Here is a 49,802-nt window from a genome sequence, read left to right as displayed (position 1 = left end):
GTTCGGGGTGGAAGCGTGGCGACATGTGCAGCTGACGAATACTAATCGATCGAGGACTTAACCAAATTGTTTGTTTCGATTAATGATGTCTTTTATCCAGTTTTGAGTGAACAACTCTGAGGGTTTCAATCATGTATTGAAAGCCGAAAAGGTCTAGTGATGATGGCGAAGAGGTCACACCCGTTCCCATACCGAACACGGAAGTTAAGCTCTTCAGCGCCGATGGTAGTTGGGGGTCTCCCCCTGCAAGAGTAGGACGTCGCTGGGCACTAAAGGAAGTCGTCACCGAGTAATCGGTGGCGGCTTTTTTGTTTTTTGTTTTGTCTTTTACAGAAAAAGCCGAAGGCACTTTCTCCCTAAGGAAGTGAGCGAGAAGCCGGAGGGGCAAAGAGTTCGAGGAAGCAAGGAAGAGAGGCTCGGAGCGTATGGCATACGCGAGAACCGAACGACTGCGGCTGACAAAGAAATCTGCCGCCCATCTGGTTTCGGAGCCGCCGATGGTAGTTGGAGGGTCGCCCCTGCAAGAGTAGGACGTCGCTGGGCAACTAAAGGAAGTCGTCACCGAGTAATCGGTGGCGGCTTTTTTGTTTTTTGTTTGTCTTTTACAGAAAAAGCCGAAGGCACTCTCTCCCTAAGGAAGTGAGCGAGAAGCCGGAGGGGCAAAGAGTTCGAGGAAGCAAGGAAGAGAGGCTCGGAGCGTATGGCATACGCGAGAACCGAACGACTGCGGCTGACAAAGAAATCTGCCGCCCATCTGGTTTCGGAGCCGCCGATGGTAGTTGGAGGGTCACCCCTGCAAGAGTAGGACGTCGCTGGGCACCAAAGGAAGTCGTCACCGAGTAATCGGTGGCGGCTTTTTTGTATGTCCTTATAAAGAAATAAGACCAAGACTACTATTCTTCATAAGCAAGTGACCTTGGGACAAGACATTTTGTCATAATAAGCGAGAATCGGTCGATTATATCCAATAACCGGTCGGTTCAGCATAATAATCGGTCGGTTTCACGAAAAAATCGGCCGGTTATACCCAATAATCGGTCGGTCAACCACCAACAGGAGAGATTCACTCACCTAATGATAAACAAACTCTCTATTCATGAAGAATTCTTGCGCCGTCTATCTGATTTAGCAATCCGTTCCTGGGCAATTGGTGAGGTGGCCCATCTGGTTTCGCAGTGCCGATGGTAGTTGGAGGATTGCCCCTGCAAGAGTAGGACGTCGCTGCGCAACTAAAGGAAGTCGTCACCGAGTAATTGTTGGCGACTGTTTTATTATATTTAAAGAAGTCTTTGTTTAAGGTAAAGGTAATTTAATAATATACATAAAAAATGAACTGAAAAATGTTAGTAATCCCAATATTTTTTTCACTTCAAATTAAAAATTCCCTTACCAGTCTCTATATTTATTGGTAACGATGAATGTTCGTGAGCTATAAACCAAGATTCGTTCACTTTTTTTAAACAATATGTGATTCGATTTGTCATTTGACGAATTTTCTCATCAGATTCTTCTAGGTGCGCAGCAAAAGTTACCGCACAATATACAAATGCGAGATGTGAATTTTCATCAACGACTAGATCACTAAAATCAACTTTGAGTAGAATGCGGTCCTCGCTCAATCCGTTAAACCACTCTACCACGCTTTCCTTCCATGAAGAAATCCCCTTGCTCTCCCAGTTCTCCCAGGAGTCATAAATATGCACGTTAGGCGCATACATAGATAAGAATTTTTCAACATCTTTTTCGTGAACTGCTTTTTTGTAATTTTCAAGTACGTCTTGAACCTTTAAAAAAACCTCCGTCATTTATTGCAACACCTTTCTAATTTAGAAATGTAAGAATGCTGATATAAATGTATTCTATACTCGAACATTTTTTCCTCTTTAAACTAACCTAATTGTTACTTCATTATAAATTCCATAAACATAATTCTTTATATGAAAATCTAAATTCTACTTTCCCTCTAGTATGTTTTAAAAAAAGAATTTAATAAAGCAAAAACCTTTAAAATAAACTGAAAATTATTTACTTCTTTCTATAAGTGCTGTTATACTATAAATAGAACAGAAAGGTGAATCTAAATGAACTATAAAAAAGCACTTATATTAAGCTTATTACTATTTCATATTTTACTTTCTGGATGTAGTGGTAGTGATAAGCAAGGAGGGAAAGAGGTGTCTAAAGATAAGGAAGAGACGAGTACAAATGTTTCCTTAGATATGGTAGAGGGAGTGTGGGAAGGATCCATTAACGTTCCTAATCAACCACTCCCAATTAGTATTAAATTCACAAAAGAAGAAGGCTTGATTAGTATCCCGATTCAAGGATTAAATGGTCACCCATTAACGAACATTTCCTTAAACGGTAAGGATATTACCTTTAACATGCCACTTCCGGGACAAAAAATTACCTTTGCTGGGAAGCTGCAGGATGAAAAAATGGCAGGTACGTTTACACAACAAGGTCAGTCGTTTCCATTTGAACTTACTAAGGTAACTGATGTAGCTAAGGCTGAGCATTTAGAAGAATTAGAAGTAAATGGAGGGGAAATGATTGGTCAAATTGAGATTCCTGAGGGGGAAGGACCGTTCCCACTTATGATCATTCTTGCTGGCTCGGGACCCACTGATCGTAATGGTAACTCCTTAGTAATGGTAGGGAAAAATAATAGCTTAAAAATGATCGCAGAAGAATTAGCTGCAGAAGGAATTGCCAGCATCCGCTACGACAAAAGAGGCGTTGGCTTAAATATGGGCCTTGCTACTAAAGAAGAGGACTTAAGATTTAACCACTATATTGAGGATGCTGTTGCTTGGGCAGATTTTGCGAAAGAAGACGATCGTTTTAGCGATATAGGGTTCATCGGACACAGTGAGGGTTCTCTTGTAGGGATGATTGCTGCTCAAGAGGCAGGAGCGAATGTATTCGTCTCATTAGCAGGGGCAGGTAGGCAAATAGATGAAATTCTATTAGAACAGTTAAGAAATCAGTTGCCAAGTGAGCTTATGAGTGAATCTGAAAAAGTAATTAAGAAGCTTAAGCAAGGTGAACAGGTAGAGGAAGTGTCGAATGAATTACACATTATATTCCGTCCATCTGTACAACCGTATATGATTTCCTGGCTTCAATACAATCCTATTGAAGAGATTAAAAAGTTGGATACAAGAATATTACTTATAAACGGAACAGCAGATTTGCAAGTCCCTAGTAGTGATGCTGAGCTTTTACATCAAGCAAAAGATTCTGAGCTTCTAATAATTGAGAAAATGAACCATGTGCTAAAAGAATCCCCATCTGATGAGGCAGGGAATATGGCGACATATACAGATCCAAGTCTACCGTTAGCAGAAGGTTTAATGGATGGAATAATTGAATTTATAAAGTAAAACACCAGAAACCGAACAAATAAAAAAAACGCTGAACGGTGAGTTCAGCGTTTCGACCTACACAATAGGCTTTTGTTGCTTTTGCTTTCTTCGAATATCTGCAATCGTTGGGATACACATACCTATCAGAATAATGACGATACCTATAACTTGTAACCAAGTAAGTGCCTCGCTTAACACAAGTACAGATACCATTACAGCTACAGGTAATTCCATTGCACTTAGAATAGATGAAACTGCGCCGCCAACTTTTGGTACAGCGATTACGAAGAAATAAATAGGGATAATGATACCTAGTAATCCTAAGCCTAGTCCCAAGTAAAGTAGAGATTCCGTAAATAGTTTACCGTTCCACATGATTTCTGGGCTTTGGAAGACAGAGATCATTAAAGCAGCGATAAAGGAAACCCAAAGTAAACGAGTAGTAGTATTCATTCCTTCTACTTGTTTAGTATTAATGTTCATATTAAGTGAGAAGGAAATCGCTGCTGCGAAACCATATACCCAGCCTCTCCAGTCAATTCCACTCAAATCGACATCTAATACCCCTGCAGCTAGCAGTGTACCGGCGAATAAAATAACAAGGGAGATAACTTCTGCTCGAGAAGGTAATCTTTTTCTTATTATACAATCAATCAAAGTACCGATCCACGTAAACTGGAAGAGCATGACTACTGCTAGGGAGGCTGGTAAATATATAAGGGCTTGTCCATAGACAATACCCGTAGTTGCTGTAAAAATCCCTGCTAACAGTATAATTTTAAACCCGCCATAAAGACGTGGTATTTTTCTTTGTGTCACCATGTAGATGACTAATGCTAATAGGAAACCAACAATGTACTGACTAGAAACAGCTTCTGAAGCTGTATAGCCTTGTCCGATTGCTAATTTTACCATAGTTGATAAAGTCCCGTAACAGCTGGCTGCGAAGACAACCATTAAGGGGTAGATCCATAATTTCATAACCTTGCTTCTCCTTCAATCAGGGGCCTACCGTTTTCACCATGTGATAGAAAGGCTCGCCAATAATTGTCCAAGGACAAACATTTTCAAATCCTAGACGATTATATAAGCGGATTGCAGCCTCTTTCTCAGTTTCTACATTCAAGGAGAGTTTCCCGCCACCGTTATTTTTGACTACTTTTTCAGCAAAATTTAATAGCCTCGTTCCAATACCATGTCCACGATAGGCTGGATCGACAACTACAGTATCTATATACCATTCGCCAGGTAGCGTTTCTTTATCTATCGTCACCTGTTCACCCTTTTTGGCTGAGAGATACTGCTCTAAATTAGCATCCAAAGTAACTGCTTGTTCAGCAGTATAAAAAACTAGTACTCCAGCAATTTGACCTTCCATTTCTGCAACGTAGGTATTTAAATAGGAATGACGATTGCTGGTTTGAGTAAATAAGTGAATGAACTCCTGGGTGATCGCTGATTCTTCAGTTTCTCCAGTCATTTGCATCGAAATGTCACCGATTGCTTCCATAATTAGAGGAACTGATGATTCGGCATCTGCTTTAATAGCTTTTCTTATTACAATTTCCATTCAATTCACCCCCCAATTTGCTATTATAACATAGTTTGTGAAAGCTTTCTTTTATAAAAGCTATAATTGGAAATTAAAAAAGGAGGAATCATATTGAATCTTTCAACAATACCTTGGGAATTAATATTACCCATTGTTATTTTACAATTTATTTTAATGATTGTTGCCTTTGTAGATCTGATAAAGGTATACGACACAAATGGTCCTAAGTGGCTTTGGGTAATAATTATTTTCATATCAGGAATAATAGGTTCAATTATCTATTTCATAGTGGGGAGACGGAACGAATGAATACATTACTAACTGTTCAATCATTAACCAAGCAATATGGAAGAGAAAAAGTAGTGAAAGATGTTTCCTTTTCATTAATGAAAAATACTTCAACAGCCTTAATCGGTCCTAATGGTGCAGGTAAAACTACTACACTTTCTATGCTCACGGGACTAGTAAATCCAACGTTTGGCGATATTATTCTGAAGGAGAATAAGGAGGATGCACGTAGAATGATAGGGTTTTTACCACAATATCCTAAGTTTTTCTCATGGCTTTCTGCAATTGAATTTACAGAGATGACTGCAAAGTTAAGTGGGGTAGATACTAGAGTTGCTTTGAAGGAGGCAGAGAAAATCTTAGATTTTGTGGGACTCGGTAATGTAAAAAAGAAAAAAACAGGTACGTTTTCAGGAGGGATGAAACAACGATTAGGATTAGCACAGGCAATTGTACATAATCCATCCCTTCTTTTATTAGATGAACCAGTTTCTGCATTGGATCCAGTAGGCAGAAGAGAGATTTTAAATCTTTTAAAGGAACTTCAAGAAAGAACTACTATTCTATATTCGACTCATATTTTAAATGATGCGGAAGAAATGACGGATCAGCTATTATTTTTGAGAAATGGTGAGCTGGTAGAGCAAGGTTCATTATCGGATGTACGTGAAAAATACGCAAATCCTATGATTAAAATTATCTTTTCCTTAGAAGAAGAGGCGAAAGTTTTTGCAATTAGCTCCCCTTGGAATGTAAAACAAAAAGGGTCCTCTGTCTGTATTCCTATAAGGGAAAACGAACCGCGAATGCAAGAGATTTTAGCATACGCGTCTTTAGGAGATTGGACTGTTCAAAGGATAGAGAAGGCATCGGCTAATCTCGAAGAAATATTTATGCAGGTGGTGAACAAACAATGAATACATTTCTTGTTTTGTTTCAAAAGGAATGGAGAGAAAACATCCGTAATTTTAAGATTCTCTGGATTCCTCTTGTGTTTATTCTATTTGGGATTACAGAGCCTGTCATGAACTACTACATGCCTCAAATCCTAAGCTCTGTTGGAAATTTACCTGAAGGAACAGTCATTGAATTTCCTTCCATGACCTCTGAACAAATATTAATGTCCACCATTAGTCAATATCAGTTAATCGGCATGTTAGTAGTTATTCTAGCTTTTTCAGGTATTATTTCAAGGGAACGGAAGAATGGTACGGCAACTTTATTATACGTTCGACCACTTTCATTTACAGGTTATGTAGGAAGTAAATTGGCGATCTTGAGTATAATTGTTTTAGGTAGTTTTATTTTAGGAATAGTAGCTAGCTTATATTATACATCCATACTTTTTGGATCGATAGATTTCTTAAGTTTTATAGAATTTACTAGTATTTATGTTCTGTGGCTTTTATTCGTGATTAGTATTGTTTTATTTACTAGTGCTGCCTTATCAACTGGAATGGCTTCTACGGTGTCTTTTGTTTTGGTAATAATTGTTCAGGTTATAGACGGACTGCTAGGCACATACTGGACTAACTCCCCATGGAAGTTGCCAATGTATGCTGGTTATGTTTTGAACGGTGATGTTGAAAGTAGCTCATATATATGGAGTATCTTAATTACGATATTAGCAATCAGCTTCTTATTGATGGGGGCAGTTTTTTCTACCAAAAACAACGTCTGGAAAGCTAAAATATAATAACAGGAGACTTATATATGACATTACGCAACTCAGATCGTTTTATCACTTCTTACAATAGATTAGATAAAATCATGAGGGATATAGCTGATACTCAGGAACACTTATCCTTTTTTAGGTTAATCGATTTCGCTAAGAAAAAAAACGCTGTACTAAGACGATATGAAGCAGACCTTCGAGAATATGGTGACTTAAGAAACGCAATCGTGCACCATCGTACAACTATGGAATATGCGATAGCAGAACCCCATGAAGAGGTAGTAGCAAAGATGGAAGAAATCGAAGAGGCTTTAAGCAAGCCTGTCACAGTAGGAAATATGTTCTCCGGAGAAGTAACTACCTTTCAGGAAACAGATTCTTTAAGCTATGCACTCCAGGTTATTAAGGATAAGAAATACAATCAATTTCCTGTGTATAATGGGGATAAATTTAAAGGTCTTATCACACCAGTAGGAATTACTATGTGGATGGCAAGTGAGGTAGAGTCCAAGAGTTTCTCAAGGAAAAAAGCAACCCTGGGTGAAATTTTGAAGCATGAAAGCAATAGAGAGAATCACCGCTTTGTTGAAGCAGAGATGTCCGTGTATGAGGCGCTAGAAGTTTTTAAATCAGCAATTGGACGTGGAAAGAGATTAGAAGCACTACTAATTACTAAGGATGGAAAACTGAGTAACCAACTAATAGGAATTGTAACTCCAATGAGTATGATGAAAATTTAAAAATAATCATTTATCAGATGACTATTTTCCCTTTTATGACGTAAAATGGAAGTGGACGTGATTTTATCATGTAAACTATAATAGGGATGGAGGATTGTAAGTGAATACGTATGAAGAGGGGCAGTTACATTATAAAGATGGCTCGGCAATAAAAACTTCAACTGAGATGACTGTAATGGAATGGATCATCACGATGCTGATTATGGCTATTCCCATTGTTAATCTGGTTATGTTATTCATTTGGGGATTTGGTAATCCAGACCCAAGACGTAATTTTGCTCGAGCATCACTTATTTGGATGGCTATTTCTATAGGGTTAGTTATAATAATATATATTGTTATAATAGTATTCTTCCTCGCTGCATTTCAAGGTGTAAATTATTAGCACTTATTTCCTGGGAAATTATAATAACCGACAAAATTTAACAATCCCCATACATTTATGGGGATTTATTAAATTTCTCAGGGGTATCGTTTTTTGCAAATAGACTAGGAGATTTTAGATGAAAAAATGGATTGTTTTATTAGTAGTTATATTAGCTGTGCTACTTTACATAGGGAACACTCGAGTAAGTATTAACGAAGTAATAATAGAATCAGAGAAGATTCCAGCTAGTTTTAATGAATGGAAGATTTTGCAGATATCCGATTTACATGATGCCACATTTGGTGATAAGCAAGCAAAACTCGTACATAAGATTAAGGAAGTAAACCCGGATATTATTTTTATCACAGGAGATATAATCGACAGCAATCGATATGACTTACAAAATAGCTTGGATCTAGTCAATCAAATTATTAGTATAGCACCGGTTTACTATGTTACTGGAAATCATGAAATTGCTACAAATGATGTTAATCACATTAAAACTTCTTTAATGGAGATTGGTGTCCATGTTTTATCCAATGAGGAAGTAACGGTTGAATATAATGGGGAGAAAATGCGTATTATCGGCATTGAGGATCCTTTAAGTGGTTTGCTTGTTCGAGAGCAGCTAGAAAACTTTGAAAGCAGCGAGGATTATACCCTTGTGCTATCTCATAGACCAGAGGTATTTCATGATTATGTTAATTCTGAAATGGATTTAGTATTTTCTGGTCATGCGCACGGAGGTCAATTTAGAATTCCTGGTTTAGGTGGGTTAGTGGCACCAGGACAAGGGTGGTTTCCAAAATACACTGCAGGAACATATAAAGAAAAGGAAACGACTATGATTGTGAGTCGGGGGTTAGGAAACAGCTTGGTTCCCATTAGAGTCTTTAACACTCCAGAGTTAATCGTGGTTACATTAAAAAGTATATAATCACGCTGTTTGAAGGTGATTGTTTTTTTAAATAAGGTATTGTCTGTTCATTTGAAACAGATAGTGCCTTTTTTTGTGCAATCAACGATTAAAAAAAGCGAGTGTTTGAACGATTATTGTCCTCCTACTCGCTATAAATAATTACTTTTCAACTATTTGAAAGGTCTCTAAAATAGATCGGAAATTCGAACCATGTCCTTCTGCGGCCTCTAGAAAGTACTTTTGTGTAATAACAAAGCTTCCTCCAACGCCATTATCTATGATATAGATATCACCAACAGGACTATCCCAGTTGGTTAGCCCGGCTGAATCGTGACTAATTGCATGTAGCCAGTATCCAACCACTGGATCAATAACCTTTTCCGTTTCTTTAGGGCTAGTATAGTCAACACCCATTTGCATCTCTAGAATAGGAAGGAGCTCCTCAGGGGATTGATCATTTATCTGTTCTATTTTTAATGAAACCTCTGGATATTTTTCTTCTAAAGGTACTTTAGTAGTGAGGGTATCCGACTGATCATCCTCTACTAATTTATAAATATCTTCGTCAAAGGTAATCATGTAATCGACTTGTTTTTCAACAGGTTCATATGCAGACCCTTTCGAATCCGATTGTTGATTTTCCTCAGCTTTCTCTTTACTAGGAGCCTTAACCTGACTAATCATATTTGGAAAAAATATGATTAAAATGGTTACCACTGAAATAATAACTATGGTCAAAGCCAAATACCTCTTTTTCATATTTTTCACTCCTCTTTGCTAAAGGATTTACTTAATACAAATCACCAGCTAATAATGGTGTTAAGGTATTAGACGTAAAATATGGAAAATGGTAACAGGGGAAAGAAATTATTTAAACCAACCTTTTTCTTTAAAGCGAGATATTGCCTCAATTCTATTTCCCACTTGAAGCTTTTCTAATATTACTGAAATATAGTTTCGGACAGTACCAGGAGTAATATATAACTCACTTGCGATTTCTTTCGTATTTTTTCCGTTAGCGATTAGCTCAAGCACCTGGCTTTCTCTATCTGTTAACGGATTTTCTTCTTCTTCAAAGGCCATATCAACTAATTCTGGAGCATAGATCCGTCGACCATCCATAATTATTCGGATTGAGTTAGCCAGCTCCTCACTAGGGCTATCTTTTAAAAGGTATCCATTTACGCCTGCTTTACGCGCTCTTTCAAAATAGCCTGAGCGTGCAAAGGTAGTTAAGATGATTACCTTACATGGGTGATCCTTTAATTCCTCTGCTGCATCTAATCCACTTTTAATAGGCATTTCGATATCCATAATACAAATATCAGGTTGAAGCTGCTTAATAAGAGCAAGAGCTTCCTCTCCGTTATTCGCTTTACCTACTACTTCCATGTCTTCTTCCAAATTTAGAAGAGATCCAAGTGCTCCTAAAACCATTCGTTGATCTTCAGCGATGACAATTCGTATCATGTCTAATCCTCCTGCCGTGTTTGTAATATTACATTTGGTACTCTGATATTAATCGTTGTACCATTTTTTGAATAAATATCTAGTGTACCATTAACAAATTCCAGTCGCTCCCTAATTCCTTGCAATCCATGACCTTTAATCCAGTCTTTACTAAGGTCTAATCCTTTTCCATTATCGTGTACTTTTAATAAAGTTTCCCTTGCTGACTGCTTTAATGAAATAGAGCAGGCAGTGGCTCCACTATGTTTTACCACATTAGTCACGGATTCCTTCAGACACATACTTAGCATGTTTTCAACAATAGGCGGTGTTTTAACAAGATGAAGGGAGCCACTAAACTTACAAGAAATACCTGCTGCATTAAGTATTTGCTGCACTCTATAAATCTCATCCTCCAATTTAGTACCACGCATATTTGTAACGAGCTCACGTACCTCTTTTAAAACAGAACGAGCTGTTTGATGAATATCTTGAATTTCATGCTTAGCTGCTTCAGGGTCCTTATCCATTAGCCTTCCAGCTAAGTCGCTTTTCAAACCAATCAAGGAAAGCTTTTGACCAAGTGTATCATGTAGGTCTCTTGCTATTCTTTCACGTTCTTCAATAACCATATATTGAGCAATACGCTGATTAGCATCTTCTAGTTGGCCTTCTAGCATTTCTCGCTTATGACGATTATAAGTACTAAAAGGCAATAAAATTACCCCAAGTATACATATAACCAAAAATGGCCATTGAGAAATAAATAATTCTATTTTTATATAAAAGCCGATAATAACAGCAGTTAAGGTGGAGAGAATATTTAGGCTATATATTAAGAAGAAGCCCAATCTTTGTGTAATATTCCCGATAAAAAAGGAAAGAAAGATAGAAAAGTAAATATACCCATAATAATAGGTCATCAATAAGCTAATTATTATTTCAATAGCTAAGCAAACATATAAAAACCAACCTGTCGACTTAAAAGAAAGACGGTATGCAAGAAAGAATATTCCTGTGAAGAGCAGACCTATAATGATTTCAGATAGCTCGTTTGAACGAAAAATAAAGAAAAAAGGAAAGATACAAAATACGACCCAAGCATAAATACTTAGCCAGGGAGCTTTAGGGAAAATCTGATACCATTTATTCATTTAACAGACACCTTTCACGTATACACTTTCTTTTATTATAAAGTAAAACCACCCCCTAGTGGATAAGGAATGGTTTTAAGAGAGGTCTATTTTCCTTCAATTGTTGTATTTTTAGCATTAAGATTTACTGCATCTTTAGATTGTTTAAGCAAATGCTTAATCTCTTTAAAGGTTACAAAGCTTTTGTTCTCTTCATCAAATAAACGGAAATGAATAGATTGTAAACTTGTACGAAGATTTATAGTTGTAGCTTTGTGTAAGGGTGGTGTAGATTCATGTGCTTTTTCTAAGTTGTAATTAGGTACTCTTGGACTTAAATGATGAACGTGATGGAAACCAATGTTTCCTGTTACCCATTGTAGCACTCTTGGTAATTTGTAGTAAGAGCTTCCTTCGATCGCAGCTTTTACATAATCCCATTCTTTCTCATCTTCGAAGTAGGAATCTTCAAACTGATGCTGTACGTAGAACAACCAAATCCCTAAAGCTCCTGCTACAAAAAGAATAGTTCCTTGTATAATGGCAAATGCTTGCCAGCCAATTAGCCAAATCATGAAAGAATAAATAGCAATTACTGAAATGTTAATAAGATACGTATTATAACGCTCTTTTCCTTTAGCGCCTTTACGGTTAATACGATTACTTACTAGAAATAACAAGGCAGGTCCTAAACCAAACATAACAATTGGATTACGATATAGTCGGTAAGAAAGACGTTTCATCGGTGAAGCCTCTATATACTCTTCAACTGTCATCATCCAAATGTCACCAACGCCACGTTTGTCTAAATTGCCACTAGTTGCATGATGGATGTTATGCTCGCGCTTCCACTTCTCGTATGCAAATAAGGTAATGATACCTGTAATAGTTCCTGTTATATTATTAGCTTTTTTATTTTTAAAGAAAGATCCGTGTGTGCAATCGTGGAAGATAATAAATATACGAACGACAAATCCTGCAGCAATGATGGATAATCCAACAGTCAACCATACAGAAATGTCGAGGCTTAAATAGGCTAAAAACCAGAGGATAAAAAATGGTGGAATTGTATTGATGAGCTGTACTATGCTTTTCTTCAACTCGGAATTTTCAAATGGTTTTACATTCTTACGTAATTCAAGTGTTTTTTCTCTACTCATTATAATTCCTCCTATATACATATTTCGTTATGTTAACTATAAAGCAATGCTGGTATTAGGAGTAGGCATAAACGTCAAGTCAACACTATGACAAGTATCATATAGGACAATATATAGAAAAGGGCTAACCTGTAGTGTGAGGTTAGCCCTTTTCTTATTATTTTTTACGCTCTTCTTTTAATAATTGAACGGTGTCATCGAATTCTTTTTCAATCTCAGCATTAGGCTTATAGGTTAGTAAGCTCACTACCACCGTAACAATCAGAGCTAAAAGGAAGCCGGGAACTATTTCATATAATGCGTCTTTAAGTGTTTCGTTAGCCTTCCAGATTACAACAGTTACAGCACCAACGACCATACCTGAAAGTGCTCCGGAAGCAGTAATCTTTTTCCAATAAAGTGAAAGTAAAATGACAGGACCAAATGATGCACCGAAGCCTGCCCATGCAAAGGCTACAAGGCCTAAAATAGTCTCGTTTTGCTCCCAAGCAAGCACTGCAGCAACTATCGATACTACCAATACAGCAATACGTCCATAATTTACATATGTTCTGTCGGAAGCATCTGTTTTTATAAATGCTTTATACAAGTCCTCTATTAATGCCGATGATGTAACGATTAATTGAGAGGAAATAGTACTCATAATAGCTGCTAAGACAGCAGCAAGTACTAGTCCTGCTATAAAAGGATGAAAAACAATTTGACCGAGTGCAATGAAAATAGCTTCTGGGTCAGTAAGAGTCAATTCAGGATGTTGCTTATAATATGCTAGTCCTACTAAAGCTGTCGAAATAGCTCCAACTAAACTTAGAATCATCCAGCCGATACCGATACGACGAGCATTTTTGGTTTCCTTTACTGAACTGATGGCCATAAATCGAACAATTATATGAGGTTGTCCGAAGTAACCAAGACCCCATGCCAAGGAAGAAATAATACCGGCTGTAGTAGTCCCAGCGATTAGACTTAAATGATTAGGGTTAACTTCTTTAATAGATTCCACTGTTGAATCTAGCCCTCCAGTAGCAAACAAACCGATAATCGGCACAAAAATCAATGCTAAAAACATTAGGAGTCCCTGCAGAAAATCAGTGTAACTAACTGCTAGAAATCCTCCGAAAAGAGTGTAAGCAACTACAACAGCAGATACTACTAGGAGACCGGTGTGGTAATCTAAACCGAACGAGCTTTCAAAAAATACTCCCCCAGCAACCATCCCTGAGGATACATAGAAAGTAAAGAATAAAAGAATAATGAGACCTGATACAACGCGTAATAAACGGGAAGATTGTTTCAAGCGACTTTCTAAGTAACTCGGAATAGTGATCGAATCATTCGAAACCTGTGTGTATACGCGTAAGCGTGGTGCTACATATAGCCAGTTTAAATATGCACCAATGGTTAAACCAACCGCTATCCAAGCTTCTCCCATACCATGTAGATAGATTGCTCCTGGTAATCCCATTAGGAGCCACCCAGACATATCAGCAGCTCCTGCACTTAAAGCGGTAACAGCTGGGCCGAGTGAACGTCCTCCTAGCATATAATCAGTCAGGTTAACTGTCTTTCTATACGAATAATATCCGATAGCAAGCATGGCAACCATATAGATAGCTATGGCTATTATTTGATAAGTTTCTGTGGACATATAAAATCCTCCTTTTAATCATAATCTTTACATATTTACTATTTAACTTTATATGAAATCTCGGCAAGTTAATATAACCTGTCCTCCTTAAATGATAAAATAGATATAAATTAACATAAAATCTTCAGTGTAGGAGGGTAATTACTCATGAAAATATTTCACACAGCCGACTGGCATTTAGGTAAATTAGTACAAGGAATCTATATGACAGAAGATCAGAGACATGTGTTGGCTTCATTTATAAAAGCAATTGAGGAAGAAAAGCCAGATGTAGTAATCATAGCAGGAGATTTATATGACCGTGCTGTACCACCTGCAGAAGCTGTAAATTTGTTGGACAATGTACTTGCAGAGATTGTATTAAAGCATCAGACTCCTGTTTTAAGTATTGCGGGCAACCATGACAGCCCAGGCCGTTTAAATTTTGGAAGAAACATTATGAAAGAAACTGGTTTACATATAGTGGGACAACTAACAAAAGAGTTTAATTCTGTGACAATCAGTGATGAATATGGAGAAGTAGAATTTCATCTAATCCCGTATATGGACCCTTCTCAGGTTAGGTTCATACTCGAGGATGAAACAATCACCAGTCATCAGCTAGCCATGAAAAAAATAGTGGAAGCTATTGAATTGCAAATGGATTTTTCAAAAAGACATGTATTTGTAGGACATGCCTTTGTTACTCCTCAAGGTCGGGAAGAGGATAATACTAGTGAGTCAGAAAGACCGCTTGCCATTGGTGGAGCTGAGTATGTAGATGCTTCGCTATTTAAGAACTTCAAGTACACAGCGTTAGGCCATCTTCATCAAGCACATTTTGTGCAAAATGAAACCATTCAATACGCGGGATCTCCTTTAAAATATTCCATTTCAGAGGAAAACCATAAAAAAGGCTTTCTAATAGTAGAAATAGATGAAAAAGGGTGTGCAAAAGTAGAAAAAAGATTACTTACCCCTAAAAGAGATATGCGCACAGTGGAAGGCTATTTGAATGACATTTTACAGCATCCTACAAGCGAGGATTACATTTTCGTGAAGTTACTAGATGAAACGCCAATACTTTCACCAATGGAGCAAATTCGAACTGTATATCCAAATGCCATGCATGTAGAAAGAAAAGTATTCCAATCCTTTGGAATAGGAAAAGCAGAAGAACCAAAAAGTCGTCAGAAGATGGATGACTTAATGCTATTTGAATCCTTCTATGAGGAAATCAAGGGACAATCTCCGGCAGAGGAAACAAAAGAACTATTTAAGGAAGTACTTTCCGGATTGATGCTTGAAGAAAGAGAAGGAGGAAGCAGAGCATGAAGCCTATTCAGTTAAAAATGACAGCATTCGGTCCCTATAAATATACGGAAACGATTAACTTCCTGGATTTGATGGATCATCGATTATTTGTAATATCTGGAGCCACTGGAGCAGGAAAAACGACAATATTTGATGGAATAAGCTTTGCCCTTTATGGCTCTGGGAGTGGAGAGGATAGAAAAGATACAAAAATGTTGCGCAGTGATTTTGCATTGGATCAAACGCATACTTCTGTTGAATTGATATTTGAAATATTTAACCGCAAATATCGTATTTTAAGACAGCTTCCTCACGTTAAAAAAGGAAATAAAAGCTCAACGGGTGAAAAATATGAGTTCTTCGAAATAAAGGAGACAGGGGAAGTACCTGTTGTTGAAAGACAAATAGTTTCAGAGATTAACAAGAAAATAGAGGATATCATTGGACTTACTCAAGATCAGTTCAGCCAAATTGTCATGCTGCCACAAGGTGAATTTCGGAAGCTATTAACCTCTTCTACTGAAAACAAGGAAGCAATTCTTCGAAAAATATTTAAAACAGAACCCTACAGGCTGATTAATGAAAGACTTAAAGAGAAAAAATTAGTTGCTGAGGCAGAGCTTAAAAAAGAAGAAAACACGCGTAATAGTTATTCGGAACAGATTATGGCCTCTTTTCCAAAACGGGAGTCTATTCTTTTTGACCTCCTGGAGGAAGGTAATTATAATATATTCCAGTTAAAGGATGCTTTACAGGCAGAGACTAATTATTACCGAGATAAAATAGAAAAAGACGAGCTCCTCTGTGAAGAGGCATATGAAAATCAGGTAGCAAAGCAATCAGCCTATTACAATGCAAAAACCACCAATACCCAGTTGGAGGAGCTTGAGTTAAAAGAGCAAAACCTCCAGCGTCTTCTTAGTCAGGAAGAAACATGCAAAAAGGAAGAAATTAGACTAGAGGCAGCAGAACGGGCAAATACTATAGAAGCAATCGAGAGTCACTATAAAGAAACAGTTACTGAAGGAAATTTAAAGGAAAGCTTATTGCTTAGAGCTAAAGAGGAGCTATCCTTAACATCTAATTCCTTAATTCAGATGGAAGAGGTCTATCTCAAAGAGTTAAGCAAAAAGCAAGACCGTGAGCAAAGTGTAGAAGCTTTAATCCAGCTAAATGCTCTATTACCTTTAATGGAAGACCTAGAAAAAAGGAAGCGGCAGTTAAAAGAGTTAGAGGTTAGGCAACGTAATCTCAAGGAGCAGCATGAACTTAAAATAGCTACATACCAACAAGCTAAGGCAAGCCACCTTTTGATGAAAAACGAAATAGAGAAACTAGAGGAGCAAGTAAATCCATTAGATAACAAGGTTCAACAATACTCTCAGATTAAAGGGCAATATCAACTAATGCAGGATTTTATACAGCAGGAGTCCAAGTTTGAGGAATTGAAGAGCATAGAAGAAAAGGAAGAGACGATATACCTGAAAGCCCAGCAAACTCTTCAATATGAAGAAGGCAGATGGCTTAATAATCAGGCGAGTATCCTTGCCTCTAGGCTCGTAGACGGCGAAGCTTGTCCTGTATGTGGTAGTACCGAGCATAAGCCAACAAGCACTTATACCCATGAAGCTATATTAACGGATGAGCAAGTGCAGATGCTGAAAAAAGATCTTACGAGTAAGGAAACTAGCTACTTAACTATACGTACCAAACGAGAGCATGCTCTTGAGAACATAGAAAAAATCTTGGAACAGCTAGAAGAGCTACAATTATCTATTCTAGATATAGAGCAAGTAAAAATGGATCTAAATCAGCTAGAAAATGAAATAGAAGGTCTCCGTTCTGATAAAGAAAGCTTAATTTCCTTAAAAGAAACGTACAAAACGAGTGTAAGACAAATAGAGGAATTAGAAGAAAACAAGAATAATATAGAAGCAGCTTATATCCATGCAAAGGCCGAATATGAGCAGGCAAATGCCGTCCTAGAGTCCAAACAAAGCTCTATCCCAAGTACAATTTCTAATCTTGAGGAGCTTCATGAACAAATTAATGCTGCTACTAAACAAAAGCTTCTATTAGAAGAAACATGGGAGAAGGCTCAAAAGCAACATAAAGATGCAGAGGAATCCCATACGAAAGCCCAAATGAGATTAGAGCATGCCATTCAATCCGCAGAGGAAGCAATACTTAAGCAAGAGAAGGCTAAACAACAATTTTTACAATCGCTAGTAAAGGCTGGTTTTGAAACTAAAGAAGAGTATGAGGAAGCAAGAATGGATGAACCTGCGCGGAAGGCGTTAAGAGAACGTTGTGAAGCATATAAACAGGCGGTACATACATTTACCGAACAAGTGAAGGATGGTTATAAGAAGCTAGAAGGTAAGAGTAAAGTCGATTTGAACGCCCTTGAAGAAGAGTTAAGCCAACTTAAAACTGCATATGAATCTGCATTAAATACTTTGAATAGTACTAAGGAGTTTGTAAAAGCGGGCATAGAAATTCAAGAAAAAATAGCATTATCCAGCGATCGTATTGCTAAGTTAGAGCAACGAGTAAGTCATATTCTCGATTTATACGATTTACTTAGAGGGCAAAATCCTTTGAAAATTTCTTTTGAACGCTATATACAAATAGAGTACTTAGAACAGATTATTTATGCAGCAAATGAAAGACTCAAGCATTTATCGAATGGACAGTACCAACTAATGAGAAGTGATAGACAGGAAACCCACGGCAAGCAAAGTGGACTAGGTCTAGATGTATATGATGCTTACACTGGGCAAATCCGAGATGTTAAAACATTATCCGGGGGAGAGAAATTTAATGCCTCCCTATGTCTTGCGCTTGGTATGGCAGACGTCATCCAAAGCTATCGTGGAAGTGTAAGAATTGATACGATGTTCATCGACGAAGGTTTTGGTTCACTAGACGAAGAGTCTTTAAATAAAGCGATAGACACATTGGTAGATCTTCAAAAATCTGGACGCATGGTTGGTGTGATTTCTCATGTGAGTGAGCTTAAGTCGGCTATTCCTGCCATACTTGAAGTCGAGAAACTAAAAGAAGGCTACAGCCAAACAAAGTTTGTGATTAAGTAACGGAGGGATGTCATGGACTTGGATCGATATTTTTTAGAGATGGCGTTAGGGGAAGCAGAAAAAGCATTAGAGGAAAATACTTATCCAGTTGGAGCAGTTATTGTGGATGAACATTTTAATCTCGTTGCTAAAGGTAGAAATAGAGTACACCCTAGTCAGGATATTACGGCACATGCAGAAATGGATGCGATAAGAAATGCTGGGACTGCAATGTTTGATGCTAAAATTAAACACAAAAAATTTACGCTTTATAGCTCCCTCGAGCCTTGTCCAATGTGTACAGGAGGAATACTATTTGCTAAAATTCAGCGTGTCGTTTGGTTATTAAACGATGACCATGGCTTTGGAGGATATAAAAGACTGAAAGATGCCTCTGTCTTCTTAGAAAAATTTGATCGTATCGAAGTAATGGAAGAACCTTTTGAGGATTTAAAGAATAGACAGAAGGAATTAATGATTAGCTGGGAGACAAACGCAAATAATGTAACATCATTACGTAATAGGCATTAAGATGAAAAATATGCATAGTAAATGGTAGGTTTTTCCGGGTAAGTGATAAGTTATAAATACTCAATTATATAGAAGGAAAGCTCGCGGAATTTCATCTTCGCGAGCTTTTTTATGATTATTAATGTCTTCTAAAATCAAATTTATCCTTTGTAACATCTAATGTATGACCGTTAATTATTACTGTATTATTATCTTTCCAAGAAATACTTGCGCTTTCTTCTCGATAGTTCCAATAGATATTTTTAGTTTTATTATCTTTATCATTAAATACCAGCTCGCCACGAACAGAATATGATGTGGTTGCGCCTCCGTTCGTAACATATGCTTTTAATGTGTACTTTCCATTAGGTGAAATCTCTTCTGTAAGATATTCTCCTGTTGGTAACCTATTCATATCAAAAAAAGCCCAATATACTCCGTAGCCGACAAGTCCGACGATTAACAAGCTTCCAATGATGAAGACCTTTAATAGTTTATTTAATTTTTTTTTTATTGTCATTTACAGTTGGTTCATTGCATTCCAAATCTTATTACTTCCCCTCATTGGAATTATTAAAAAATAGACTATGCTAATTAATCAAAAAGTCGAATTGATTTCCGCACCAGCTGGACGCTTACCGCGACGGGAGTGATCTGTCCAAAACTAGGAGAGGATAGTTTTAAAATAGGTATTTCAATTTACTGGTTGAAGTAGACTATTCAATGTCTGTTCGAACTGCCCACTAGGAACACCTAGAATATTATTTCCCGAGTAACCTTCTGGGTCAACTACGGCCGGATCTGCCCCGTACTCATACAATAGAGCTGTCAATTCGTAATTCTCATGATAAAAGGTGGCTGTCAAAGCGTTGGAATAGAGATCCTTTGTGTTAGGGTCTGCCCCAGCCTCGAGTAAAATTTCTGCCATCATAATGTCATTTAAATATACTGCTTGATGTAAGGCAGTTGCCCCCTCTGTGTCTTTTTCTTCTAAATTTACCCCGCTAGCTATAAGCTCTCGCACCTTCGTATAGTCTCCATCCACGACTGCATTCATTAAAGGAGTGTAATTGTAAGTGTCTTGGTCTGAAGGTGAAGAGCTTGTATCTAGTGTCGACTCCTCCGAAGTTAAAGTATTTAATGCAGATTCATCCTCTAGCAGGTCATCAGGAAAAATGCTTGCATAGGTAAGAGAGCCTGCCAGGACTATTCCTATAATCCCTAAATAACCAATGAATAAAATACCAAATAATGCGCCTAAACCAAGAGCGATTTTATTAGCATTCGTATAGTAGGTAGGAGTCCCTTCTACTTGCATAAAATGACCGACTGCTTGGACTCTTTTAGGAGTGGGTGGGTGGGAGGATAAGACCTCGCCAAGCCATGTGAAAACATTGGACTCTGTGGAAATTTGCTCTAAATAGGCATCCTCATTTACCTCTTTATAGAGCTCCTTCCCAATACTTAAAATTGTAAGGCCACGCTTAGCAGCTGCCCCATCTCTAATGAAATAAGCTGCTTGACGATCACATGTATATTCACATGCACGACTATACGCCTGGGAAAGGAACGGCACTAAACGAGCGGGTGTAATTAATATATTTTTCCAAATGTGATTTCGTTTAATATGTGTAAGCTCGTGAGCTATGATGAAATCTAGCTCTGCATCGCCTTGCTCCCTAGCAAGCTCAAATACCTCTGAATAGAGCACAACCATATTCTTTCCTAAAAACCGGGTTGCAAAAGCGTTAAAAGCACCTTCGGAGTGAACTACAAATATATCTGGTACTTTTTTTAAATTCATATCTTCAGACATACGAGTTATTCGTTCATAGACATCTGGAAACTGCCTTTGGCTAACTCTGATACCATTTGATCGAATATAGCTAAGATTCATAAGATGTGCATATGTACTGATAAAAAATAAAACAAGAATGATTGCGATCCCAAAAATACTAGCTATAGCTATAACGTAAATTAATAAACTAAATAGGATGCTTAAAATAAAATATGGCATTTCTTTTGTGGATCTTAATTGTTTGTCTGTCATATTAACCCCCTCTTTCTTATTTTAAAATTACCAAAATCTACATTTTAAGTCAATTTCCATGTAGGTGTGGTCACATATTTTCCCCATTCGACATATTATTTTTAGAAAGAGGTGGTGAAAGATGCGCGATGAAAATGGGCTCGTGGATAGCGACTACGATCCCTATGAAACGGAACAAAAGGAATGGAAAAAGCAACAACTAAAAGAACGTGGTAAGCAGCTTTTAACAATTACTTCACCAATACTCATCTTAATCCTGTGGGAGGTCTTCTCACGAACGGGCATTTTAGATATACGCTTTTTCCCTCCTCCTACAGCAATAGTTTCGACATTTTTTGAGCTTGCTACAAGTGGGTTACTATGGACTCATGTATCAGTCTCTCTTTACCGAATTGCAATGGGTTTCCTACTCGGTGTAATTCCAGGTGTAATCATAGGGCTGTTAATGGGATTGTATGCTCCTATTCGACACTTTATATCCCCTATAGTAATGGCATTTATGCCGATTCCAACATTAGCTTTAATGCCAATCATCATTATCCTTTTCGGTATTGGAGATTTTTCAAAGGTAGTTACTATTGCAGGGAGTGTATTTTTTCCTGTCGTTATTAATACAGTGGCTGGTGTTTTGAACATAGATAGGGTACATCTCGATGTAGCCAAAAACTATGGTGCAAGTCCAAAGGATTTCTTTTTGAAAATTGCTTTCCCGGGTGCCTTGCCAGTAATGCTAGAAGGTATTCAAATGGGGCAGGCAATAGCTTTGTTAACAATCGTTGCCGCAGAAATGATGGGGGCAACCTCTGGTATCGGTTATTTAATCTGGACCTCTTATAAGGCATTCATGTTGAAGGAAATGTTCGTTGGTTTAGTGCTCATTTCTTTTTTTGGGTTTCTTTTTTCCCTTCTCCTACGTGGACTGCAAAAGAGAATTGTCCCATGGAGGTGAGTTAAATGAGCGAAAAAGTTAAAATTTCCATTGATAATCTTACGAAGATTTTCTATAAAAAAAGTAATAGTGTTACAGCTATAAAGGATATTTCTCTGCAGGTAGAGGAAGGAGAATTTATCTGTCTAGTTGGACCAAGTGGATGTGGAAAGACAACTCTTTTACGCATCCTTGCGGGACTAGAAACTCCGAGCTCTGGCTCCTTTTTAATTGCATCGGAAGCAGGGGAACGTCCGCTACAGTCTATGGTGTTTCAAGAAAAAGGGGTTATTCCTTGGCTGACCGTTGAAGAGAATGTTGCTTTTGGTTTAAAAATGAGGCACCTTCCAAAGGAATACGTTAAAAAGCAAACCGACTACTACTTAAAAAAGGTAGGTTTAAGTAAGTTTTCTTCGCTTTATCCAAAAGAGCTTTCTGGAGGGATGAAGCAACGGATTAGTATTGCTAGGGCTTTTGCCAATGATCCAGAAATTTTGTTAATGGATGAGCCATTTGCTGCCTTGGATGAACAAAACAAATTCATATTGCAGGAAGAGTTACTATCAATTTGGTCCGAAAACAAAAAGACCGTTTTATTTATCACTCATAGTATTGATGAGGCTTTGTTGCTGAGTGACCGTATCGTGTTATTGAGCTCTCATCCAGGTGAGATTGTAAGTGAGATAAAAGTTCCATTGCCAAGACCCCGTACAATGGAGCAGGTTAGGGCAAATGCAGAAATGGCGGAACAGTTTATAACGATTTGGAATCATTTACAGCAAGAAGTTCAAAAATCGAGAAAATAAAGGAGGAAAGTTGTGAAGAAACGCTGGTTCATACTATTTGCATCTATTGTTCTTTTACTAGGTGCTTGTAGTCCAAAAGAAGAAGGATCTGACAATGTAAATGATGAAGTAAGTAAGGATAACCCTTCTGGAGACTTGGCACCGCTAAATAAGAAAGTAAAAGTAATTATAGCGGAAGACGGGGCTGCCTCTGGGGCAGGTTTTTACATTGCAAAAGAAAAAGGTTATTTTGAGGACTACAATATTGAAGTAGAGTTTGCGCAATTTGCAAATAGTGATGAAATGCTTCCTGCACTTGCTTCGGGAGACGTGGATATTGCCGGTGGGGTTTCAACTGCTTCATTTTTTAATGCCATTGCCCAAGGGATTGACGTAAAAATTATTGCAGACAAGGGACACAATGTGCCAGGTAAGTCGTATTTCTCATTCGTCATTGGAAACCACATGAAGGATGTCATCAAGGAGTATAAGGATTTTGAAGGAAAGCGTATTGCTGTTTCCTCTAAAAACTCGATTGATGAATTTATCTTTTTAGAAATGCTGAAGCATGCAGGATTAACACCTGAGGATGTAGAGTTTGTATTACTTGGAGACTTTGGAAGCATGCTAGGGGCGATTGAAAATGGTTCGATAGATGCCGCACTTCAAATTGAACCACTAATAGCCCAAGGGATTGAAAACGGATTTCATGAGCGCTTTGGAGACGCTACGGATTATGCACCGGAATCTCAAATCGCCATGGTTTTAGGTTCGCCTCAATTTATGAGTGAGGAACAAGATGTTTCGCTCCGTTTCATGGCAGCCTATTTAAAAGGTGTCCGGGATTATAATGATGCATTTATAAAGGGTGAAGGAAAAGCTGAAATCATTGAAATTATGACAAAGTATACTTCACTAAAAGATCCAGTGTTATGGGAAAAAGTATTTGTTACAGGCTTAGATCCTAATGGAAAAATGTTTTTAGATGACGTGTTAAAGCAATATGACGTATATAAAGAAAATGGAGCAATTAGCGGTGACGTTGACTTTGATAAAGCGGTGGATACATCTATAACAGAAAAAGCAGTGGAGATATTAGGTGAATATAAGTAAAGGTTCAATATAAAAGGTATGGAAGCATATATCCATGCCTTTTGATTTATATAATTTGTGAAGACTTTTAAAAACTAATTGCCAAATACAACTAAGGTATTTATTTAGAATAGAAACGGCGGTAAAAAAGACTTGTGCGGCTGCACCTAAATTCATAAAGCTTTGTTAAAGTTATTGGTTGATTTTGACTAACCAATTCTTTTTTATAGTGACTGTAAACAAAGGAACTTTCAAATGGCTATTAAGAACATAAATAGATGATGAAATCAGCTATGTTTATGCGAGTAAATTTATTAGTGCTTTATCGATGCTAAAGCTGTTTCCATTTATTGATTGGAGCGCCAGACGGCGACTCCGGCGGGATGAGTGAGACAGATAAGACATCACAACCACGCGCGTAAGCGATGGGTGATGGCTTATCGCTCACCCCGCGGAAAGCGTCCGGTTGGCGCGGAAATCAATTCTACTCTCTGATCTAAGATTTCTTTGGATCATAAAAGTAACCCTACCCTTTAACATAGCCATTCATAAAAATAATCATTTAGTATACAATGTAGGATATATAGCTGATAGGAGTGCTCAAAATGGTGAATGTACTAGTAGATGCGGACGGCTGTCCTGTCGTGGATTTAACGATTGATATCGCAAAACAGTTCGATTTGAAGGTAACGTTGTTATGCGACACTGCACATTATATGCAGAGGGAAGGTGCTGAAACAGTCATGGTTTCGAAAGGCGCAGATGCTGTAGACTTTGTGCTCGTCAATAAAGTGAATAAGGGCGACATTGTTGTCACCCAGGATTATGGTCTTGCAGCCATGGTTTTAGCTAAGCGAGGCTATGCAATAGACCAAAATGGAAGATGGTATACACCAGAGAATATAGACCAGCTATTAGAGAGTAGACATATATCCAAAAAAATAAGACAAGCAGGTGGCCGAATGAAGGGACCACGAAAACGTCAAAAAGAAGACAATGAGAAATTTGAAATTCATTTTAAAAGACTTTGTGAAAAAGTTTTGAAACAACAGATTTAATTTTGTGTACGATCTATTATTTCTAAAGCAACGTTAGGAGCATCTGCGAATATACCATCAGCCTTGTAAAGCAAGGCTTTTTTTATATCTGCTTCTCCTATCAAGGAAAACAGGTGTACCTTCAGCCCGTTTTCGTGTGCTTCATGGACAAAGGTTCCATCTACAGCATTCACGTTGACTCCAATGCCACTTGCATAGGTTTTTAGGCTTTTCATTTCCTGGTTGGTAAATTTAGCTTCCTCTTTATTACCGAGCAGTTGGATAAGGGGTATGCTTGGTTCAAGCTCATGAAATTCTATTAAACTAGCACGGTTGAAGGATTGGACGATTACTTTCGGTACATCTTCTTCGTGATTTAATAAGTTATATTCTTCTAACAAAGAAAGCAATTCCTCCTCCATTTCCTCATATATTTTGGGGGATTTCATCTCGATATAGTAGTTGACTCTATCACCAAAATTATCAAATATTTCTCTTAATGTAGGAACTCGTGCCTTTTCATATGCAGTATTAGCGAAATCTGGATATGTCTCATTAAACCATTTCCCGGCATTCAACTCTTTTAATTCCTCTAATGTGTAATCTTTTACTAACCCTTCACCTTCAGTAGTACGGTCTACTGTTTCATCATGCATGGCAACTAATACTCCATCTTTCGTCATTTGTAAATCAATTTCAATATAAGTAGCCCCTAGCTGCTCAGCAACCTCATAAGCGACCATTGTATGCTCTGGTGCATAAGTGGATGCTCCTCTATGCGCGATGATAAAAAACTCTTCTGAAGCAATGGGTGTCACTTCTTTCCCTACACATCCACTAATAAGCAAAACAAATATAAGTAGGATTAATTGATATTTACGCATAAATTTATCCTCCAAGAACTGTTAACTTTTTGTATAAAATTAAATATTCTGTAAAGATTGTAAATTTCTTTGATTTAGAATATTCTTTTTAGTAATATGGTTAAGAAAAGATTACATAGCTATGGAAAAATGTTAAAAACATATTTTACTAGCTTCCATAGTAAAATCTATAAACTTGAAGCTTCGGTAACATAATTGATTAGAGAATGGGGGAAATCTTTTGAAGCGAGTAGAATTGATCGATATCTCTAAATCATACGACAAACAATCTAACGTTATTTCTAATATTAACGTAACGATTGAACCAGGGGAATTTTTTGTTCTTGTTGGTCCATCGGGGTGTGGAAAAAGTACAATGCTTCGAATGATCGCGGGATTAGAAGAGATAACAGGAGGAGTGCTCAAGATTGGTGAGCAGGAAGTGAATGATTTACCTCCAAGTAAGCGTGATTTGTCTATGGTATTCCAGAACTATGCTTTATACCCACATCTTTCGGTAGAAGAAAATATTCAATTTGGTCTGCATGTAAAAAAAATCTCTAAAGAAGAACGTAACAATCGAACAATAGAGGTTGCTCAAATGCTAGGGCTTTCTGATTACTTAAAACGTAAGCCAAGAGAGCTTTCCGGTGGACAAAGACAACGAGTTGCTCTTGCCCGAGCCATCGTAAACCAAGCGCCAATTTGTCTAATGGACGAACCATTATCTAACTTAGATGCTAAGCTTCGGGCGCACATGAGATCTGAAATTAGACAAATCCAGCGCAGACTTGGAATTACTATGATTTATGTGACGCATGATCAAATTGAGGCGATGACAATGGGCGACCGCATTATGATCCTACATGAAGGATCTATCCAACAGATAGGCAAACCAATTGATATTTATAATAATCCAGCCAATCCTTTTGTAGCTACCTTTATTGGTTCACCTCCGATGAATATTGCGGAAGGCATAGGAAGTAAAGAACAGGGTGCTATTTTGTTAAATGATTTCATTACTATTTCCGTACCAGCTGAGGACGCACACTACCTGACAGACAAAGTTATTGTAGGTATTCGTCCGGAGCATATAAAAGCAGCGACAAAGGAGTCGACAGCAGAGGAAAAGGTATTTGTAGAAATTGTAAATGTAGAAATTTTAGGAAATGAAACTGTATTTTCATTTACATTGAATGATCAGCAATGGCAAGTTAAATGGAGCGGTCAATGGCAGATAGCTGTCGGTGATAAAATACCAGTCATCATGAACTATGATTCCTTTTGCTTCTTTGATAGCGTAACAAAGGAGATTATTAAAAAACCTTCTGATGTAGAAAACCATGTATTTGGTAAAGAGGTATTTGTATGACAGTAGTGAAATCAAACCATGTAACTGCCGTCAGATCTAAGCAAAAGAAAGGTTTCTGGAAGCGCTCACTGAATGCTCGAACAGCTCTTTTATATTTATTACCATCTATTATCTTATTTTCCGTTTTTGTTTTTTATCCAATGTTTCGCACCATTTATTTAAGCTTTTTCTTAACCAACCAAGCAGGAGAGGCTGCAGTGTTTGTTGGTATGGAAAATTATGCTTATTTGCTTGAATCGTCTGCTTTTCTAAACAGTATAAAGGCCACATTCCTATTTGTACTATATACAGTGCCTACTGGAATTATTATTGCGCTAGGCCTAGCATTACTTGCCAATGAAAAGCTAAGAGGAATCGGATTCTTTCGTACAATCTATGCTTCCACTATGGGGGTTTCCGTGGCAGCTTCCTCCGTTGTGTGGCTATTCTTATTTCACCCAAGTATTGGGATGTTCAACAAAGTCCTTTCCATATTGAATCTTCCACAAGTCGAGTGGCTTCTAGATCCAACATGGGCTTTGCTATCGGTGTCTCTGACAACGATTTGGTTGAACACTGGCTTCTGCTTCCTAATATTGCTAGGGGGACTACAAAATATTGATGAGCACTTATACGAAAGTGCTCGTATTGACGGAGCAAGCTATTGGTATCGTTTGAGAAGAATAACTATACCAATGCTCTCTCCCACCCTATTTTTTATTATTACCATTTCTCTCATCAATGCGTTTCAAACGTTTGGACAGGTGGATATCTTAACAAAGGGCGGGCCCTCCCAATCCACTAACTTAATCGTGTATTCCATTTATCGAGAGGCATTTGTAAACGCTCAATTTGGTACTGCAAGTGCTCAAGCGGTGTTCTTATTTATATGTATTTTACTCGTTACAATTTTACAATTTAAGCTAGGGGAAAAGAAGGTGCATTACCAATGAGAATACTAAAGCGCTCCATTGTGTATTTTTTATTGATCGTTACTGCCCTGATTATGTTTTTCCCGATTATCTATGCCTTGATGGTAAGCTTCATGACGGGAGGCGAAATTTTACAAGGAAAATTCTTGCCGTCAACCTTCAGTTTTGATAATTATGTGAAGGTGTTTGATCGATTGCCTCTATTAAACTATTTGATTAACAGTTTCATTGTTTCGTTTGGGGTTATGCTTGGACAGCTGGTCGTATGTAGTTTAGCGGCCTATGCCTTTGTCTTTATCCCATTCAAAGGAAGGGACTTTGTATTTTTCCTTTTTATCTCCACGATGATGATTCCGTGGGAAGCAACAATGATTCCCAATTTCTTTACCATTCAAAATCTAAACTGGCTTAACACATACCAAGGGATGACATTACCATTTTTTGCTTTAGCCTTCGGGACATTTTTACTTAGACAGCATTTCAAAACAATACCGAAAGAGCTGCATGAGGCATCCCAGATTGCAGGGCTCAGTAGATTTGCGTTTTTTGTTCGTGTAATCTTGCCGGTTTCTAAAACTAGTTTAGTAACATTAGGAGCATATGGGTTTCTAACAACATGGAATATGTACTTATGGCCATTACTAGTTACAACTAATAACTCTGTAAGAACCGTACAAATTGGCTTGAAACAGCTGCAGTCGCAAGAGGTTGCAACAGAATGGGGGGTGGTTATGGCAGGGGTAATCGTTGTTATTATTCCAACACTACTACTATTGTTTTTAGGTCAAAAGCAATTGCAAAAAGGGTTAACGCAAGGGGCTCTAAAATAACAGTTGTTCCAAACTAAAAAAAGAGGTGTATGACATGAGGAAGAAGTTTAAGTTTACGTGGTTATTCATGATTTTGTTAGGTATTCTAGCATTAGCTGCATGTACAAATAGTGATGACAGTTCATCGACAGAACCTGTACAAAAAAGCGACGAGGATGTTGAAAAATCCGAAGATGGTAAAACAGTCATCTCCTTTTGGCACGCTATGTCAGGTTCAGGGCAAACAGCTCTTGATAATATTGTCGCTGACTTTAATGCATCCCAGGAGGATTACGAGGTAAAGGCAGAATTCCAAGGATCATATGAAGAATCGTTAACTAAGCTTCGTAGTGTTGGGGGTACTGCAGACGCTCCGGCCATAACGCAGGTGTTTGAGGTAGGTACTAAATATATGATTGAAAGTGGATTTATCGAGCCAATGCAAAAGTTTATCGATGAAGATAACTATGACTTGTCTCAATTAGAGGAGAATATCTTAAATTATTATTCTCTTGATGGAGAGCTATACTCTATGCCATTTAACTCCTCTACACCAGTAATGCTATACAACAAGGATGCATTTAAAGCAGCCGGCTTAGATCCTGAGAACCCTCCTAAAACGTTCCAGGAGGTAATTGATGCAGCAGCAAAGCTTAAAACAGATGAGATGAAGGGCTTTTCTATGCTAACATACGGTTGGTTCTTTGAGCAGCTAGTAGCCACACAAGGTGGTCTTTATGTAAATGAAGACAACGGTCGTGCTGGCGATGCAACAGAAGCGGTTTTCAACGGAGAAGAAGGTCAACGTGTGTTTGAATTCTTAAATACTATGAATGAGGCTGGTACATTTGGTAACTTCGGAACGAACTGGGATGATATTCGAGCAGCTTTCCAATCAGGGAAGGTAGCTATGTATATGGATTCCTCGGCAGGTGTACGAGGAATTATTGATAATGCGCCATTTGAGGTGGGTGCTGCATACATTCCTTACGCAGACGAAGTAGATCGTAAAGGTGTTGTAATTGGAGGGGCATCTTTATGGATGTCTAAAGGAATCGCTGAAATTGAGCAAAAAGCAGCTTGGGAGTTCATGAAGTATTTAACTACTCCAGAAGTTCAAGCTAAGTGGCATTTAGATACAGGATACTTTGCGATTAACCCTTCTGCATATGAAGCAGACATTGTTAAAGAAGCATGGGAAAAGATGCCACAGTTAAAAGTAACGGTAGAACAGCTACAAAGCACAGAGCCATCTATCGCTACTCAGGGTGCCTTAATATCAGTGTTCCCAGAATCCCGTCAGCAAATTGTGACGGCGTTGGAGAATTTATATCAAGGGATGGATCCTAAAGAAGCTCTAGATGCAGCGGCAGAAGGAACTAACCGCGCAATCGAGATTGCGAATAGAACAAAATGAAAAACAAGCAGAGAGCTTAGGCTTTCTGCTTGTTTTTTAAGTAATTTAAAAAAGAGGTACAGGGCGGTTTAAATATGAATCTCCTATCCTAATGCAGTGTACTGTTTTTAGTTCAGTAAAAATACCATTTTCACTTTACGTATTAAGTTTGTTTTTCGTCTCTATCTTCTATATATCTTTCGTACGCTTCTTTTACCTTGTCATTGCTGTTGGCTGGTACTACTTGTTTATGAATCTCTTTAATTAAAATAAATGCCCTAAAAATGACTCCTACAACAATTACACATACGATAAAAATTCCAATAGGATTATGAATAGCCAAAAAACCTAAAAGCCCGGCTAATAAAATACATAACAATAACTTCACAAAAATACCCCCTATATCTGCCTTGTCAGGAACTACGTTGTTTTGTTGTTAAATCTTTTTATTACGCTCGTTAAAATAGCAATTAGAAAAACAATAACACTGTTAATTAGTAAATAGTACGCTACTTGCAGACCATAAAATATTGCAAAAGGATCATTAATAACAAATACGGTTATTGCACCACCAATGGAGCCAAATAAAACCCCGAGATATAATATAGTAAAAGCTGAGTAATATAGACTTTTCTTTTTTTTGTAAGTTAGAAATCCAATAATGTTAGCAGAAACGATAAAAAAGACTAAAAGTATTATGAAAAAACTATCCATTTGAACCTCCGTTAGTAAAATTATTTGCCACCACGACTAAAAATATTGCTTGTGATGATCATTATTAGTTTAAGTGTAGCATTTTACTAACTCTTCCATATAAAGAAAAATAAAGACTGGAAGTAATAAATAAAAAATGGACAATCATCCCCTTTAACAAAGTCAACTTTTAATTACTACTCGTTTATTTTTTGATAAAACTAACTATTTAACTTCTCCTTTTAAATTTGTTATGATAAAGCGATGGACAAAATTTGAAAAGGTGGAGTAAAAAATGGACACAAATGCATACAGAGTATTACTTTACTACAAATACGTCCCAATTGAAGATCCAGTAACATTTGCACAAGAACATCTTGCTGCATGTAAGGAACTAGGGTTAAAAGGGCGTATTTTAGTATCGAACGAAGGTATAAACGGAACTTGTTCCGGAACAATTGAACAAACAGACGCATACATGAACATGATGAAAGCAGATGAACGTTTTGCTGACATGGTGTTTAAAATAGATGAAGCGGAAGGACATGCATTTAAGAAAATGCACGTTCGCCCTAAGCGCGAAATTGTTCACTTAGGATTAGAGGAAGATATCAATCCTAATGAATTAACAGGTAAATACCTATCTCCAAAAGAATTTTATCTGCAAATGCAAGCCGAAGATACAATAGTTATTGATGCTCGTAACGATTACGAGTTTGACTTAGGTCATTTCCGCGGAGCAATCCGTCCGGATATTCGTAATTTCCGTGATCTTCCTGAGTGGATTCACGATAATAAAGAGCTTTTTGAAGGTAAAAAGGTATTAACGTATTGCACAGGCGGAATTCGCTGTGAAAAATTCTCTGGTTGGTTAGTTAGAGAAGGATTCGAGGATGTGGCTCAACTGCACGGAGGTATTGCTACCTATGGTAAAGACCCAGAAGTTCGTGGTCAGCTATGGGATGGTCAAATGTATGTATTTGATGAGCGTATTGCTGTTCCAATTAACCAAGTAGAGCATGTGGTTGTAGGAAAAGATCATTTCACTGGAGAGCCTTGTGAACGTTACGTAAACTGTGCAAATCCAGACTGTAATGACAAAATTTTATGTTCGGAAGAAAATGAACATAAGTATCTTCGCAGCTGTTCACACGAATGTCGTGTACACCCGCGTAATCGCTATATTGTAGAACATAAATTGACGGATGAAGAAGTGGAAGCAAGATTAGCTGCTATCTAATTTCGTTTGTTAAAAAAGACTGTGCTTTTACGCGCAGTCTTTTTTTATTTTTTTAAGACAGAGTCTGCATCAGCAAATAAGCTTTAATGGGAATGACGCCATTCTATTTATGGAAGGATAGAAATATATTGATGAATAGAGGTTATTCGCTTCTGTATATCGAAAGTTACTAGGAGTTCGTTTTTACAAATAGAATGGAGGAGCGTATATGGCAATCGAAGTAAGAAGAATTTCTGATTTGAATGAGGTCGACGTATCCAAGCTAATTCAAGAAAGCGAAAAAGAAGGGTACCGTTTTGTATCTAGGCTAGCTGCTGAGTATGAGGATGGTACAAACAGGTTTAGTGAGCAAGGAGAGGCACTATATGGTGCTTGGAATGAAGGAGAGCTAGTGGCAATTGGAGGCTTAAATCGAGATGTTTTAGGAGCAGATTCTGCTAGATTGCATCGTTTTTATACGTTGCCCGATTACCGTAGAAAAGGAATCGGCAGTGAACTTTTTAAAGCAATTTTAGAGGATGCTAAAGGTCAGTTCAACGAAATCACCACTAAAACCGAATCCATGAAAGCGGATGCTTTTTATCGGGCAAACGGCTTTATATTTGACCGCAGATCTCCTGACACCACTCATGTAATAGGACTTTAAATAACAATTCTATAAGGTGCTCTTTGTAAGTTATTTACAAGGAGCACCTTTTTATATTTAATTCTTAGGTTCCTCTAGATGCTTTTCTTCTCGCATAGCTTTTCGCTCCAAAAGCATAAAAGCCTCGTTTTCTAAACGCAAAAGTTCTATCTCTAATTCCTTTTGTTTATGCTGCTGTTGTTTCACTGTTACGTAGCCACCCATAGCGATTAAACTCAGCAAGGATAAGCCAATAGTTGAAAAAATAAAGATAGCAATAATATCCTCCAAGAAATGCACCTCCCTTTATATAAATAGTATAACAAATACATTAATAGTTAAAGTTTCCAAGGATAAGAAAAACATAGAAGCAAATAACTAACAGGAGCTAACCTTTTGACAGTCTTCTTATATTAATATAATATAGAGAAGTCTCGAATTTGAGATAAATAAAAATATAAAATATATGGATATTATAGAGGAGTTATAAAAATGAACGTATTAGTAGTAAAAGCAAATAACCGACCAGCAACAGAAGCAATTTCAAGTAAAATGTATGAAACTTTCATGGCTGAACTTGAAGGTAAAGACGTAAACGTAACAGTTTATGATGTATATGAAGAGGATACTCCATACTTCGGACAAGACCTTTTCAATGCTTTCGGTAAAGTACAAACTGGTGGAGAGTTGACGGACGTTGAATCTCGCTTATTAGCAGCTAAACAAAAAGCAATGGATCTATTAACTGCTGCAGATGTTGTAGTATTTGCATTCCCATTATGGAATCTAACAATCCCTGCTAAATTACAAACTTTTATTGATTATGTATATGCTGCAGGCTTTGCATTTAAATATGATGCACAAGGCAACATGGTTCAATTAATGACAGATAAAAAAGCAATCTTCTTAAACGCTCGTGGTGGAATTTATTCTACACCTGAGGCAGCGCCAATGGAAATGGCTGTAAACTATATGCGTGCAGTATTTGGTGGAGTATTCGGTATGCAAATCATTGATGAAGTAATTATTGAAGGTCATAATGCTATGCCTGCTAAAGCACAAGAAATTATCTCTGCAGGTATGGAAGAAGTAAAAGCTTCTGCTCAACGCTTAGTAGAGTTAACAGTAAAAGGATAATAAACATATTTGGAGCCGGCAAGATCCTCAGAGATCTTGTCGGCTTTTTTTTATAGGAGAGATTCTTATCAATGGAGGGCTAGAATGCATCCCGATACAAAGAGGCACGGAATGTAGTAAATCGACTCAAGGTATGTCAGTCCCACAATTGATTACTAAACTGAAAATTTTTAATAGTGCCGGTCCCCATTACGATAAATTATGAAGTATGGTTGGAGACAGTTTTCCGACTTTGTTTATGCGATTAAATTTATTAAATGAACTTTACCGACGGATCAAAGCCGTTTCTAATTATTGATTGGAGCACCAGACGGCGACTCCGGCGGGATGAGTGAGACAGATCAGACATCACAACCACGCGCGTAAGCGATGGGTGATGGCTTATCGCTCACCCCGCGGAAAGCGTCCGGCTGGGGCGAAAAATCAATTCTACTTTCTGATGTATTTGCATCATAAATCAACTCTACCTTTTAACATAGCCAAAAATAAAAACATTTTGATATACTACATATAGAACAGTGTGTTATAATATACATAGAACAAGAGGTAAATAGGAGGTCATGAAATGTTTATAGAGATAAAGCCGAATTCATCTGTGCCGATCTATTTACAGCTAGCGCAACAATTGATGGAAGGAATGGCTAGAGGAGAGCTAAAGCCAGGGGATTCCTTGCCATCTGTTAGAAGCTTTGCCGCTGATTTGGGTATGAATATGCATACGGTTAATAAGGCTTATCATCTTTTGGAAGAGAAAGATTTCATTCAAATTGTTCCGAAATCAGGGGTAATTATACAACCAAAAGGCATGGAAAAAGCAACAGATCAACAAAAGCAATTGTTAGCTGAACAGATTCGCCCATTGCTAGCAGAGGGGATGGTATTGCAACTTTCAGAGGAAGAAATGGTTGTAATGGTACGAGAGCTTGTTCGACATATTAAGGAGGGGTAAATAATGATTTTGTTGTTATTTGGATTTATTCTTTTATTTATTACGATTTTACAGGCATACATTCCAAGATTTCTAAAACCAACGATTGTTTTTGGTGTAAATGTTCCTGAGCAGCATGAAAAGGACAAGGAAATCCTTCAGTTAAAAAATAGATACACAGCTGTAGTTCTTTTTGGTGGGTTAGTTATTTTTGCGGGCTATATTGCTTGGGCGTTGCTTCAAAATCCTCAGGAAGAGGTATTGGCTCTTGTTAGTGTTGGAATTCAAATTGGTGTTCTATTTTTGAGCGTTGCCTATTACTTCATCATGCATACGAAAATGAAGAAATTAAAAGAGAAGCGTCGCTGGTTTTCCGACAAAAATGAAGTCAAAGTAGTTGATTTAGGATTTCAAGAGAAGCTTCAACTGCTGCCGAGAATTTTATTTATTATTCCCATGATTGTATCGATTGGGCTTATATTTTATACGCTTATAAAATATCCACAGATGCCGGACATGATTCCTACTCATTGGGGTCCGACTGGGGAAGCAGATGCTTTTAGTGAGAAAAGCTATCTTACTGTTATTTCCCTTCCACTAATTTTATTGATAATGCAGGTAATGTTTTTATTTACTAGCGAGGGAATTAAAATGTCGGGAACAAGCATTAGCCCTCAACGCAAAAAAACTTCCGTTAAGCAGCAGCTTGCATTTCGGAAATACTCTAGCTGGCTCTCTTTTGTCATGTCGGTAGGAGTCACCTTGCTGATGGGATATCTTCACTTACAGACAATACATCCTGAAATAACCTCATCCCTAGTTATGATTGCTTTACCAATAGGATTTTTGGTGCTTGCTTTTGCTAGTGTAGCTATTTTTACTGTAAAAGTTGGTCAAGGAGGATCACGTTTGAAAGTAGGGGAGGAAGAAGTGGTTGCAGGAAATCCTCATAGTACATCTGTAGATGATGATCGATTTTGGAAGGGCGGTATTTTCTATATCAACAAAGATGATCCAAGTGTTTTTGTAGAAAAACGCTTTGGAGTTGGCTGGTCTGTCAACTTTGCAAGACCGTTAGCCTGGTTATTTATTTTAGGACCTATCGTACTCATTATTGGTATTTCATTTCTCTTATAGAAAATGTCTCTAGAGTAAAACACTCTAGGGATTTTTTTAATTTTTGCCTGCGTTTGAACAAACAATAAATAGGAAAAGGATATAGGACAGATAACAGAAAGGAAGGTTCTCTTATGTGCGGACGTTTTAGTCTATATACGGATATGGAACAGATGAAAGAACGATTTGATGTGCAGTTTGTATCCAATGAAGAGGATTATTATCCTAATTATAATATAGCCCCTTCTCAGTCTGTCGTAGCTATTATTAACGATGGAAACAGCAATAGAATGGGGCAGCTACGGTGGGGGTTGATACCCAGCTGGGCGAAGGACGAGAAGATAGGTTACAAAATGATCAATGCAAGGTCTGAAACAGTTGATGTAAAACCTAGCTATCGCAATGCTTTTACACAACGAAGATGTATCATACCTATGAATTCCTTTTATGAATGGATCTCAAATGAAAAGGAAAAGATTCCAATGCTTATAAAAATGAAAAACAATGAACTATTTGGAGTAGCCGGAATATGGGAGACCTGGAAAAGGGAAAATGAAGAAACGGTTCATTCCTGCACTATTCTCACAACCGAAGCTAATTCTTTAGTAAAGACTATTCATGATCGTATGCCAGTCATACTACCACCAGAAATGTTCGGGAATTGGTTAGATCCAAACCTTCGTGATAAAGATAGGCTTAAAGCAATGTTAAGCCCTTTTGAATCAGCCTTAATGGAGGCTTATCCAGTTTCGAAGGAAGTAAATACTCCAAAAAATAATTACGCTGAGCTCTTAAACTCATTATAAAATAACTACCTGTAACAAAAAAGACAGGCTCCTAAAAGCCCGTCTTGTGAGGTAAAGTATAGTAACTAGGAGGAACATTAACACATTTATTTAGCAGGACTCTCCGCCAACATAACCGCCGCCGCCACTTCCGTATCCGAAAGTACCAACTACGATGATTAAAAGAATAAATAAAACAACTAATAAAGCGAATCCAGAACCCATGCCAGCTCCGCCGCCTGGGTAACCGCCACCGCCAGTGTTACCGCCGTATCCACCGCCGTAGCCACCACCACAATAATTTGAATAACTCATTATTAACACCTCCTCCTCGCTAAGAGTTATCTTATTTATATGTAGAGGGATAAGGTTAGACTGATGAATATGTAACGATTTTTCATATTATTTTTTAGGCGATACGAAAAAATATTGGGGTTCACTGGTATTGACGGGATATGGTGAGGTCGGACAGGTAAGCAAAACTGTAAAATAATAAAAAACGAGCAGTTATGACTGCTCGTTTGTAACTTCCATCGTCTCTTCGGTAACCTTCCAATGCTTAGAAGGAATAATATTATTATTTAACTTTAGAACAAATTTATGGGCATCCTCATAAGTTGTAAAAGTTTTATTGAATTGGCTGTTGGAATTTTTCAAGGTCTCTGTTGTACCATTGATTTTGCGAGTGATTAGAAACATAGGTACACCTCCGCCTATCACTATTTTGTTATAATTTATTATACCGACAAAAACATATAAAAGGTATAAATATACAAATTTATATTATAATTGTTACTGTATTGTAATATAGTAACCAAATATTAAAATAATAAATAATTATGACTATAAAAGTAATTTATTTACAATGTAGTAGTTTTTATTTTACGGAGATGTTATAAGAACTGAAGTACTGTTTTAAAAACCAATGCAATGAGTTGGAAGGAAAGTACTTAAGAGGGTAGGTCTTATAAAACGGTAGGTGGCGAAGCGAGCGGGTTGGTGGATAAGGCTTTACGATTAGTGACGAGAGATGGTCTGTTGCTAGTCCGACAGATATCCTCATAACAAAAAGTAGGCTCTCGAAGGAGGGCCTACTTGGATTCCAATATCGCGAAATTAATTGGAATGACCAAAACCAATCGTATGAAGGCTAACCGGCAGTTCCTGCCCATCTCGAATAAGAGAAATAATTAAATTTTGTCCGGGATCACATGAAAATACATAACTTTCCAAGTCGTCATAGCATTGAACCGTATTCCCATTTACTGCTGTAATCACGTCATCTACTTCTAGTAACCCATCAGCAGGAGTAGAGGCTATTACTTGAACTACTTTAGTTCCTTCTCGCTTATCTACAGTACGATGCAAGACACCAATCCAACTTTTCCAAAAGTTTTTGCGTAAATCCACTTCCTTTTCTAATACACTCTTAAGGTTTAACATGAACTGATAAGTACCAAAAAGCATATTGTCCATTTCCATTAAGCCGATGTCCCCAGCCCAAGAGCCTGTATATTCAATGGAGACAAGGACACCATCTGCTTCAGAGGTAATGGTCCATGTGGTCAATTGCTTGTCGTTCCCTTGCAAAACGAGCTTTTGTTCTTCCTCTAACTCTATAATAGTTCCAACATAGCTAGCGCCCCACCCATAATCTAGGGTTACCTGTCCGCCGATTCTTATATCCATTTCGCAACTTCTGGTTTCCCAGGCATTGCGTTCGTCTGCTTGTGTAAGTGCTCTCCATACCCTCTCAGGTGTAGATTTTATGAAGATTTTCTTTTGAACCGACTGAACGACTTTAACCAATTTTAATCCTCCTCTAAATAGTTTTTTAGCTTTGTGAGCTTATCCTCTAATATCAAACCAATCTCTTCTTGCAATTTTTTATAGTGAACAGCAAAATTATCTTGCTTTAAACGATAGAGGCGATATTTTCCTTCTCTCCTTTCCTCAATTAATTCCTCTTCTAGCAATATAGTGAGGTGTTTTTTTACTGCAGGCTGGGAGATTGGGAAATGATCAACTAGTTCGGTTTGAGTACATTCCTTTTGAGACAATATGGTGAGGATACGACGACGTATGGGATCTGCTATTGCTCTGTAAATGTCCGTCAAAAAATGACCTCCTCAACACATAACCTTTTGGTTATATGTAAAATATACAATATTGGATAAGCGGTGTAAATATATAGTTGTAATATTTTAGTTAAATCGTTTAAGACTTACTAGTGTCTGTCTTCTCCATTAGCTTTCTTACATTTTCTTTTGGGTTCCAACAGTTGAATTTATGAGAGGGTTCAGTTTGAAAGCCTAATCTTTTGCATTTATAATACATGCCTTTAGTCGTTTTTTCACTGCTAAAATGAATGCAAGTTGCACAGCAATGGAAATCCTTCATCCTTTTACCTCCTATGATGTAATGATCTGTTTATATTGTTCAGTGATTTACGATACGGGGGATTTAGCTGGGGGAGGGGTGTGATTTTGTTATTTAAAATAGGCCTTGGAAATAATCACCCCAAGACCTAAAATATCTAACTTAAGCTTCGTCGAATACTTCGACTTTTTCCATTTTGTCGCCATTTTTCATAGCTTTTGCTACTTCTAAACCGCTAGTTACTTTACCAAAAACAGTGTGAACACCGTTTAAATGTGGTTGTGGTTCGTGAACGATGAAGAATTGGCTTGACCCAGTGTCTTTTCCAGCGTGAGCCATAGAAAGGCTTCCAGCTTCGTGTTTGTGAGGATTTCCAGCAGTTTCACATTTAATAGTTTTACCGCTTCCACCCATACCAGTACCAGTTGGATCGCCACCTTGGCTTACAAAACCAGGAATTACACGGTGGAACACTACACCATTGTAAAAACCACTGTTAGCTAATTCTTCAAAGTTAGCTACTGTGTTTGGTGCTTCGTTTGGATATAGTTCAAATTCAATTTTGTCTCCAGATTCCATAAGGAAATAACCTTTTTTCGCCATTATAAAACACTCCTTTTGTAATGAAAATTCTTTCACAGTATAGCATGAAGTCTTGCTTTTTCCAAAGAACATAGCTGTTATTGGCATGTGCAGTGTACTAAATATAAAATGACGACCATTTCTTCTAAAAACTTACTAAGGAAAACCGGTTTCAATTAAACAAATGGATGTAAGCATGATATGAAAGTGGTACGATACAAAAAGAGGTGATTATATGAACGGACAAAATAGAAAAGACATTCACGCAGGACTAGAAGTTTATATTATTTTGAAGAAGGATCAGCGTACCGGTAACAAAACAAAAGGAATCGTTCAAGATATTTTAACGAATTCATCCTTTCATCCACACGGTATTAAAGTAAGACTCACAGATGGTCAAATTGGCCGTGTGTGTGAAATCATAAAGTAAAAAGTTGGGGCTTCAAAAGAGATCTAAAAATAAAAAAGTGTAAAGGGAGAATGAGAAAAGATGCAGGTAGAATCTCAAATTTTAGAGTGGTTTGAACATTTTCATAAATACCCCGAAGTTAGCTGGAAGGAATTCGAAACAACGAAAAAAATAACAGAGATCCTTGATTCGCTCCACGTATCTTATCGATTATTTGATGATGTTACAGGCCTCCTAGCAGAGATAGGTGAAGGAGATGAAGTGATCGCAATTCGTGCAGATATAGATGCTTTGTGGCAGGAGGTGGACGGGGTTTACCGCGCCAATCATTCCTGCGGTCACGACGCTAATATCTCTATGGTTTTAGGAGCCCTTCTTTTACTCAAGGATGAAAAATTAAATAAACGTATTCGTTTCATCTTCCAGCCTGCAGAAGAAAAAGGAAATGGTGCGAATTCTATGGTTGATAGAGGAGCGCTTGAAGGAGTTACGCATCTCTTTGGTGTGCATTTAAGACCGATAGAAGAACTACCTTTTGGTAAGGTTTCACCAGCAATTCACCACGGAGCAGCTATGTTTCTTGAAGGTAAAATTAAAGGAATGGATGCCCATGGAGCCAGACCTCATCAAGGGCAGAATGCAATTGATGTAGCAGTCGCTATACATCAATCCTTAAAGAATTTATATTTTTCTCCTTTTGAGGCATATTCCGCGAAACTAACTAAAATCCAGGCTGGCGGTGAGAGCTCTAATATTATTCCTGGTACAGCTAGCTTTTCAATTGATGCACGTGCTCAAAAGAATAGTGTGCTAAAACAGATGAAAGTACAAATTGAAAAGAATTTACATGCTCTTCAAACTCTTTTTGATATAGATATAGAATGGGAATGGCAGGATATCACTCCAGGAGCAGAAGTCTCCAATGAGGCTGCTTTAATAGCTAAAGAAGGTATCATGCAAGCGATAGGAGAAGAGAGCCTGGCGGAAGAGGTTATCACATCTGGTAGTGATGATTTCCATTTTTATACGATTAGACAGCCAGATTTAAAGGCTACTATGATTGGGGTCGGTGCAGACCTTTCTCCTGGTCTTCATCATCCACATATGTCTTTTGACCGTAAAGCCCTTTATATCGGCGCTCAAGTCCTTATGAAAACGCTTTTACAAGTTGCTAAAAAAGATTGACGAATTTTTAATAAAAGATTAATATATCTCTAATAGCGACTAATAAACGACAATTATAAATTGTCGAAAAAGTCGTGAAGGGGTGAAGTGGAATGGTAGAAAAGAAGGAACAAACAGAGAAAAAAGAAATGTCATTAATATGGGCGATTACGCCTTTAATAGTAATGATTATAACAATGGTTATTGCTGTAGTTAAGTTGGAGCAAGGTCCTCACATTCCGCTAATAGTCGGTACAATCATAGCAGCTTTTGTTGCTTGGAAGCATGGCTTTAAATGGAATGATATCGAAGAAATGATGTATAAGGGGATTAAACTAGCACTACCAGCAGTAGTCATCATTATATTGGTCGGCCTTATTATTGGGGCATGGATTGGTGGAGGCGTAGTAGCCACCATGATTTATTTTGGACTAAAAATCATTACTCCGTCCTTCTTCTTAGTAACTATTTGTGTGATTTGTATGATTGTTTCTCTGGCCATTGGTAGCTCCTGGTCTACAATGGGGACTATCGGGGTTGCAGGTATGGGGATTGGTCTAAGCATGGGGATTCCAGCAGCTATGATTGCGGGCGCAGTTATTTCTGGAGCTTATTTTGGTGACAAGATGTCGCCACTTTCTGATACTACCAATCTTGCAGCTGGTCTTACAGGGACAGATTTGTTCGTACATATCCGACATATGTTTTATACAACTATACCAGCAGCGGTAATTGCGTTAGTAGCTTACGGTCTGTTAGGAATGAAATATAAAAATAGCAGTATTGATCAGGAGAGCATCCAGCAAACAATAGGTGTGCTTGATCAAAGCTTTGTAATATCTCCATGGTTATTGTTAATCCCGTTAGCAGTAATTGTATTAGTTGCTTTAAAGGTACCAGCTATACCAGCTTTAGTAGTTGGTATTTTACTAGGATTCCTTTCTCAAATTTTTATACAAGGGGGAGACGTAGCATCAGCTGTTAGCGCTCTTCAAAGTGGATTTGTAATTGAAACAGGTAACACAATGGTGGATGAACTATTTAATCGTGGTGGATTGGAGTCCATGATGTATACCGTGTCGATGACCATTGTGGCGATGACATTTGGTGGGATTTTAGAATTTTCAGGTATGCTTCAATCTATTATGAATCAAATTTTAAAGCTAGCAAAGACTGCTTTTTCGATGATAGCTTCTACTATATTAGCTTGCTTTACAACGAATGCGACATGCTCTGAGCAATATATCTCCATCGTTGTGCCAGCAAGAATGTTTTCTAAAGCATATACGAATATGGGGCTTCACTCTAAAAACCTTTCTCGTGCTTTAGAGGACGGAGGAACGCTGACTTCGGTGTTCATCCCTTGGAACACATGTGGTGTTTTCATATTAGGAACATTAGGGGTAGGTGCTTTTGAATATGCGCCCTATGCTATTTTAAACTTTACAGTGCCAATTTTATCTATGATCTATGCCGCGGTAGGATTCTCTATTGTTAAAATTACAGAGGAAGAAAAGCAAGAAATTTTAAACAGAGAGATTGCCGAAGCGTAAAAAAGAAAGTTCAGTGACAAGCTGAACTTTCTTTCTTTTTTTATAGGTTCATGATCGAATATGGATAAAAAGATTAGTTGATGCCCATACACATTTATTGGTAGGTAGGAAAATTAAATTCATAGATTGCTCGCGGGCGGCCTTGCTGGTACGTCATTTCTTCCCCGACAATGGATGCATAACCTTTGTTCAACAGCTTCTTTAGTATCCTTTCGGTTGTCCTACGGCTAACCTTTAAAAAGACTTCTAAATCATGTGCCGTAAACGCAACGGAATGATGGAGGCGACTAAAAAGCATAATTTTAGATAGATTTGCTGGACTTAATGTTGTTTCCTTAGCCAATACCAAAAGTCGAGGATCGCTCGTTCTTAAATTGATCTTGGTTTTATCCTGGAAGAGGGGACCAGTCAATTGTTTTCTTTCATTCATAAGGAAGGCTGTATTTTCAGTCGCATGGGCTAAGGCATCTTTGGCATTTTTACTTGCTTCTATCGCTGTAGTACCATATCCAAAGGCAATTCGAATGGGTGTACTAAAAAGCTCAAGCCAATGATTAACCTTATTGTGCTCTAAGGCTTGCTGAACCTTACCTTGAGTAGTGAATAGCAAATAAACGAGTTCGTCAGCTTTCACAATAGAAGCATCAATCGAATCTGTAATTATTTGCAATGCTGAAGCTGTGTTCATGTCTTGTTCGGTAAGGGAAATGGAACAAACGGCAATCTTAGCAGCCTCACTTTTTGTGAGCAATGCCAATGACCTAGTTTCTTCAAGGGACTTTAAAATAGAGTTTTTAGGGTCAATCATTCGTACAACAGGGATTCCCCTTTGTACCAGGGTCTCATAAACTGCGTGCACTGAGGTAATAGCCAATTTGGTTTTTCCTGTCCTTTGAAGATTTATATGAAAGGAAACCACTTCATCTAAAGAGAACGCCGGATCTATTTGCTTAAGGAAGGGTACTGAATCGGTTTGATTAATATCCTGAAGGACACTCTCTACAAGGGCTGGTTCTATTAAATCCATGGATATATATTGTATAGGAGTACTGCAGGTTGCTAATAATGTAGTGGCTACAGAAGTACCATCCTGTTTTAAATAATAGGAAGGTACCGGCAACAGCTCTCTCTCCTGTTCCGCATATAGATAGGGGAGCGAACCAGAGAAAAATACAGCGTCGCATGGTTTTATATTTTTTAGTAGTTCCTTTGCTTCTTTTGGAGTATGATATTGATAATAATCTAAACGGATAGAAGGAATTTCTTGTTCGAAAAGCTTCAAGCGATCTATAAAGTTTCTAGAACCAAGTACTGCTATACGTGTTTGCATGACATCCTCCTTTTTTTAAAATATTAACGACTATTTAACGACAACTATAACTAAATAATATAAAAATGTAAAGGAAGTTAGAAAAATATGAAAATTAAAGAAATAAAAATTTATGCTATTAGATTACCATTAATTGACCCATTTATCATCAGCTATCATACATACGATGATATGCCTTCGATTATAGTTAAGCTAACAACAGAAGAAGGTTTCATTGGATATGGGGAGGCAGTAGCAGACGAGCATGTAACAGGGGAAACGTGGGAGAGTACTTATGCGATGCTGAAAAATACGTTAGCACCGGCTTTGATTGGAGAAAATCCAATGGAGTTTGAGCGACTGCATGAAAAAATGGACAAGGCGGTTTACCAAGCTCCAGCAGCTAAAGCAGCTTTAGACATTGCTTGTTACGACGTAGTAGGTAAAAAACTAGGAGTTCCTGTCTACCAATTGTTAGGCGGACGTTATCACGAAAAGTTTCCGGTTACTCATGTACTTAGCATAGGATCACCAGAGTCTATGGCAGAGGAAGCAGAAAAACGTATCAAAGAGGGCTATACATCGTTTAAAATGAAGGTTGGAACTGAAGTACAAGCGGATGTACAACGAATCCAAGCTGTTAGAGAAAAAGTGGGTAATGGGGTTGCTATCCGAGTGGACGTAAATCAGGGATGGAAGAACAGTGCCAACACGATTTCTGCCATGCGTCAGCTGGAGCATATAGGATTAGATTGGCTAGAGCAGCCTGTTATGGCAGATGACTTCAATGGCATGGTGGAGGTCAAGGAAAAAACGAGTACTCCTCTTATGATGGATGAAGGCTTGAGAGGAATACGAGACATGCGTGAATTAATAGAAAAACAAGCCGCGCATAAGGTGAATATCAAGCTGATGAAATGTGGCGGTATATATCCTGCTATGAAGCTCGCTCATATGGCAGAAATGGCTGGACTTGAATGCCAGATTGGCTCAATGGTGGAGTCTTCCATTGGTTCAGCAGCAGGTTTTCATGTGGCATTTTCTAAAAAAGCATTTACGAGTGTTGAATTGACCGGTCCACTTAAATTCTCGAAGGACGTTGGAAACTTATGCTATGATGTCCCATTTATTAAACTTAATGAGCGCCCAGGTTTAGGAATTGATGTGGATGAAAATATGTTAAAAGAGTTAACCGAGTTCACCGTAAAAGTCATGAAGTAAGAGGAAGTGTATCAATGAAAGAATGGACTGTCAGTCTAGGGGGAAAAGATTATCCAGCTAGAGAATTAACAACAGACAATATGGAACAAATTTTAGCGTTACAGAGCGTTGTTCTCCAACACTTAGAGAACAAGGAGTTTTTACAGCCTCTCACAAGAGAGGAGTTTGAAGATTCTCTTAAGCATCGTTTAATGGTAGGAGTATTTGCTGGTGAGGAGCTAATTGCGTTTCGTACCCTTGCAATCCCGGTAATGGATGAGCATCATCTAGGATATGATATCGGTCTTTCTGAATCAGAATTAGGTGATGTGGTTTACCAGGAAATCACAAATGTCCATCCAGAATATCGAGGCTACGGTCTTCAAAGAAAACTAGCAGACCTAGTAATGGAGCTCCTGCAGGATTCTCCGTACATCTACATTTGTGCGACAGTAGCTCCATTTAACTTTGCCAGCTTGAAGGACAAGCTTAGCCAAGGAATGGTTATTAAAGCGCTTAAACGTAAGTATGATAATATGTTACGTTACATATTTTGCAAGAGGCTCGACGGAAATGACTATATTGTATTTGGTGAAAGTCAGATGAATATAAAAATGTCTGACATAGAAGAACAGCAAAAGCTACTTAAAGCAGGCTGGGTAGGCACCAACATTCTACAAAAAGAAGAAGAGTGGTATGTAGTCTATAAAGAAACGATTTAAAGTAAAGGGAATACCTTTAGAGCTATAGCCTTGAGGTAACTCTTATAAATTTTTGCTTATTTGCATAGACTATAAAAGGCAGGGACACTAGTGTCTCTGCCTTTCTTATATATTCATTATAGCAGATAAGAAACCCACCTTTACCTGATGCCGTGTAAAGGTGGGTTTCTTCGGTCAAAGGTATGAGGATGATTTAAGACCATTGGCTGAATGCAATCCATGTCAATTCCCTTACATTAAGAATAGTAAGAATATTTGAAAGGGTGTTTGACGATGAAAAATTTATATCAAGATTCGCGATTTTGGCTGATCATACTGGCTAATATAGCTTCCTCTATTGGTTCCGGAATAACAATGATTGCAATCCCTTGGATGCTCGTGACAAGTGATGAAGGAAATACTGTTTTCGGATACATTACAATCACAATGACAATCATTAGTTTTATAATAACGCCTTTTGTAGGTTCTTTAGTGGATAGAATGTCCAGGAAAAAATTACTTTTAATCAGTGAGGTAGTTTGTTTAATCGCATTAGTGTTTTTTGCTTCCATTGGATTCCTTGGATTATCCTATGAAATCTGGCATTATACACTGATTTATATGATTGGAAGTCTGTATTACACTATTTTTTATCCTACTATGTTTGCAATGAATCAGGAGATTTTTCATAAGGATCAGTATAAATCTTTAAACGGGACGATGGAGGTACAGGGGCAGCTATCTAGCATGATAGCTGGAGGAGTAGCTAGTATTTTGTTGATGAAATGGGATTTACATTATATTTTACTATTAGATGTTTTGACTTACGGTGCAGCTATTTACTTCTATGTTAAACTTCCTTATACCAGAGCGAAACAATCAGAAGCAGAGAAGGAAGTGAAGGGGAGAGCTTGGGATGGGTTAGCTTACATGATGGCACGTCCAGCCATGTTCGTTTTTTTGATATTTGCCTTTATGCCCTTTATAGGAGTTATGCTGACGAATTATTTGTTTCCTGTTTATTTAGTGGAAGTACTAGAGGCGGACGCTAGCGTATATGGCTTGGAAGGAATGATATATGCAGCCGGAGCAGTGCTAGCAGGGGCATTTGTTCCGATGCTTGCGAAAAAGCTAGGAAATGAGAAGACTATTATAGTAGGAGTGCTTATTTATACCGTTGCCATTTCTTTGATTGTTTTTGTAGAGCTGCCTATTTACCTATCGTTAATGTTGTTTTTAGCTATTGGAAACAGCGGGGCTCGAGTAGCGAGAAATTCGTTCCTGATGGATCAAGTTCCGAATAAGATTATTGGCAGAGTTGATAGTTTGTTCCGTTCTATTGGTTTACTCATTAGAATATTATTACTAGGTCTTTTTACAGGAATGGTCTCTTCCGGATTAATTATCGTATGTTTCTATATATTAAGTGGCCTATTGGTCGCGTCGGCCCTCATGGTTACAATTAGCTGTAAGAAAGGCTTTGTGGTAAGAAATAAAAAAGCTATTTGTATAGAGGAAGTCAGTATGTAAACTAAATCATTCAACAAAACTGCTCTTAAGTATGATGGAATATTAAGAGCAGTTTTTTCATATTCTCATGATAGTGAAATGTTGAGGAATTTAAAAAATATAAGCTTTGTTTATGCGAGAATTTATTAGCGCTTTCTCGATGCTAAAGCTGTTCCCATTTATTGATTGGAGCGCCAGTCGGCGACTCCTACGGGATGAGTGAGACAGATAAAATATAAATAGTAATTTACAAAGAAGTTTCTATATAACCCGAATTTAATCTTTTTTATAATTGTCACTGCTGGAAGCTATTAGGTCTAAAAAACTAGAGTTCTCAGGTTAATGTCCTACCCTAAACTATATTTTAAAACATATGTTCATAAACTAACGTCAATTTATAATTTTAGAGTACAAAGAATTGTTAAAATTAACAATGTAATTGAGTAGTACATGTTGATTTTACTATATTCGTTGTTTATAATGAAAGACGACTCAATAATGATAATCGTTATCAACAAAGTTGAGAAATATATTTTTTTATGGGGATTACAAATGAGATTATGGATATTAGTAGTAGCAACTATTATCCTATCCTTTATTTCGCTATTTATAGGTGCCATTGATATAAAACCGAGTGATCTGCTTGATTTGGACTCCCAGAAGACCCAAATCTTTGTAATGAGTCGATTGCCACGTTTAATGGCAATTATTTTAGCTGGTGCAGGAATGGGTATTGCAGGCTTAATTATGCAAAGTTTAAGTCGGAACAAGTTCGTATCACCGACAACGGCCGGTACGCTGGATGCAGCGAAACTAGGGGTCATTGTTTCGATGATATTCTTTACAAATATGTCTTATATGGGACAGATTTTCTTTAGTTTTTCATTTGCTCTAATCGGTACGTTTATTTTTATGCAATTGCTTGAGCGTATTAAATTCAAGGATGTTATGTTCGTACCTTTAATTGGTATTATGTATGGTAATATCATTGGTGCCATTTCTACATTCTTAGGATACGAAGCAGATGTCTTACAAAATGTGGATTCCTTCTTCTTAGGGAGCTTTACACTAATTGTTTCTGGACGCTATGAACTACTATACGTAGCCGTACCTGCCATTATTATAGCTTATATTTACGCAAACAAATTCACCGTAGCAGGTATGGGTGAGGACTTTGCAAAAAACTTAGGTTTAAGTTATCGTACAGTGTTAAATATAGGTCTTGTTATTGTAGCTATTATTTCTACAACGGTCGTTTTAACGGTAGGTATTATACCGTTCTTAGGTTTAATCGTACCGAACCTCGTTTCTTTATATTTAGGAGATAATTTACGCAAGACAATACCGCATACTATTTTCATGGGAGCAGCATTCTTACTCGCATGTGATATTATCAGCCGTCTAATAGTTCATCCTTATGAGATTCCGGTAAATACAACAGTTGCCGTAATCGGCAGTGCGATCTTCTTAATTATGTTGTTTAGGGGGAAAGCATATGCGAAAAAATAGTAAGAAGCTAATTATTTTGGCTGTTATTGCATTAGTATGTATGGCATTGTTTGCATTTTATAATATTCAAGGCGGCTTTAGTTATGCCTTTCCAAAGCGTGTGGAACGTTTAGCTGCAATGGTAATCACGGGTACTGCAATTGCATATGCAACGATTATATTCCAGACAGTAACACATAATCGTTTATTGACACCATCCGTAATGGGTGTTGACTCTATGTATGAGGTAGTACAAACGGTGATCTACTTTACAGCAGGCTCTGCCTCTTTATTCGTCGTAAATCGTTATTTGAATTTTAGTGTATCGATTATGGCAATGATCATTTTCGCGGTGCTTTTATATCGTTTCTTATTCCGAGCAGATAAGTATCCAATCTTCCTTCTCTTATTAGCAGGTATGATTATTGGGACTTTGCTAGGAAGTCTAGTGACATTTATGCAGGTCATCATTGATCCTGTTGAATATGAAAGTTTACAAGCTCGGTTGTTTGCAAGCTTTATGAATGTGAAAACCGAATTATTACTAATTGCCATGGTTATA

At 37.6% G+C, this 49,802-nt stretch carries 52 protein-coding genes and 1 rRNA gene (1 of these 53 only partly in view); 33 read left to right on the top strand and 20 right to left on the bottom strand.

Annotated features, from left to right (window positions below; translation table 11 throughout):
- The first annotated feature begins 152 nt into the window (after positions 1 to 152).
- Positions 153 to 268: ribosomal RNA gene (rrf, locus tag HF876_RS06860) — 5S ribosomal RNA — on the top strand.
- Between the two features lie 1,096 nt (positions 269 to 1,364).
- On the opposite strand, the gene HF876_RS06855 is transcribed toward rrf, so the two are convergent.
- On the bottom strand, positions 1,365 to 1,805 hold the full coding sequence (locus HF876_RS06855; RefSeq protein WP_169359330.1) for a YybH family protein: 441 nt from the start codon (positions 1,803 to 1,805) through the stop codon (positions 1,365 to 1,367).
- Positions 1,806 to 2,081: 276 nt separating this feature from the next.
- Between HF876_RS06855 and HF876_RS06850 the strand changes: the two genes are divergently transcribed.
- Positions 2,082 to 3,386, top strand: coding sequence for an alpha/beta hydrolase family protein (locus tag HF876_RS06850; RefSeq protein WP_240949687.1), 1,305 nt, complete (start codon positions 2,082 to 2,084; stop codon positions 3,384 to 3,386).
- Positions 3,387 to 3,443: 57 nt separating this feature from the next.
- Here HF876_RS06850 and HF876_RS06845 read toward each other — a convergent pair whose 3' ends face one another.
- Together HF876_RS06845 and HF876_RS06840 are read right to left on the bottom strand one after the other, a co-directional pair.
- Entirely contained in the window at positions 3,444 to 4,349 is a 906-nt protein-coding gene (locus HF876_RS06845) for an EamA family transporter (RefSeq protein WP_169359329.1), read from the bottom strand.
- A gap of 19 nt (positions 4,350 to 4,368) precedes the next feature.
- On the bottom strand, positions 4,369 to 4,938 hold the full coding sequence (locus HF876_RS06840; protein WP_169359328.1) for a GNAT family N-acetyltransferase: 570 nt from the start codon (positions 4,936 to 4,938) through the stop codon (positions 4,369 to 4,371).
- Positions 4,939 to 5,031: 93 nt separating this feature from the next.
- On the opposite strand from HF876_RS06840, the gene HF876_RS06835 reads away from it, so the two are divergent.
- The 6 genes from HF876_RS06835 to HF876_RS06810 all read left to right on the top strand — a co-directional run bounded on the left by HF876_RS06835 (position 5,032) and on the right by HF876_RS06810 (position 8,927).
- Complete coding sequence (locus tag HF876_RS06835) at positions 5,032 to 5,229, top strand: PLDc N-terminal domain-containing protein (protein ID WP_240949686.1); 198 nt, start codon at positions 5,032 to 5,034, stop codon at positions 5,227 to 5,229.
- Positions 5,226 to 6,125 (top strand): ABC transporter ATP-binding protein, encoded by a 900-nt coding sequence (locus HF876_RS06830; protein ID WP_169359327.1) that lies wholly within the window; start codon positions 5,226 to 5,228, stop codon positions 6,123 to 6,125. The genes HF876_RS06835 and HF876_RS06830 overlap by 4 nt, the downstream gene beginning before the upstream one ends.
- Positions 6,122 to 6,904 (top strand): ABC transporter permease, encoded by a 783-nt coding sequence (locus HF876_RS06825; protein WP_169359326.1) that lies wholly within the window; start codon positions 6,122 to 6,124, stop codon positions 6,902 to 6,904. Before HF876_RS06830 ends, HF876_RS06825 begins: the two co-directional genes overlap by 4 nt.
- 17 nt (positions 6,905 to 6,921) lie before the next feature.
- Positions 6,922 to 7,623 carry a CBS domain-containing protein gene (locus HF876_RS06820; RefSeq protein WP_169359325.1) on the top strand — a complete coding sequence of 234 codons (702 nt, stop codon included), beginning with the start codon at positions 6,922 to 6,924 and terminating at the stop codon, positions 7,621 to 7,623.
- 100 nt (positions 7,624 to 7,723) lie between these two features.
- Positions 7,724 to 8,008, top strand: a complete 285-nt coding sequence (locus HF876_RS06815) for a hypothetical protein (protein ID WP_251555460.1) — start codon at positions 7,724 to 7,726, stop codon at positions 8,006 to 8,008.
- A 118-nt stretch (positions 8,009 to 8,126) separates the two neighbouring features.
- Positions 8,127 to 8,927, top strand: coding sequence for a metallophosphoesterase (locus HF876_RS06810; RefSeq protein ID WP_169359324.1), 801 nt, complete (start codon positions 8,127 to 8,129; stop codon positions 8,925 to 8,927).
- Positions 8,928 to 9,068: 141 nt separating this feature from the next.
- Here the strand turns inward: HF876_RS06810 and HF876_RS06805 are convergent, their stop codons facing one another.
- The 5 genes from HF876_RS06805 to putP form a co-directional block, all read right to left on the bottom strand.
- Positions 9,069 to 9,668 carry a hypothetical protein gene (locus HF876_RS06805; protein WP_169359323.1) on the bottom strand — a complete coding sequence of 200 codons (600 nt, stop codon included), beginning with the start codon at positions 9,666 to 9,668 and terminating at the stop codon, positions 9,069 to 9,071.
- A gap of 108 nt (positions 9,669 to 9,776) precedes the next feature.
- Positions 9,777 to 10,379 (bottom strand): response regulator transcription factor, encoded by a 603-nt coding sequence (locus tag HF876_RS06800; protein WP_169359322.1) that lies wholly within the window; start codon positions 10,377 to 10,379, stop codon positions 9,777 to 9,779.
- 2 nt (positions 10,380 to 10,381) lie between these two features.
- A complete protein-coding gene (locus HF876_RS06795) occupies positions 10,382 to 11,512 on the bottom strand; it encodes a sensor histidine kinase (RefSeq protein ID WP_169359321.1) in 1,131 nt (376 codons plus the stop codon).
- 86 nt (positions 11,513 to 11,598) lie between these two features.
- The gene (desA, locus tag HF876_RS06790; RefSeq protein WP_169359320.1) at positions 11,599 to 12,651 is read right to left on the bottom strand and encodes a Delta(5) desaturase DesA; all 1,053 of its coding nucleotides are present in this window, start codon (positions 12,649 to 12,651) and stop codon (positions 11,599 to 11,601) included.
- Between the two features lie 157 nt (positions 12,652 to 12,808).
- Positions 12,809 to 14,299 carry a sodium/proline symporter PutP gene (gene putP, locus HF876_RS06785; RefSeq protein ID WP_169359319.1) on the bottom strand — a complete coding sequence of 497 codons (1,491 nt, stop codon included), beginning with the start codon at positions 14,297 to 14,299 and terminating at the stop codon, positions 12,809 to 12,811.
- 147 nt (positions 14,300 to 14,446) lie between these two features.
- Between putP and HF876_RS06780 the strand changes: the two genes are divergently transcribed.
- The 3 genes from HF876_RS06780 to HF876_RS06770 are packed head-to-tail and all read left to right on the top strand — an operon-like array spanning position 14,447 to position 19,200.
- Positions 14,447 to 15,613, top strand: a complete 1,167-nt coding sequence (locus tag HF876_RS06780; protein WP_169359318.1) for an exonuclease SbcCD subunit D — start codon at positions 14,447 to 14,449, stop codon at positions 15,611 to 15,613.
- Complete coding sequence (locus HF876_RS06775) at positions 15,610 to 18,690, top strand: AAA family ATPase (protein WP_169359317.1); 3,081 nt, start codon at positions 15,610 to 15,612, stop codon at positions 18,688 to 18,690. Before HF876_RS06780 ends, HF876_RS06775 begins: the two co-directional genes overlap by 4 nt.
- A gap of 12 nt (positions 18,691 to 18,702) precedes the next feature.
- Entirely contained in the window at positions 18,703 to 19,200 is a 498-nt protein-coding gene (locus HF876_RS06770; RefSeq protein ID WP_169359316.1) for a nucleoside deaminase, read from the top strand.
- A 118-nt stretch (positions 19,201 to 19,318) separates the two neighbouring features.
- On the opposite strand, the gene HF876_RS06765 is transcribed toward HF876_RS06770, so the two are convergent.
- Both HF876_RS06765 and HF876_RS06760 read right to left on the bottom strand, forming a co-directional pair.
- Complete coding sequence (locus HF876_RS06765) at positions 19,319 to 19,699, bottom strand: DUF5412 domain-containing protein (RefSeq protein ID WP_169359315.1); 381 nt, start codon at positions 19,697 to 19,699, stop codon at positions 19,319 to 19,321.
- 174 nt (positions 19,700 to 19,873) lie between these two features.
- Positions 19,874 to 21,229, bottom strand: coding sequence for a M48 family metallopeptidase (locus HF876_RS06760; RefSeq protein WP_169359314.1), 1,356 nt, complete (start codon positions 21,227 to 21,229; stop codon positions 19,874 to 19,876).
- Between the two features lie 121 nt (positions 21,230 to 21,350).
- Between HF876_RS06760 and HF876_RS06755 the strand changes: the two genes are divergently transcribed.
- From HF876_RS06755 to HF876_RS06740, 4 genes are all read left to right on the top strand, one after another.
- Positions 21,351 to 22,178, top strand: coding sequence for an ABC transporter permease (locus HF876_RS06755; protein ID WP_169359313.1), 828 nt, complete (start codon positions 21,351 to 21,353; stop codon positions 22,176 to 22,178).
- Between the two features lie 5 nt (positions 22,179 to 22,183).
- On the top strand, positions 22,184 to 22,963 hold the full coding sequence (locus HF876_RS06750) for an ABC transporter ATP-binding protein (protein WP_169359312.1): 780 nt from the start codon (positions 22,184 to 22,186) through the stop codon (positions 22,961 to 22,963).
- A gap of 12 nt (positions 22,964 to 22,975) precedes the next feature.
- Positions 22,976 to 24,055 (top strand): ABC transporter substrate-binding protein, encoded by a 1,080-nt coding sequence (locus HF876_RS06745; protein ID WP_169359311.1) that lies wholly within the window; start codon positions 22,976 to 22,978, stop codon positions 24,053 to 24,055.
- A 584-nt stretch (positions 24,056 to 24,639) separates the two neighbouring features.
- Positions 24,640 to 25,092 carry a YaiI/YqxD family protein gene (locus HF876_RS06740; protein ID WP_169359310.1) on the top strand — a complete coding sequence of 151 codons (453 nt, stop codon included), beginning with the start codon at positions 24,640 to 24,642 and terminating at the stop codon, positions 25,090 to 25,092.
- Here HF876_RS06740 and HF876_RS06735 read toward each other — a convergent pair.
- Positions 25,089 to 25,955: a glycerophosphodiester phosphodiesterase family protein gene (locus HF876_RS06735; protein WP_169359309.1), complete on the bottom strand. Its 867-nt coding sequence runs from the start codon at positions 25,953 to 25,955 to the stop codon at positions 25,089 to 25,091. The genes HF876_RS06740 and HF876_RS06735 overlap by 4 nt on opposite strands.
- 220 nt (positions 25,956 to 26,175) lie before the next feature.
- Here HF876_RS06735 and HF876_RS06730 point away from each other — a divergent pair, with 220 nt between their 5' ends.
- The 4 genes from HF876_RS06730 to HF876_RS06715 are packed head-to-tail and all read left to right on the top strand — an operon-like array spanning position 26,176 to position 30,443.
- Positions 26,176 to 27,306, top strand: a complete 1,131-nt coding sequence (locus tag HF876_RS06730) for an ABC transporter ATP-binding protein (protein WP_169359308.1) — start codon at positions 26,176 to 26,178, stop codon at positions 27,304 to 27,306.
- Positions 27,303 to 28,238, top strand: a complete 936-nt coding sequence (locus HF876_RS06725) for a carbohydrate ABC transporter permease (RefSeq protein WP_169359307.1) — start codon at positions 27,303 to 27,305, stop codon at positions 28,236 to 28,238. Before HF876_RS06730 ends, HF876_RS06725 begins: the two co-directional genes overlap by 4 nt.
- Complete coding sequence (locus HF876_RS06720) at positions 28,235 to 29,047, top strand: carbohydrate ABC transporter permease (protein ID WP_169359306.1); 813 nt, start codon at positions 28,235 to 28,237, stop codon at positions 29,045 to 29,047. Before HF876_RS06725 ends, HF876_RS06720 begins: the two co-directional genes overlap by 4 nt.
- 34 nt (positions 29,048 to 29,081) lie before the next feature.
- On the top strand, positions 29,082 to 30,443 hold the full coding sequence (locus HF876_RS06715; RefSeq protein ID WP_169359305.1) for an ABC transporter substrate-binding protein: 1,362 nt from the start codon (positions 29,082 to 29,084) through the stop codon (positions 30,441 to 30,443).
- A gap of 142 nt (positions 30,444 to 30,585) precedes the next feature.
- Here HF876_RS06715 and HF876_RS06710 read toward each other — a convergent pair whose 3' ends face one another.
- Positions 30,586 to 30,810 carry an ATP-dependent Lon protease gene (locus HF876_RS06710; protein WP_169359304.1) on the bottom strand — a complete coding sequence of 75 codons (225 nt, stop codon included), beginning with the start codon at positions 30,808 to 30,810 and terminating at the stop codon, positions 30,586 to 30,588.
- Between the two features lie 32 nt (positions 30,811 to 30,842).
- Positions 30,843 to 31,136, bottom strand: coding sequence for a 3-isopropylmalate dehydrogenase (locus HF876_RS06705; protein WP_169359303.1), 294 nt, complete (start codon positions 31,134 to 31,136; stop codon positions 30,843 to 30,845).
- A 274-nt stretch (positions 31,137 to 31,410) separates the two neighbouring features.
- Here HF876_RS06705 and trhO point away from each other — a divergent pair, with 274 nt between their 5' ends.
- A complete protein-coding gene (gene trhO, locus HF876_RS06700) occupies positions 31,411 to 32,355 on the top strand; it encodes an oxygen-dependent tRNA uridine(34) hydroxylase TrhO (protein ID WP_169359302.1) in 945 nt (314 codons plus the stop codon).
- Positions 32,356 to 32,563: 208 nt separating this feature from the next.
- Positions 32,564 to 33,001 carry a GNAT family N-acetyltransferase gene (locus HF876_RS06695; protein ID WP_169359301.1) on the top strand — a complete coding sequence of 146 codons (438 nt, stop codon included), beginning with the start codon at positions 32,564 to 32,566 and terminating at the stop codon, positions 32,999 to 33,001.
- Between the two features lie 57 nt (positions 33,002 to 33,058).
- Here the strand turns inward: HF876_RS06695 and HF876_RS06690 are convergent, their stop codons facing one another.
- Positions 33,059 to 33,271 carry a hypothetical protein gene (locus tag HF876_RS06690; RefSeq protein WP_169359300.1) on the bottom strand — a complete coding sequence of 71 codons (213 nt, stop codon included), beginning with the start codon at positions 33,269 to 33,271 and terminating at the stop codon, positions 33,059 to 33,061.
- Positions 33,272 to 33,472: 201 nt separating this feature from the next.
- Here HF876_RS06690 and HF876_RS06685 point away from each other — a divergent pair, with 201 nt between their 5' ends.
- From HF876_RS06685 to HF876_RS06670, 4 genes are all read left to right on the top strand, one after another.
- Positions 33,473 to 34,117 carry an FMN-dependent NADH-azoreductase gene (locus HF876_RS06685; protein WP_169359299.1) on the top strand — a complete coding sequence of 215 codons (645 nt, stop codon included), beginning with the start codon at positions 33,473 to 33,475 and terminating at the stop codon, positions 34,115 to 34,117.
- A gap of 565 nt (positions 34,118 to 34,682) precedes the next feature.
- Positions 34,683 to 35,066: a GntR family transcriptional regulator gene (locus HF876_RS06680; RefSeq protein ID WP_169359298.1), complete on the top strand. Its 384-nt coding sequence runs from the start codon at positions 34,683 to 34,685 to the stop codon at positions 35,064 to 35,066.
- A 3-nt stretch (positions 35,067 to 35,069) separates the two neighbouring features.
- Positions 35,070 to 36,182, top strand: coding sequence for a DUF1648 domain-containing protein (locus HF876_RS06675; RefSeq protein WP_169359297.1), 1,113 nt, complete (start codon positions 35,070 to 35,072; stop codon positions 36,180 to 36,182).
- Between the two features lie 113 nt (positions 36,183 to 36,295).
- On the top strand, positions 36,296 to 36,967 hold the full coding sequence (locus tag HF876_RS06670; RefSeq protein WP_169359296.1) for an SOS response-associated peptidase: 672 nt from the start codon (positions 36,296 to 36,298) through the stop codon (positions 36,965 to 36,967).
- 90 nt (positions 36,968 to 37,057) lie between these two features.
- On the opposite strand, the gene HF876_RS06665 is transcribed toward HF876_RS06670, so the two are convergent.
- The 5 genes from HF876_RS06665 to HF876_RS06645 all read right to left on the bottom strand — a co-directional run bounded on the left by HF876_RS06665 (position 37,058) and on the right by HF876_RS06645 (position 39,928).
- Positions 37,058 to 37,261, bottom strand: a complete 204-nt coding sequence (locus HF876_RS06665) for a YjcZ family sporulation protein (protein ID WP_169359295.1) — start codon at positions 37,259 to 37,261, stop codon at positions 37,058 to 37,060.
- Positions 37,262 to 37,453: 192 nt separating this feature from the next.
- Positions 37,454 to 37,645, bottom strand: coding sequence for a hypothetical protein (locus HF876_RS06660; protein WP_169359294.1), 192 nt, complete (start codon positions 37,643 to 37,645; stop codon positions 37,454 to 37,456).
- 417 nt (positions 37,646 to 38,062) lie between these two features.
- Positions 38,063 to 38,755, bottom strand: coding sequence for an SRPBCC domain-containing protein (locus tag HF876_RS06655; protein WP_169359293.1), 693 nt, complete (start codon positions 38,753 to 38,755; stop codon positions 38,063 to 38,065).
- Positions 38,756 to 38,757: 2 nt separating this feature from the next.
- On the bottom strand, positions 38,758 to 39,063 hold the full coding sequence (locus tag HF876_RS06650) for an ArsR/SmtB family transcription factor (RefSeq protein WP_169359292.1): 306 nt from the start codon (positions 39,061 to 39,063) through the stop codon (positions 38,758 to 38,760).
- A 424-nt stretch (positions 39,064 to 39,487) separates the two neighbouring features.
- Positions 39,488 to 39,928 carry a peptidylprolyl isomerase gene (locus HF876_RS06645; protein WP_169359291.1) on the bottom strand — a complete coding sequence of 147 codons (441 nt, stop codon included), beginning with the start codon at positions 39,926 to 39,928 and terminating at the stop codon, positions 39,488 to 39,490.
- Positions 39,929 to 40,142: 214 nt separating this feature from the next.
- Here HF876_RS06645 and HF876_RS06640 point away from each other — a divergent pair, with 214 nt between their 5' ends.
- The 3 genes from HF876_RS06640 to nhaC all read left to right on the top strand — a co-directional run bounded on the left by HF876_RS06640 (position 40,143) and on the right by nhaC (position 43,033).
- Entirely contained in the window at positions 40,143 to 40,337 is a 195-nt protein-coding gene (locus HF876_RS06640; protein ID WP_169359290.1) for a YwbE family protein, read from the top strand.
- A 60-nt stretch (positions 40,338 to 40,397) separates the two neighbouring features.
- A complete protein-coding gene (locus tag HF876_RS06635) occupies positions 40,398 to 41,501 on the top strand; it encodes an amidohydrolase (RefSeq protein ID WP_169359289.1) in 1,104 nt (367 codons plus the stop codon).
- 92 nt (positions 41,502 to 41,593) lie between these two features.
- Positions 41,594 to 43,033 (top strand): Na+/H+ antiporter NhaC, encoded by a 1,440-nt coding sequence (nhaC, locus tag HF876_RS06630; protein WP_169359288.1) that lies wholly within the window; start codon positions 41,594 to 41,596, stop codon positions 43,031 to 43,033.
- Positions 43,034 to 43,127: 94 nt separating this feature from the next.
- Here the strand turns inward: nhaC and HF876_RS06625 are convergent, their stop codons facing one another.
- Entirely contained in the window at positions 43,128 to 44,363 is a 1,236-nt protein-coding gene (locus HF876_RS06625) for a hypothetical protein (protein WP_169359287.1), read from the bottom strand.
- An 87-nt stretch (positions 44,364 to 44,450) separates the two neighbouring features.
- Between HF876_RS06625 and HF876_RS06620 the strand changes: the two genes are divergently transcribed.
- From HF876_RS06620 to HF876_RS06600, 5 genes are all read left to right on the top strand, one after another.
- A complete protein-coding gene (locus tag HF876_RS06620) occupies positions 44,451 to 45,563 on the top strand; it encodes a mandelate racemase/muconate lactonizing enzyme family protein (protein ID WP_169359286.1) in 1,113 nt (370 codons plus the stop codon).
- Between the two features lie 14 nt (positions 45,564 to 45,577).
- Positions 45,578 to 46,264: a GNAT family N-acetyltransferase gene (locus HF876_RS06615; protein ID WP_169359285.1), complete on the top strand. Its 687-nt coding sequence runs from the start codon at positions 45,578 to 45,580 to the stop codon at positions 46,262 to 46,264.
- A 273-nt stretch (positions 46,265 to 46,537) separates the two neighbouring features.
- Complete coding sequence (locus tag HF876_RS06610) at positions 46,538 to 47,773, top strand: MFS transporter (protein ID WP_169359284.1); 1,236 nt, start codon at positions 46,538 to 46,540, stop codon at positions 47,771 to 47,773.
- Between the two features lie 531 nt (positions 47,774 to 48,304).
- Positions 48,305 to 49,261, top strand: coding sequence for an ABC transporter permease (locus HF876_RS06605; protein ID WP_169359283.1), 957 nt, complete (start codon positions 48,305 to 48,307; stop codon positions 49,259 to 49,261).
- Positions 49,248 to 49,802, top strand: the 5' portion of a protein-coding gene (locus HF876_RS06600) for an iron chelate uptake ABC transporter family permease subunit (protein WP_169359282.1). The gene runs 402 nt beyond the window's last position; the window shows 555 of its 957 coding nt (coding positions 1–555); its start codon is at positions 49,248 to 49,250; its stop codon lies off the right edge, out of view. Before HF876_RS06605 ends, HF876_RS06600 begins: the two co-directional genes overlap by 14 nt.

The sequence above is a fragment of the Psychrobacillus sp. BL-248-WT-3 genome, assembly GCF_012843435.1.
In the GTDB taxonomy this organism is placed as follows: Bacteria; Bacillota; Bacilli; order Bacillales_A; family Planococcaceae; genus Psychrobacillus.
This window is presented reverse-complemented; position numbering and strand designations above follow the sequence as displayed.

Bases quoted from the DNA above. Each gene is read 5' to 3' on its own strand.
- HF876_RS06755 (WP_169359313.1), top strand. From the start codon at position 21,351: ATGCGCGATGAAAATGGGCTCGTGGATAGCGACTACGATCCCTATGAA.
- HF876_RS06680 (WP_169359298.1), top strand. From the start codon at position 34,683: ATGTTTATAGAGATAAAGCCGAATTCATCTGTGCCGATCTATTTACAG.
- HF876_RS06605 (WP_169359283.1), top strand. From the start codon at position 48,305: ATGAGATTATGGATATTAGTAGTAGCAACTATTATCCTATCCTTTATT.
- desA (WP_169359320.1), bottom strand. From the start codon at position 12,651: ATGAGTAGAGAAAAAACACTTGAATTACGTAAGAATGTAAAACCATTT.
- HF876_RS06845 (WP_169359329.1), bottom strand. From the start codon at position 4,349: ATGAAATTATGGATCTACCCCTTAATGGTTGTCTTCGCAGCCAGCTGT.
- HF876_RS06740 (WP_169359310.1), top strand. From the start codon at position 24,640: ATGGTGAATGTACTAGTAGATGCGGACGGCTGTCCTGTCGTGGATTTA.
- HF876_RS06670 (WP_169359296.1), top strand. From the start codon at position 36,296: ATGTGCGGACGTTTTAGTCTATATACGGATATGGAACAGATGAAAGAA.
- HF876_RS06805 (WP_169359323.1), bottom strand. From the start codon at position 9,668: ATGAAAAAGAGGTATTTGGCTTTGACCATAGTTATTATTTCAGTGGTA.
- HF876_RS06800 (WP_169359322.1), bottom strand. From the start codon at position 10,379: ATGATACGAATTGTCATCGCTGAAGATCAACGAATGGTTTTAGGAGCA.
- HF876_RS06625 (WP_169359287.1), bottom strand. From the start codon at position 44,363: ATGCAAACACGTATAGCAGTACTTGGTTCTAGAAACTTTATAGATCGC.
- nhaC (WP_169359288.1), top strand. From the start codon at position 41,594: ATGGTAGAAAAGAAGGAACAAACAGAGAAAAAAGAAATGTCATTAATA.
- HF876_RS06795 (WP_169359321.1), bottom strand. From the start codon at position 11,512: ATGAATAAATGGTATCAGATTTTCCCTAAAGCTCCCTGGCTAAGTATT.
- HF876_RS06840 (WP_169359328.1), bottom strand. From the start codon at position 4,938: ATGGAAATTGTAATAAGAAAAGCTATTAAAGCAGATGCCGAATCATCA.
- HF876_RS06685 (WP_169359299.1), top strand. From the start codon at position 33,473: ATGAACGTATTAGTAGTAAAAGCAAATAACCGACCAGCAACAGAAGCA.
- HF876_RS06715 (WP_169359305.1), top strand. From the start codon at position 29,082: ATGAGGAAGAAGTTTAAGTTTACGTGGTTATTCATGATTTTGTTAGGT.
- HF876_RS06850 (WP_240949687.1), top strand. From the start codon at position 2,082: ATGAACTATAAAAAAGCACTTATATTAAGCTTATTACTATTTCATATT.
- HF876_RS06855 (WP_169359330.1), bottom strand. From the start codon at position 1,805: ATGACGGAGGTTTTTTTAAAGGTTCAAGACGTACTTGAAAATTACAAA.
- HF876_RS06610 (WP_169359284.1), top strand. From the start codon at position 46,538: ATGAAAAATTTATATCAAGATTCGCGATTTTGGCTGATCATACTGGCT.
- HF876_RS06695 (WP_169359301.1), top strand. From the start codon at position 32,564: ATGGCAATCGAAGTAAGAAGAATTTCTGATTTGAATGAGGTCGACGTA.
- HF876_RS06615 (WP_169359285.1), top strand. From the start codon at position 45,578: ATGAAAGAATGGACTGTCAGTCTAGGGGGAAAAGATTATCCAGCTAGA.
- HF876_RS06660 (WP_169359294.1), bottom strand. From the start codon at position 37,645: ATGTTTCTAATCACTCGCAAAATCAATGGTACAACAGAGACCTTGAAA.
- HF876_RS06705 (WP_169359303.1), bottom strand. From the start codon at position 31,136: ATGGATAGTTTTTTCATAATACTTTTAGTCTTTTTTATCGTTTCTGCT.
- HF876_RS06820 (WP_169359325.1), top strand. From the start codon at position 6,922: ATGACATTACGCAACTCAGATCGTTTTATCACTTCTTACAATAGATTA.
- HF876_RS06640 (WP_169359290.1), top strand. From the start codon at position 40,143: ATGAACGGACAAAATAGAAAAGACATTCACGCAGGACTAGAAGTTTAT.
- HF876_RS06765 (WP_169359315.1), bottom strand. From the start codon at position 19,699: ATGACAATAAAAAAAAAATTAAATAAACTATTAAAGGTCTTCATCATT.
- HF876_RS06775 (WP_169359317.1), top strand. From the start codon at position 15,610: ATGAAGCCTATTCAGTTAAAAATGACAGCATTCGGTCCCTATAAATAT.
- HF876_RS06645 (WP_169359291.1), bottom strand. From the start codon at position 39,928: ATGGCGAAAAAAGGTTATTTCCTTATGGAATCTGGAGACAAAATTGAA.
- HF876_RS06725 (WP_169359307.1), top strand. From the start codon at position 27,303: ATGACAGTAGTGAAATCAAACCATGTAACTGCCGTCAGATCTAAGCAA.
- HF876_RS06635 (WP_169359289.1), top strand. From the start codon at position 40,398: ATGCAGGTAGAATCTCAAATTTTAGAGTGGTTTGAACATTTTCATAAA.
- HF876_RS06750 (WP_169359312.1), top strand. From the start codon at position 22,184: ATGAGCGAAAAAGTTAAAATTTCCATTGATAATCTTACGAAGATTTTC.
- HF876_RS06780 (WP_169359318.1), top strand. From the start codon at position 14,447: ATGAAAATATTTCACACAGCCGACTGGCATTTAGGTAAATTAGTACAA.
- putP (WP_169359319.1), bottom strand. From the start codon at position 14,299: ATGTCCACAGAAACTTATCAAATAATAGCCATAGCTATCTATATGGTT.
- HF876_RS06810 (WP_169359324.1), top strand. From the start codon at position 8,127: ATGAAAAAATGGATTGTTTTATTAGTAGTTATATTAGCTGTGCTACTT.
- HF876_RS06770 (WP_169359316.1), top strand. From the start codon at position 18,703: ATGGACTTGGATCGATATTTTTTAGAGATGGCGTTAGGGGAAGCAGAA.
- HF876_RS06735 (WP_169359309.1), bottom strand. From the start codon at position 25,955: ATGCGTAAATATCAATTAATCCTACTTATATTTGTTTTGCTTATTAGT.
- HF876_RS06830 (WP_169359327.1), top strand. From the start codon at position 5,226: ATGAATACATTACTAACTGTTCAATCATTAACCAAGCAATATGGAAGA.
- HF876_RS06675 (WP_169359297.1), top strand. From the start codon at position 35,070: ATGATTTTGTTGTTATTTGGATTTATTCTTTTATTTATTACGATTTTA.
- HF876_RS06760 (WP_169359314.1), bottom strand. From the start codon at position 21,229: ATGACAGACAAACAATTAAGATCCACAAAAGAAATGCCATATTTTATT.
- HF876_RS06665 (WP_169359295.1), bottom strand. From the start codon at position 37,261: ATGAGTTATTCAAATTATTGTGGTGGTGGCTACGGCGGTGGATACGGC.
- trhO (WP_169359302.1), top strand. From the start codon at position 31,411: ATGGACACAAATGCATACAGAGTATTACTTTACTACAAATACGTCCCA.
- HF876_RS06720 (WP_169359306.1), top strand. From the start codon at position 28,235: ATGAGAATACTAAAGCGCTCCATTGTGTATTTTTTATTGATCGTTACT.
- HF876_RS06825 (WP_169359326.1), top strand. From the start codon at position 6,122: ATGAATACATTTCTTGTTTTGTTTCAAAAGGAATGGAGAGAAAACATC.
- HF876_RS06620 (WP_169359286.1), top strand. From the start codon at position 44,451: ATGAAAATTAAAGAAATAAAAATTTATGCTATTAGATTACCATTAATT.